The sequence below is a fragment of the Flavobacterium sp. KACC 22758 genome (assembly GCF_028736135.1).
In the GTDB taxonomy this organism is placed as follows: Bacteria; Bacteroidota; Bacteroidia; order Flavobacteriales; family Flavobacteriaceae; genus Flavobacterium; species Flavobacterium johnsoniae.
In genome coordinates, this window is the sequence record NZ_CP117878.1 from 173,015 (window position 1) to 230,685 (window position 57,671).

Annotated in this window: 39 protein-coding genes (2 of these 39 running past the window's edge); 21 read left to right on the forward strand and 18 right to left on the reverse strand. The window is 32.8% G+C overall.

Annotation, left to right across the window (positions count from 1 at the left end; translation table 11 throughout):
- Positions 1-71, reverse strand: the 5' portion of a protein-coding gene (locus PQ462_RS00860) for a HesB/IscA family protein (protein WP_274252023.1). It extends 259 nt beyond the left edge of the window; the window shows 71 of its 330 coding nt (coding positions 1-71); it begins with the start codon at positions 69-71; its stop codon lies off the left edge, out of view.
- A 375-nt stretch (positions 72-446) separates the two neighbouring features.
- Between PQ462_RS00860 and PQ462_RS00865 the strand changes: the two genes are divergently transcribed.
- Both PQ462_RS00865 and PQ462_RS00870 read left to right on the forward strand, forming a co-directional pair.
- Entirely contained in the window at positions 447-1,373 is a 927-nt protein-coding gene (locus PQ462_RS00865; RefSeq protein WP_274252024.1) for a hypothetical protein, read from the forward strand.
- Between the two features lie 84 nt (positions 1,374-1,457).
- On the forward strand, positions 1,458-2,315 hold the full coding sequence (locus PQ462_RS00870) for an MBL fold metallo-hydrolase (RefSeq protein WP_274252025.1): 858 nt from the start codon (positions 1,458-1,460) through the stop codon (positions 2,313-2,315).
- 80 nt (positions 2,316-2,395) lie between these two features.
- Here PQ462_RS00870 and PQ462_RS00875 read toward each other — a convergent pair whose 3' ends face one another.
- On the reverse strand, positions 2,396-6,565 hold the full coding sequence (locus PQ462_RS00875; RefSeq protein ID WP_274252026.1) for a T9SS type A sorting domain-containing protein: 4,170 nt from the start codon (positions 6,563-6,565) through the stop codon (positions 2,396-2,398).
- A 181-nt stretch (positions 6,566-6,746) separates the two neighbouring features.
- On the reverse strand, positions 6,747-11,786 hold the full coding sequence (locus tag PQ462_RS00880; protein WP_274252027.1) for an RCC1 domain-containing protein: 5,040 nt from the start codon (positions 11,784-11,786) through the stop codon (positions 6,747-6,749).
- Positions 11,787-12,061: 275 nt separating this feature from the next.
- Between PQ462_RS00880 and PQ462_RS00885 the strand changes: the two genes are divergently transcribed.
- The 15 genes from PQ462_RS00885 (at position 12,062) to PQ462_RS00955 (ending at position 30,063) form a co-directional block, all read left to right on the forward strand.
- Complete coding sequence (locus tag PQ462_RS00885) at positions 12,062-13,696, forward strand: S8 family peptidase (protein WP_274252028.1); 1,635 nt, start codon at positions 12,062-12,064, stop codon at positions 13,694-13,696.
- A 64-nt stretch (positions 13,697-13,760) separates the two neighbouring features.
- Complete coding sequence (locus tag PQ462_RS00890) at positions 13,761-15,641, forward strand: M1 family metallopeptidase (RefSeq protein WP_274252029.1); 1,881 nt, start codon at positions 13,761-13,763, stop codon at positions 15,639-15,641.
- Between the two features lie 188 nt (positions 15,642-15,829).
- Entirely contained in the window at positions 15,830-16,621 is a 792-nt protein-coding gene (locus PQ462_RS00895) for a hypothetical protein (RefSeq protein ID WP_274252030.1), read from the forward strand.
- A 5-nt stretch (positions 16,622-16,626) separates the two neighbouring features.
- Entirely contained in the window at positions 16,627-17,472 is an 846-nt protein-coding gene (locus tag PQ462_RS00900; RefSeq protein WP_274252031.1) for a hypothetical protein, read from the forward strand.
- A 5-nt stretch (positions 17,473-17,477) separates the two neighbouring features.
- Positions 17,478-21,545, forward strand: coding sequence for a PAAR-like protein (locus PQ462_RS00905; protein WP_274252032.1), 4,068 nt, complete (start codon positions 17,478-17,480; stop codon positions 21,543-21,545).
- Positions 21,535-22,545 (forward strand): hypothetical protein, encoded by a 1,011-nt coding sequence (locus PQ462_RS00910; RefSeq protein WP_274252033.1) that lies wholly within the window; start codon positions 21,535-21,537, stop codon positions 22,543-22,545. The genes PQ462_RS00905 and PQ462_RS00910 overlap by 11 nt, the downstream gene beginning before the upstream one ends.
- Positions 22,546-22,559: 14 nt before the next feature.
- Complete coding sequence (locus tag PQ462_RS00915; RefSeq protein WP_274252034.1) at positions 22,560-23,489, forward strand: hypothetical protein; 930 nt, start codon at positions 22,560-22,562, stop codon at positions 23,487-23,489.
- Between the two features lie 269 nt (positions 23,490-23,758).
- The gene (locus PQ462_RS00920) at positions 23,759-24,523 is read left to right on the forward strand and encodes a CHAP domain-containing protein (RefSeq protein ID WP_274252035.1); all 765 of its coding nucleotides are present in this window, start codon (positions 23,759-23,761) and stop codon (positions 24,521-24,523) included.
- 1 nt (position 24,524) lies between these two features.
- Positions 24,525-25,493 (forward strand): hypothetical protein, encoded by a 969-nt coding sequence (locus PQ462_RS00925; RefSeq protein ID WP_274252036.1) that lies wholly within the window; start codon positions 24,525-24,527, stop codon positions 25,491-25,493.
- A gap of 208 nt (positions 25,494-25,701) precedes the next feature.
- Positions 25,702-26,247 carry a hypothetical protein gene (locus PQ462_RS00930; RefSeq protein WP_274252037.1) on the forward strand — a complete coding sequence of 182 codons (546 nt, stop codon included), beginning with the start codon at positions 25,702-25,704 and terminating at the stop codon, positions 26,245-26,247.
- Between the two features lie 26 nt (positions 26,248-26,273).
- Complete coding sequence (locus PQ462_RS00935; RefSeq protein WP_121362632.1) at positions 26,274-27,068, forward strand: hypothetical protein; 795 nt, start codon at positions 26,274-26,276, stop codon at positions 27,066-27,068.
- Between the two features lie 18 nt (positions 27,069-27,086).
- Positions 27,087-28,001: a hypothetical protein gene (locus tag PQ462_RS00940; RefSeq protein WP_274252038.1), complete on the forward strand. Its 915-nt coding sequence runs from the start codon at positions 27,087-27,089 to the stop codon at positions 27,999-28,001.
- Between the two features lie 222 nt (positions 28,002-28,223).
- On the forward strand, positions 28,224-28,511 hold the full coding sequence (locus PQ462_RS00945; RefSeq protein ID WP_121362630.1) for a hypothetical protein: 288 nt from the start codon (positions 28,224-28,226) through the stop codon (positions 28,509-28,511).
- A gap of 641 nt (positions 28,512-29,152) precedes the next feature.
- Entirely contained in the window at positions 29,153-29,473 is a 321-nt protein-coding gene (locus PQ462_RS00950; RefSeq protein WP_274252039.1) for a hypothetical protein, read from the forward strand.
- Positions 29,474-29,478: 5 nt separating this feature from the next.
- Positions 29,479-30,063 (forward strand): hypothetical protein, encoded by a 585-nt coding sequence (locus tag PQ462_RS00955; RefSeq protein WP_274252041.1) that lies wholly within the window; start codon positions 29,479-29,481, stop codon positions 30,061-30,063.
- Positions 30,064-30,172: 109 nt separating this feature from the next.
- Here PQ462_RS00955 and PQ462_RS00960 read toward each other — a convergent pair whose 3' ends face one another.
- The 3 genes from PQ462_RS00960 to PQ462_RS00970 all read right to left on the reverse strand — a co-directional run bounded on the left by PQ462_RS00960 (position 30,173) and on the right by PQ462_RS00970 (position 32,824).
- Positions 30,173-30,346 (reverse strand): hypothetical protein, encoded by a 174-nt coding sequence (locus PQ462_RS00960; RefSeq protein ID WP_274252042.1) that lies wholly within the window; start codon positions 30,344-30,346, stop codon positions 30,173-30,175.
- A 156-nt stretch (positions 30,347-30,502) separates the two neighbouring features.
- A complete protein-coding gene (locus PQ462_RS00965) occupies positions 30,503-31,702 on the reverse strand; it encodes a DUF418 domain-containing protein (RefSeq protein WP_274252043.1) in 1,200 nt (399 codons plus the stop codon).
- 183 nt (positions 31,703-31,885) lie between these two features.
- Positions 31,886-32,824 carry an L-threonine 3-dehydrogenase gene (locus PQ462_RS00970; RefSeq protein WP_012023282.1) on the reverse strand — a complete coding sequence of 313 codons (939 nt, stop codon included), beginning with the start codon at positions 32,822-32,824 and terminating at the stop codon, positions 31,886-31,888.
- A 295-nt stretch (positions 32,825-33,119) separates the two neighbouring features.
- On the opposite strand from PQ462_RS00970, the gene PQ462_RS00975 reads away from it, so the two are divergent.
- The 4 genes from PQ462_RS00975 to PQ462_RS00990 all read left to right on the forward strand — a co-directional run bounded on the left by PQ462_RS00975 (position 33,120) and on the right by PQ462_RS00990 (position 38,731).
- Positions 33,120-33,728, forward strand: a complete 609-nt coding sequence (locus PQ462_RS00975) for a hypothetical protein (protein ID WP_274252044.1) — start codon at positions 33,120-33,122, stop codon at positions 33,726-33,728.
- Positions 33,721-37,086, forward strand: coding sequence for a transcription-repair coupling factor (gene mfd / locus PQ462_RS00980; protein WP_274252045.1), 3,366 nt, complete (start codon positions 33,721-33,723; stop codon positions 37,084-37,086). Before PQ462_RS00975 ends, mfd begins: the two co-directional genes overlap by 8 nt.
- A 196-nt stretch (positions 37,087-37,282) precedes the next feature.
- On the forward strand, positions 37,283-38,080 hold the full coding sequence (locus PQ462_RS00985) for a hypothetical protein (protein WP_274252046.1): 798 nt from the start codon (positions 37,283-37,285) through the stop codon (positions 38,078-38,080).
- A gap of 96 nt (positions 38,081-38,176) precedes the next feature.
- Complete coding sequence (locus PQ462_RS00990; RefSeq protein ID WP_274252047.1) at positions 38,177-38,731, forward strand: DUF5683 domain-containing protein; 555 nt, start codon at positions 38,177-38,179, stop codon at positions 38,729-38,731.
- 102 nt (positions 38,732-38,833) lie between these two features.
- Here PQ462_RS00990 and PQ462_RS00995 read toward each other — a convergent pair whose 3' ends face one another.
- The 12 genes from PQ462_RS00995 to PQ462_RS01050 all read right to left on the reverse strand — a co-directional run.
- A complete protein-coding gene (locus PQ462_RS00995; protein ID WP_274252048.1) occupies positions 38,834-41,950 on the reverse strand; it encodes an Ig-like domain-containing protein in 3,117 nt (1,038 codons plus the stop codon).
- Positions 41,951-42,273: 323 nt separating this feature from the next.
- Positions 42,274-44,421 (reverse strand): glycoside hydrolase family 97 protein, encoded by a 2,148-nt coding sequence (locus PQ462_RS01000; RefSeq protein WP_274253740.1) that lies wholly within the window; start codon positions 44,419-44,421, stop codon positions 42,274-42,276.
- 81 nt (positions 44,422-44,502) lie between these two features.
- Positions 44,503-45,885: an alpha-amylase family glycosyl hydrolase gene (locus tag PQ462_RS01005; protein WP_274252049.1), complete on the reverse strand. Its 1,383-nt coding sequence runs from the start codon at positions 45,883-45,885 to the stop codon at positions 44,503-44,505.
- Between the two features lie 107 nt (positions 45,886-45,992).
- Positions 45,993-47,075, reverse strand: coding sequence for a SusE domain-containing protein (locus tag PQ462_RS01010; protein WP_274252050.1), 1,083 nt, complete (start codon positions 47,073-47,075; stop codon positions 45,993-45,995).
- A 13-nt stretch (positions 47,076-47,088) separates the two neighbouring features.
- Positions 47,089-48,597 carry a RagB/SusD family nutrient uptake outer membrane protein gene (locus PQ462_RS01015; RefSeq protein ID WP_274252051.1) on the reverse strand — a complete coding sequence of 503 codons (1,509 nt, stop codon included), beginning with the start codon at positions 48,595-48,597 and terminating at the stop codon, positions 47,089-47,091.
- A gap of 8 nt (positions 48,598-48,605) precedes the next feature.
- Positions 48,606-51,818 carry a TonB-dependent receptor gene (locus PQ462_RS01020; protein WP_254796515.1) on the reverse strand — a complete coding sequence of 1,071 codons (3,213 nt, stop codon included), beginning with the start codon at positions 51,816-51,818 and terminating at the stop codon, positions 48,606-48,608.
- A 190-nt stretch (positions 51,819-52,008) separates the two neighbouring features.
- The gene (locus PQ462_RS01025; protein WP_274252052.1) at positions 52,009-53,187 is read right to left on the reverse strand and encodes a FecR family protein; all 1,179 of its coding nucleotides are present in this window, start codon (positions 53,185-53,187) and stop codon (positions 52,009-52,011) included.
- Between the two features lie 554 nt (positions 53,188-53,741).
- The gene (locus tag PQ462_RS01030; RefSeq protein ID WP_274252053.1) at positions 53,742-54,305 is read right to left on the reverse strand and encodes an RNA polymerase sigma factor; all 564 of its coding nucleotides are present in this window, start codon (positions 54,303-54,305) and stop codon (positions 53,742-53,744) included.
- A gap of 386 nt (positions 54,306-54,691) precedes the next feature.
- Positions 54,692-55,348 carry a hypothetical protein gene (locus tag PQ462_RS01035; RefSeq protein WP_012023298.1) on the reverse strand — a complete coding sequence of 219 codons (657 nt, stop codon included), beginning with the start codon at positions 55,346-55,348 and terminating at the stop codon, positions 54,692-54,694.
- Between the two features lie 122 nt (positions 55,349-55,470).
- On the reverse strand, positions 55,471-55,842 hold the full coding sequence (locus PQ462_RS01040; protein WP_274252054.1) for a YraN family protein: 372 nt from the start codon (positions 55,840-55,842) through the stop codon (positions 55,471-55,473).
- A 162-nt stretch (positions 55,843-56,004) separates the two neighbouring features.
- Positions 56,005-56,904, reverse strand: coding sequence for a S66 peptidase family protein (locus PQ462_RS01045; protein WP_149205746.1), 900 nt, complete (start codon positions 56,902-56,904; stop codon positions 56,005-56,007).
- Positions 56,905-57,043: 139 nt separating this feature from the next.
- A protein-coding gene (locus tag PQ462_RS01050) for a serine hydrolase domain-containing protein (RefSeq protein ID WP_274252055.1) crosses the window boundary here: on the reverse strand, positions 57,044-57,671 show its 3' portion. It continues 446 nt past the right edge of the window; only the last 628 of its 1,074 coding nucleotides appear in the window; its start codon lies beyond the right edge, outside the window; its stop codon occupies positions 57,044-57,046.

A 57,671-nucleotide genomic window follows, 5' to 3' on the forward strand; every position in this document is an offset into this window, starting at 1 on the left:
GCGGCATCAAAACCATCATCAGTCATCAAATCGATGATTTTCTTTTTGGCTGTATCAGAAACCTTTATCATTGTTTATGGTATTTGTTTTTAAAAGATCATTTTAATTTGCATTTCTATAATAATCAAATTATTACAGAAAATTTAAATGCCAATTTCAACGTTCAAATGAAATTGTCTGCAAAGATACGACTTAAAAACCTTTTTCCATAACGGTTCACATTATTATAACAAATGTTAAAATAGATAGAAGTTATTTTGCTAAAAAAGAATCAATTGAAGTCTCTTTTGTTTTACAACAATAAAACGTTTTGAAAGAAAAGCTTTATTTTTATGTAAATTACTGATATTATGATGATTAAGTTATGGTTAAATGGTAAAAAAGAGTATTTCTACTTGTTCTGTCGAATAAAATAATATTATTTTTACAAGAAATTGTGACGAATCATGAAGAAAAACTACACTAATGAATGGTTAAGAGCATTTTTAGCTATATTTTTTATTTTAGGGATAGGAGCTACATTTTTTTTGTTTAGTAATGAACTAAAAGAAAGTGCAGAGAAAGCTAAAATAATCACCAAAAAGTCTGAACTTATCGGACCCAGTAAAGAAACAACTGCACAAAAAAGCATACTCGATTCTTTAAATATTTTAAAATTAGAATATGATGTAGCACTTCTTGAGAAAACATCGTTATCTGAACAATTAGAACTTGAACGTAAAAATGTTCAAAATTTAATGGAAATTATAAAAGTTTCTAAGAATCCTTCGATTGCTCAAATACAAATTTACAGAAAACAGCTTTTAGATTTAAAAACGGCTTTAGCAGCTAAAGTTTTAGAAATTAGAAACTTAAAATCTCAGAATAAAAGTCTGCTTACTGAAATCGAAAGCCAAAATGTGGTAATGTATAAGCAGAAAACAGAAAATGATACGCTCTTATTACATCAAAAAAAATTAGAATTGGCGATAAAAGATGCAGCGAAACTTTCTCTCAGTAATTTTAAAGTAGCAGCATTTCGCGAAAAAAAATCAGGAAAAGAACTGGAAACTGAAAAAGCCAGAAATGCTCAAAAATTGAAGGTGAGCTTTTCTGTTAATGGAAATTCGATTGCAAAAACCGGAAAAAAAGTGTTCTATATTCAGGTTTTAGATCAAAAAAATACAGTTTTGGGAGAGAATAAATTAATCGAATTTGAAAACGATAAGGCTTTGGTTTACAGTTTTATCGTTGCTGTAGATTTTCAGGGAAAACCCGTAAATGTGTACGGAGTTTTAAATTCTGATGGGAATGAATTTAAAAAAGGAACTTACTTTGTTAACTTTTTTGACAAGCAGGAAATAATGGGAAGCGCTTCTGTTACTTTAGAGTAATGGCAGTTTTGAGTTTTTAAATAGAATTTTAGCATAATGAAATTGGATTTCCTAGCTTTGTTTTTTTATTAGAAATTTATACTCATGAAACTTTACCCAATAGAATCCGGAAATTTTAAATTAGACGGCGGCGCCATGTTTGGTGTTGTGCCCAAAACAATTTGGAATAAAACTAATCCGGCAGATTCAAATAATTTGATAGATATAGCCGCGAGATGTCTGCTGATTGAGGATGGAGACAGACTAATTTTGATTGATACCGGAATGGGAGATAAGCAGTCTGAAAAATTCTTCGGATATTACTCGTTTTGGGGATCACATTCAATAGATAAATCGCTGGCAAAATATGGTTTTAACCGAGATGATATTACGGATATTTTTATGACGCATCTGCATTTTGATCATTGTGGAGGGAGCGTTCAGTGGAATTCTGATAAAACTTTTTATGAACCGGCTTTCAAGAATGCAAAGTTTTGGACAAATGAAAACCACTGGCAATGGGCTGTAAAACCTAATGCCCGCGAAAAAGCTTCATTTTTAACAGAGAATATTATCCCAATGCAGGAAAGCGGCCAATTGAATTTTATTGAAAGACCTGAAAGCGATTTTGGTTTTTCAAAAGAATTGGGTTTTGGAATTTTTTATGCAGACGGACATACAGAAAAACAGATGATTCCGCATATTCAATATCAGGATAAAACAATTGTTTTTTGTGCCGATTTATTAGCAACAGCCGGACATATTCCGCTTCCATATGTAATGGGATATGATACAAGACCACTTTTGACTTTAGATGAAAAAGCAAAATTTTTAAATTCAGCTGCAGATAATAATTATTATTTGTTTCTGGAACATGATGCTCATAATCAAATTATAACGGTTGAGCATACAGAAAAAGGCGTTCGATTAAAAGACGTTTTCACTTGCGAAGATATTCTGTAAAAAAAAATTTCAAGATATAAAAAATCCCATTTTCAAATAATTATGAAAATGGGATTTTTAGTTTAACTAAATTCTAATTTTTATTCTACAATCACTTTTTTAGCCGAAGCTGTATCCTGATTGATTAAGTACACATAGTAAACTCCTTTTGGTAATCCAGATAAATTGATTGTGTTATCTGTGTTATTTGAGTTTAGTGTAAATGATTTTACAAGCTGTCCTAAAACATTATAAACATTTGCTTTTTCCAGGTTTACATTTTGAATATGTAATTCACCCTTGGTTGGGTTTGGATGTATAACAACATTATTAATAGCAGATTCTGGAACACTTAAAGTCTTACAAGTATTTGAATAGGTGGTAGTCGATTCTTTAATATTTGACCAATTTGCGTTTGAATAAGCCTCATTATCAACTTGTATACAGCCAAGAGTTTTAAGTCCTAAAAATGTAGTGTATAAACCAGATGCAGATTTAGCAGTATTTGATGGCAGAATAAAGTTTGCATTGTTTCCGTTTCGCAGATTTAATGAAACCAGTGGATTGTTAACTACATACACAATTCTGAGCTTGGTATTATTTGATAAATCTATCGTGGTAAGCTGATTTGAAGAAGCGTTTAATGTTTCTAATAGAATATTTTTACTTACATCTAAAGTTGTCAATTGGTTGCTGCTTACATCTAAATAAGTTAAAGAGGTAAAATATTCAATTCCCGTTAGATCTTTAATACTGCTGTTTGATAGATCTAGAGTAGTCACAGCAGTTGCATCTGCAATCGTAATTTTTCCGTTTAAACCATCAGTATCTATTCCTAAATCAATTAGTTTTTGTTCAAAATTTGAATCTGAGATTTGAACAAATTCGATAGAACAATCTAAACTGTATTTTGCTGTCGCATCTTTTAGATGTGCCCAATTTGCATTAGAATAAGTAACGTCATCAACAAGAATACAAGTTAAATCTGGGTTATTGTTGAAATTTGTATACTTACGGTCTAATATGGTGTTATTTCCATTTTTTAGATTCAATGATGTTAATTTATTCAGATCGACCTGTAGACGAGTTATTTTTGTATTGCTAGAAATATCAACGGTTGTTAATAGGTTAGAATAACAATAAAAAGTATTCAATTCAGTATTTTTTGAAACATCAAGAGTTGTCAAAGAATTGCCATAAACACTTAAGGATACAAGCAATATGTTTTTTGATACATTTAAAGCTGTCAATTGATTTACATCACAATATAAAGAATACAAGTTAATGTTCTTTAAAAGATCAAGAGAAGTAAGATTGTTCTCAGAACAATCTATAGAGTTTAATTGTATGTTATTTGCAGTATTAAGACTTGTTAAAGCATTTTTTGAGCAGATTAAATTTCTTAAAGCAATATTGTCTGATAAATCTAAGGAAGTCAATAAATTTTGCTGACATTCTAACATAGAGAGAATCGAGGCATTTTTGATGTTTAAACTTGTCAATTTGTTATTACTACATTGCAGATATTCCAGAATAGTGTTTTTAGATAAATCTAAAGTTGTTAATTGATTATATGTAAGATTTGTAACATATAACAGTTTGTTGTTAGATAAGTCTAAAGTTGTTAAGTTGTTATACTCTGCATTTAAAGAAGTTAATTTTGTATTTTGAGTTAGATCTAGTGTTGTTAATTTGTTTTTTCCAATCGATAAATTGGTTAATTCAGCATTTTCTCTAACATTTACATTTTCCAATTTATTTTCTCTAACAAGTAATGAGGTTAATTTTGGATTTGAAGAAAGATCTAATGTTGTTATTTGATTTTTATTTGCATACAGTCCTGTTAATTCTCTAAAATCTTCAATTCCCGTTAGGTCTTTGATAGAAGAATCTGTAAGGTCTAAGTTAGCTATAGAAGCAATATTGGTGGTTAAAACTTTTCCATCTGGAGCTCCTGAGTCGATTCCTAAACTAATTAATTTATTTTCAAAATTGAGATCAGGAATTAAAGTATAAGGCCTGCAATCTGTATTAAAACTTGCATTTGGATTTTTTTGGTTTGACCAGCGCGCATTCGCCTCTTCTACATTATCTACCTGAATGCATGCCAGATATTCGTTGTAATCGAATCGTATAGTAGAACCAGGATTATAAAAAAGGTTATTTGCTCCATTTTTGATGTTCAAGCTGGTTAAGTCGTTTATATTAGCAACCATTGTGGTGAGCTTATTATTTTTGCTCAAATCCAGACTTTGTAACCTATTGGCATTACATAGCAAAGACTGAAGGTTTACATTGAGAGACAAGTCGATATTTACTACTCTATTATAACCAAAATCCAGACTCTCTAATGCCAATTGTTTAGAAACATTTATATTAGATATAAAATTGTTGTAGCATCTAATCGATTTAAGTGCTGTGTTATTAGAAAAATCAAGTCCAAATATATTGTTGTTAGAAACTTCCAATGTCAGTAACGCTGAATTATTAGACAAATTCAGTGCAGTTAATTGATTATTATTACATTCTAAAGAGGTTAGTAAAGTGTTTTTAGACACATTTAATTGAGTCAGTCGATTGTTTGAACAATTTAAAGTTTTTAAAGCAACAAAAGCTTCAATCCCGGTAAGATTTGAAATGGAACTTTGTGAAACATTCAAAGAAGCCACCGAAGCTACTTTAGAAGTTAAAATTTTCCCATCGGCAGTTCCTGATTCTATACCCAGACTAATCAGTTTGTTTTCGAAATTACTATCGGGAATTAAGGTAAAATATTCTAAAAGTAAACAAGGAGTGGACGAAAATGATGTCATTGGGTCTTTTTTATCGAACCAATTTGTGTTTGCATATGCTAAGTCACTAACCTGAACGCAATACAATTCTGGATTTGATTTAAAAGAGACTGCATTGGTGAGTAAAGTATTATTAGTAAGATTTAAAATCGCTAATTTATTTTTCTCTAAAGATAAAGTTGTTAATGCTCTATTGTTTAATAAGTCTAAACTTGTTATTAAATTTTCATCTAATTTTAAAGAAGTTAATGCTCCATTGTGGTTTACTTCTAACTTATCAAGTTTGTTTTGGCTGATATCCAAAACCTGTAAAGAACTATTATAAGACAAGTCAATTTTTGTCAATTGATTGGAAGAGCAGTATAGCGTTTTTAGGGCTCTATTATTAGACAGATTTAGGGCTGTTATTTTATTTTGATTACAGTTTAAATCTGTTAAATAAACGTTTTTGGTAATATCTAGTGTGCTTAGTAAGTTTCCGTTACAGGATAAATTCGTCAAATTGTGAAAATCCTGAATACCAGTCAGATCAGAAATAGAACTATTTGATACATTCAGAGAAGTTATAGAAGTAATATCTGCTGTTAGAACTTTGCCATTTTCACCATCCTTGTCAATACCCAAAGCAATTAGTTTTTTTTCAAAATTGGTATCAGGAATTATCGTATAAGGAGAACAATATGTACTGTATTGTACATCACCTTTTACACTGGCCCAGCGAACATTTGCTTCTTCGACATTGTCAACCTGAACACATTTTAGATTTGGACTGTTGAAGGTTAATGTAGAAAGAGATGCATCAAACAAATAGTTTGTGCCATTTTGGATATTGAAACTGATTAAAGGATTGTTATGAGCTTGTACATAATGGACTTTAGTATTTTTGCTTAGGTCAAGATTCTTTAGCAGATTAGTGTGACATGCTAAGCCAGACAAATTCACATTAGAAGACAAATCGAGAATTTCGATTTTATTGGTATAACAAAAAAATTGCTCCAGCATTAACTGCTTAGAAACATTTAACGCTGTAAGTTGATTACTGGAGCAATAAATAGTTTTAAGTGCCGTGTTATTAGAAAAATCAAGTGCTGTAAGTTTATTTTGAGAGCAGTCTAATTTCAGCAGTAATGGATTGTTGGATATATCCAGTGCTGTTAATAGATTGTTACTGCATTCTAAAGAGGTTAAAGCCCTGTTTTTAGACAGGTTTAACTGTGTCAATCGATTTGAGGAACATTTTAACTCTTTTAATGATATAAAGTCTTCAATACCGGTGAGGTTTGTAATCGAACTGGTATCAACATATAAATAAACTATAGAAGCCACATTAGATGTTAAAACCCTCCCATCGGGAGCACCAGAATCGATACCCAGGCTAATCAGCTTGTTTTCAAAATTCACATCAGGAATAGAAGTGTATTGTTGGGCATGAATAGAAAAGCTTGCTAATAATAGCAATAAGAGTAGTTTTGTTTTCATAGATTGAATTTATGGTTAGGTCGCGCAATTGTACAAAATTTAAACGGATATTCCTTACGGGAAACCGTAAGCAGAGCTTCTTTTATTTATGTTATTTGAGAATTCTAAAACAGACATTAGTAAATAAAAAAATCCCTTCTTCATTTAATGAAAAAGGGATTTTTACAAGATATTTTTTGATTTATTCTACAATCACTTTTTTAGCCGAAGCTGCATCTTGATTGATTAAATACACATAGTAAACTCCTTTTGGAAGTCCAGATAAATTGATTGTATTATCTGTATTATTTGAGTTTAATGTAAATGATTTTACAAGCTGTCCTAAAACATTATAAACGTTTGCTTTTTCCAGGTTTACGTTTTGAATGTGTAATTCACCCTTAGTTGGGTTAGGATGTATAACAACATTTTTCAAAGCAGATTCAGGAACACCCAGAGTTTTACAGGTATTAGAATAAGTTGTAGTCGATTCTTTGATATTTGACCAATTTGCGTTTGAATAATTCTCATTATCAACCTGAATACAACCCAATGTTTTCAATCCTAAGAAAGAAGTGTACAATCCAGAAACTGATTTTTTGCCGGTATTTGGCGGCAGAATAAAGTTTGCATTGTTTCCGTTTCGCAGATTTAATGAAACCAAAGGATTATTAACTACATACACAATTCTAAGTTTAGTATTTTTAGAAAAATCTAATGTTGTAAGCTGATTTGAAGAAGCGTTTAATGTTTCTAATAGAATATTTTTACTTACATCTAAAGTTGTCAATTGATTATTGCTTACATCTAAATAAGTTAAAGAGGTAAAATATTCAATCCCAGTTAGATCTTTAATATTACTGTTTGAAAGATTTAAAATAGTCACAGCACTTGCATCTGCAATTGTAATTTTTCCGTTTAAACCATCAGTATCTATTCCTAAATCAACTAATTTTTGTTCAAAATTTGAATCTGGAATTGAAATAGAACCACAGTTTTCACTGAAAGATGCCGTTGCATCTTTTGCTGCCGGCCAATTTGTATTCGAATATGCAGCATTGTCAACCTCAATACAAGTTAAATCAGGATTTTGGGTAAAATTTAAATCAATAGTTTCTAATAATGTGTTATTTCCATTTTTTAAATTTAATACTGTCAGCTTATTGTTTTTACAGTCTAAATTAGTCAGCGCAGTATTTTTAGATAAGTCAAGACTTGTCAACTGATTATTTAAACAATATAATTCTTTTAAAAGAATATTTTGAGATAAGTCTATTGAAGTTAACTGGTTATTAAAAAAGTTAAGATGGAATAATGCAGGGTTTTTAGTAACATTAAGACTTGTTAATTGATTAGAATAACACTCTAAATAATACATCAAAGTATTGTTGGATACATCAAGAGTTGTCAATTTGTTCAATCCGCATTCTAATCCAAGTAAGTTTAAATTTTTAGTAACATTTAATGAAGTTAGCTGGTTGCCAAAACAATAGAATTGCTCTAATGCAGTGTTATTAGTTACATCAATATTTGTTAACTGATTATTTATACAGTATAAATTCTTTAAAGCCAGATTTTTTGAGATGTTAATACTTTGCAATTTGTTGTAACTGCATTCTAATGTTGTCAAACTAACATTGTTGCCAAGATCTAAAGCAGTCAGTAGATTTTGTTCACAATACAAAGTTTTAAGGTTTTTGTTATTTGAAAGATTTAAGGATGTCAGACTATTTTTTGCGCAATTTAAAGTAGTAAGAGATGTAAAATCCTGTATACCGCTTAAATCAGAAATACTTTTTGACGACACATTCAAGTTTGTAATGTTTGAAATGTTTGCAGTAAGTACTTTTCCATCAACACTACCAGAATCATAACCCAAAGCGATCAATCTGTTTTCAAAATTAACATCAGGAATTAAAGTATAATTATCGCATTTAACGTTAAACGAAGCGCCGGCATCTTTTTTAGCAGCCCAGTTTGCATTAGCAAAGGCCGCATCATCAACCTGAATACAAGTTAAATTAGGGTTGTTTTTAAAATTTAGATATATAAGTTTATCATTGTTTCCATTCTTTAAATTTAGATTTATTAATTGATTATAATTTGGATATAAACCTACTAAGGCATTATTTGTGCTAATATCCAAAGTGGTTAGTTGATTTTTTGAACAATTTAAAAATTCTAAAACTTTATTTTTGCTTATATCTAAAACTTTTAATTCATTATACTGACAATACAACTCTGTTAATGTGGTGATTTTAGAAACATCCAAGGTGGTGATTTTATTTTCACGGCAATCCAGAAGTTTTAAAGCGGTATTATTGCTTACATCTATAGTGGTTAATTGGCTGGTATTACATCCCAAAAATGTTAAAGCGGTATTATTGCTTACATCCAATGAAGTATATTGGTTTGAACCAGAATCTAATTTTGTTAAAGCTGTATTTTTTTTAACATCCAAAGAGGTTAATTTATTTGAGTAACAAGCTAAGTCAGTTAAGGCAAGATTATTGCTTACATCTAAGTATGCAATCTGGTTGTTGTTACAATCTAAAACAGTCAAAGCAGTATTTTTACTTACGTTTAATGCTGTCAGACTATTTTGACTGCAATTCAAATTAGTTAATGATACAAAGTCTTGTATTCCGGTTAAATCTGAAATAGAAGAAGAAGACACATCAAGAGATCCCACTGAAGCGATATCTGAAGTACGGACTTTTCCATCTACAGCTCCGGAATCAATTCCTAAATTGATCAATTTTTGTTCAAAACTCGGATCCGGAATTAAAGTATAAGCAGGCTGCTCACCAGGGGTATACATAGACGCAATTTCTTCCGGAGTCAAAACACGATTCCAGATACCAATATCATCGATTTGTCCTTTAAAATACTCATTAGTTGTATCTCCTGAAATTCGTTTTCCTATTCTAAAAAGATTGTTCGTAGTATTTAAGGCAGCATTTTTTTCTGAAACAAATACACCATTTACATATAATGATACTTTGGTTCCGTTATAAGTAAGTGTGAAAAAATACCAGTCATTACTTAAATAATTGAAGTTGTTTACATAAAAATCATCGCCTATGGCATTTGGCCCGGTTGAAGTTTCAAGATAACCTTTTGAATAAACAGTAAGTCCAAATCTTTGTAATCTTGATAATGCACCATAATTAAAAATACATACATCTCCATTTTCACCCGGATTTGGAGTATTTGTTTTAAACCAGCCAGAAATTGTTCTTGCAGCATTGCCTTGAGGAATATTGGCAATAGAAGCATCAATATAACTGCCGGCTCCATTAAAACTATAGGCGCTATTGCTGTTTCCAAATCGGTCAGATGTCAAATTTGTACTTACAGCAGTTCCATTAAATCCATTTCCGCTTGTATCATTTGCATTTCCATTAAATGTGTAATAAGCAACCAAACCATTTGTTGGTATTTCTCCATATGATGCAGGGAGAATGGTTATATCAACAGCTGCTCTTGCACTTTCGCACCCATTAATTGTTTGAGAAACATAATATTTACCTGTTTGCAGTGAAACAGATGACGCTAAAGCATTTCCTCCTGTAAGTGTTGTAAACCATTTTAGATTACTGCCTGCAGCTTTTAAATCAGTAACAGTTGCAGAAGCACTAAGCGTTTGTGCACTTACGGTTGGAATAGGAGTACTTTCTTTTTCAATAACTACATAGGAGCTCACTAAACATCCCTTACTGTCCTTTACTATTACTTGATAATTTCCTGATGGCAGGCCGGTAAAAACATTAGAATCTTGGTAAATTGCATTTGACCAAATTTCGTACTGATATGGTAATGTTCCTCCATTTGCAATAATTTCAATGCTGCCATTATTGTTGTTACAATTTGTATTAATAACTGTTACAGTAGAAAAAAGTGCTGGCGGCTGTGTAATAGTAATGTTTTTTATAATAGATAGTGAAGAAGCATCTGTTATAGTACAAGAATAATCTCCCGCAGCCAATTCTGTAATCGAAGCAGTTGTTTTTCCATTAGACCAAAGATAAGTATATGGCGTTGTTCCGCCCGAAACTGATGTTATTGAAGCGGAGCCTTCATTACTGCCGGCACAATTTATATTGCTTTGAGATGTAGTTACTATCAATGAACCAATACAATTTAAAAGTGTGGGAACATTTTTTTCAATAGATGTACCATCACCTAATTGACCATAAGAATTATTTCCCCAAGACCATAAACTTTCATCTGCTTTTACAGCAACTGTATGAACTGAACCGCCACTAACCATTTGCCAGTTTTTTTCTGTTCCTATTTGTACAGGGTTTAAACTGTTAATTTTTGAACCATTCCCAAATACTCCGTCAGCATTATAGCCCCATGCCCACAAAGTACCGTCTGTTTTTACAGCAACAGTATAATCTACACCACCTTCTGCAGATTTCCAATTTGTATCTGTTCCAATTTGTGTTGGAACAATTTTATCTATTGTGGTATTATCTCCTAATGCGCCGTTAGTGTTTTTCCCCCAGACCCATAAACTGCCATCATTTTTTATAGCAATAGTATGATCACTTCCTGCGGCTATTGTTTTCCAATCAGTATCTGTTCCTATTTGTTTTGGTACACGATTATTTGTTGTAGTGCCGTCTCCCAATGTGCCATAAGTATTTTTCCCCCAAGCCCATAAAGTTCCGTCTTTTTTCAGTGCAATTGTATAAAGTCCGCCTGCGGCTATAGACAGCCAGTTAGAATCAGATCCTATTTTCGTTGGAGTATTTCTGTCAAAAGAAGTTCCATTACCCAATTGTCCAGAAAAATTATTACCCCAAGCCCATAAAGTGCCGTCGTTTTTTAAGGCGATTGTATGACCATGTCCAGCGGCTATTGTCTGCCAGTCGTTTGCTGTTCCTATCTGCTGAGGAAGATTAAAATTAGTATTATAAGAACCATTTCCTAACTGTCCTAAGCCACCATATCCCCATGCCCATAATGTTCCGTCTGTTTTAAGAGCCACAGTATGTCCCCAGCCAGCTGCTGCTGTTTTCCAGTTATTAGCAGTTCCCATTTTTGTGGGAATATTTATTGCTGCAGGCGTACTGTTGCCTAGCTGTCCCTGATCATTATTTCCCCAGGTCCATAAAGTGCCGTCATTTCTTACAGCGACACTATGACTGTATCCGGCAGCTGCTGTTTTCCAGCACTGTGCATTTATTTGTATGAAAGAAAAGATTAAAATTAAAAGTAGAGTTTTTCTCATAAAGTGTTTTTTAGTTTTTGGCAGTACAATAATACAATATTGATCCTGAATCTTATTACGGGAAGACGTATTAATAAGAAATATTTTTTTATCTGCCGAAACTTTATACTTTGTTAATCTGTTAGTTAGAATTAAACATCGTAATACTTAAGAAAAATCTGCTTTGAAATCATTTTTTAATCAAAATTTCATAACACAGTGTTAACAGTTAGTTTTTTGTAACAAAAAAGCATAATTTAGACCCATCTTTTAACTTTACAATTATAATTAGATACATGAGTCATATAAAACCTCTTAAATTATCTGCTTTTGCATTGCTTGCTTTAGCAGGATGCAGCGCTACGGTACAAGCGCAAGTTTCTACTCAAAAAGAGTTTATTAAAGCGCCTGCGGCGATTGTTAAAAAAGCGCCTTTAAGCGAAAATGAATTAAAAAGATGGAGTCACCTTGATTTATTAAAAGATTCTATTCCGGGAATGAGTGTTGATAAAGCTTACGCTGAATTACTACAAGGAAAAAAAGGACAAAAAGTAATCGTAGGAATTGTAGACTCTGGTGTTGATATCGAGCACGAAGATCTAAAAGGAATGATCTGGACAAATCCAAAAGAAATTCCTGGTAACGGAATCGACGATGATAAAAACGGATTTATTGATGACATAAACGGCTGGAACTTTCTTGGAGATGCTGTTCACGAAAATCTGGAGTTAACGCGTATCGTTAAAAAAGGAGACGACGGTTCAGCACAATATAAAGCTGCTCTTGCTCAATATACTGAAAAATACGAAGAAGCTCTGCAGGATAAACAACAAGTAGATTTTTTACTTGATGTGCACAATACAATCAAAAAAGAGCTTAATAAAACGACTTACAAGTTAGAAGACTTAAGCACAATTACTTCGGCAGATCCAAAAGTTCTGCAAAGTAAAAAAGTAATGACGCAGATTTTTACAAACGCAGGTTCAACTTTTGACCCTGAGTCTGAACTAAAAGAATATGGCGAGCAGGTTTACGATCAGTTAAATTACAATTTAAATAAAGAATTTGACGGAAGAAAAATCGTAGGCGATAATCCTGAAGATATTAAAAACACACGTTATGGAAATAACATTGTTTTTGGTCCAGACAAAGAAAAAGCACTTCACGGAACTCACGTAGCCGGAATTATTGCGCAAATTCGCGGTAATAATTTAGGTGGAGACGGAGTAACAAATAATGTTGAAATTTTAACAGTAAGAGCAGTTCCGGATGGAGATGAATATGATAAAGATATCGCTTTAGCAATTCGTTATGCAGTTGACAACGGCGCAAAAGTAATCAACGGAAGTTTTGGAAAAAGCTTCTCTCCGCACAAACAATGGGTTTACGATGCTATTAAATATGCAGCAAAAAAAGACGTTTTAATCGTTCACGCAGCAGGAAATGACGGATACAATATTGATGAAACAAAAAACATCAACTATCCAAATGACTCTGAAGATAACGTAAAAGAATTTGCTGATAACGTAATCACAATTGGAGCAATTAATAAACAATACGGAGAAAATGTTGTAGCAGGATTTTCGAACTTCGGAAAAATAAACGTTGACGTTTTTGCTCCGGGAGAAGAAATCTACGCAACAGTGCCAAACAACAAATACAAGTTTTTACAAGGAACATCAATGGCATCTCCAAATGCAGCAGGTGTTGCAGCATTGATTCGTTCTTACTATCCAAAATTAAAAGCGTCTCAGGTAAAACATATTTTAATGGATTCAGGAGTTGCGCTTCCTTCACAAATTGTTTTAGGTAAAGGTGAAAATCCAGGTGAGAAACCTGCAGCAGTATCTTCTGCAGAATCATCAAAAACAGCTAAAATGGTAAACGCTTATAATGCTTTATTAATGGCAGAGAAAATGTCTAAAAAATAAAGAATAATACACTATTAATCTAATGGAAGAGTTCGCACTCTTCCATTTTCTATTACATATAAACATGCGAAAAATTATCTTATTGTCATTTCTGAGTTTGGGTATAAACTCGACATTTGCACAAAGCGCTCCATATTGGCAGCAACATGCCGATTATAAAATGGAGGTTTCAATGGATGTAAAAAACTATCAGTACAAAGGAAAACAAGAGTTGGTGTATACCAATAATTCTCCTGATACCCTGAAAAAAGTTTTTTATCATTTATTCCCAAATGCCTTTCAGCCGGGAAGTGAAATGGATGCACGTCTCCATTTTATCAAAGATCCTGACGGAAGAATGGTCAATAAAGTAAAAGGTGCTGACGGAAAAGAGGTTAAACAAAGCCGAATAGAAACTTTAAAGCCAAATGAAATTGGATTTTTAAAAATCTCTGATTTCAAACAAGACGGAGTTACTGCACAGACACGAGTTTCAGGAACAATTTTAGAAGTAACTTTAGCAAAGCCAATCCTGCCAAATTCAAAAACTACTTTTACTTTAGATTTTGATGGTCAGGTTCCGGTTCAGATTCGTCGTTCAGGAAGAAACAATTCTGAAGGGGTTGAACTTTCAATGTCGCAGTGGTATCCAAAATTAGCCGAATTTGATTTCGAAGGATGGCACGCAGATCCATACATTGCAAGAGAATTTCACGGTGTTTGGGGTAATTTTGATGTTAAAATTACAATTGATAAAGACTATACAATTGGAGGTTCTGGATATCTGCAGGATAAAAATTCAATCGGACATGGTTATGAAGATGAAGGCGTAACGGTTACGTATCCTAAAAAAGCAAAAACACTTACCTGGCATTTTATCGCCCCAAATGTTCACGATTTTACATGGGCAGCCGACAAAGAATACACACATGATATCGTAAAAGGACCAAACGATGTTGATTTGCATTTCTTCTACAAAAACAATCCAAAAACTACAGCAAACTGGAAACAGTTAGAGCCATTAATGGTAAAAGTTATGGATTATTATAACCATAGAGTAGGACAATATCCGTACAAACAATATTCATTTATTCAAGGCGGTGACGGCGGAATGGAATATGCAATGTGTACTTTAATGTTAGGAAACGGAACCCTTGAAGGAATTCTTGGAACCGCAACTCACGAATTAGGACATTCTTGGTTCCAGCACATTTTAGCATCAAATGAATCAAAACACCCTTGGATGGACGAAGGTTTTACCACTTACATCGAAGACAGTGCTTTGAATGAATTAAAAGGAGACAAAAAAGAGGTAAATCCTTTTACAGGAAATTACAAAGCGTATTATAGTTTAGTAAATTCAGGAAAAGAACAGCCGCAAACAACGCATGGAGATCGTTATGACGAAAACCGTCCATACAGTATTTCATCTTATGTAAAAGGTAGTATCTTTTTATCACAATTAGAATACGTAATTGGAAGAGAGAATGTTGATGCTGCTTTAAAAAGATATTTCAACGATTTTAAATTCAAACATCCAACTCCAAACGATATTAAAAGAAGTGCAGAAAGAGTTTCTGGTGCCGAATTAGACTGGTATTTAACAGACTGGGCTCAAACAACTAATACAATTGACTACGGAATTAAAGACGTAGCAGATAATGCAGGAAAAACAACTGTAACTTTAGAAAGAATAGGAAGAATGCCAATGCCTATCGATTTAAAAGTTGATTATACTGATGGAACTTCTGAAACTTTTTATATTCCGTTAAGAATGATGAATTTCATTAAACCAAATCCAAATCCAAGCGAAAAAAGAACTGTTTTGGATGACTGGGCTTGGGCACAGCAAAACTATAGTTTTACAATTGACAAAAACAAAACGTCAATCAAAAAAATCACTATCGATCCAAGCGGATTAATGGCTGATGTAAAACAGACAAATAACGTTTTTGAGGTAAAATAAAAAAATCTCAATTTTTTCAATAAAAAAACCAACGCTGTCAGCGTTGGTTTTTTTGTTTTATACTCAAATGAATAATGTAATTATCTAAATAAGTTAGTCTTATAATGCTGCAAAAATACCGTTTAAGGGATAAAATATAGAATGATTGATCCATATTTTTAGCCGTTAATATTTTTAATTGTTTAAAAATGAGTGGAGAGGAAAAGTATAATTTCAAAATTCAACATACAATAAATTATGAGCTATTTGATAAAAAACATGAAGCCGCTGCTGCTTATGAAATTGAAATTAAAAAATTTGAAAACTACAATTTTAGATTAGAATTAAGCCGTCATAATTTTAAGATAAACGATCATAATCCAGAAGCAAAGTTTGAAAAAATAGCTCATGCTTATAATGATGCACTGTTTCCTGTTTTGTTTGAAGTACGAAATGGAAAATTTTTACTTGCTAATTTTGATGGTATTTCAGAAAGAATAGCTCAAAAAGATCAAGAGCTCAGATATAAACATCAAGGTCTAGGGTTAGAATATATTCGAAATAATTTTTTTGAAAAAACAGGAAAAGACGGCTATGCCATGGCTGAGTATATATATTCTTTTGAATTGATAAGAATACTATTGTTTTGTGTAGAAAAACCCGAAAACGACAATAATTACCATTTTAATTGGAAAATCCCGCTATTAGACAATGATGTTTTCTGGGAAGGCCAAAAAAGTTTTGACCCTCAAACGAATACCCTAAAATACAAAGGAGAAGATAATCAAAATGATGCACTTTTTCAGCATATAAAAACTGCTGGTAACGCATATCAATATCCCGACACAGTTACAGATCAGGAATCTGTAATTACTACATCAATTACTCACGAAACACAGTATAATACCACCCAGCTTGATTTTGAATTATCTGAAACAAATATCGAAATCAGCAATTCTTATTGTAATTACAGAGAAAATTTAATTCTAATTAAAAAATAGTGAACATGGATCAGGTTAATGGAGATTACAAGTTTAGGATTGTTAGAAATATACACTATAGATTAAATCAAAAGATAGATGAAATTGTATATACGTATGAAATTCAATTTAAAACAATAGGAGAAAAAGAATTTACAGTAGAAATAAGTAATTTTTCATATACAGATTATGCAAAGAATCAAGCAACACCTGTTGTTCGAAATATGATTGAACAGTATGATGCTGTATTCTTTCCTGTTTTGTTAGATATAAAAGAAGATACCTGTTTTATAAAAAATAAAGGCGATATAATTAAAAGACTGGAGAGTAAAAATAATCAATTAAGGGTCAATCCAAAATATCTTATTGATGAAGATACCGCAAAAATTAAGAATATAACCAGACATCATGTTATAGATGATATAAAAGGGGCCTTTTTGCGAAATGCAATTGATGATTATATTCTGGAGAACTCCTGTTCCAAAGGAATAATGGAACTTTTACTTTTTAGTCTTAATGAGATAAGAGATTATGAAAGTTACGACTTACTTTTTAACCTTAGCCCGTTTAATGAGAAGATAAAGTGGGAATGCAAAAAAATATCCGAAGATGATATTCATAGTGTAATATATATTGGGCAGATAAAAGATAGAAATGAACTTTTTGAACAATTTGAGAAGTACGCAAAATTAGAAGGATATTGGTTAAATAAGATAGAAGGAGAAAAGCTGATCTATTCAGAATTAAAGCATGAAGTACATTTTGATTTAGAAAAATCTCTTTTTGATTTTTTTGAAATGAACGTAAAAATTAAACATGATTTTTATGATTATAAAGAAACCATTTACATATCAGCCATTAATAAAAAATAAGCACCATGAATAGTTCAATACCTTATTTAGTAAAAAAAGATGATACACTTGAAAGTATTGCTAAAGAACTTGGAATAACAGATCCTTATGATTTGCGTCATTACCATAATATGAACGCAGAAATAAATGATGGAATTGGTCAGGAACCAGTTCAGGGGAAAACACTGCTGACTCCTTCTCCAGAAAAAATAAAGGAAATAAATGCCAAAAGAGCTAAACTTGATGAAGCCGAAGAAGCAGAAATACAAAAGGAAGAACAAGTAAAAGAAGAACAACATAAAGAACAGAAAGAAGAAAAAGAACAGGAAGAAAAACAAGAAAAAGAAACTGTCCAAAATGCACACAACGATAAATATTTTGTGGTGCATGGAGGTTTGTGCTCTTGTGATAAGGCAGAAAATCCAAAACAGACAGCCAAATTATTAGTTACTTCTCACAATAAAGTAATTCTAAATGCCGAGGCAGGAAAATTTTTTGCTACCGAGATTGATAAAACTTTCGATCCGGCCGCCGCGACTTTTGGTAAATGCACCCTAAAACCATCTTCAGGTGGTAATCAGCCTTGTGCGCTGGCGCCCGCACCAAAATGGACAAAGGTCTACGATAAAACAAGTATTTTTGGCAACAAAGTACTTACAGAGATTTCAACACTGCAATGCACTGTTGGAGGAAAAATAGAAGTTGCCAAACACGGACAAACCAATACCGTTATGAAAGAGCATGCCGAGAAAACAAATCCGGCGGCGCTTGCATTAATTAACCCGGCAGTAAAAATGCCCAATTTAAAAACAGCATATCCAAGTGTTTCAAGCATTGCTTTAAAAAGCTTAAAAAATGATCCTGATTTCAAAGCAGTATCATCAGCACAGACAAAGAATGTTGAGAAAATAGTTATACGCCCTAATCAGGAATGTACGTTTGAAGCAAAAGTAAGCAAAGGCAATGTCGATTTTGTTTCATGGGTAATTTATGAGGGTTTTGACGGAGATAAAGACAAGAGATTATACACAGAAGAACAAATAGGAACACGTTTTACGTACACATTTTCAACAGTTGGGAAGTACCGAATTGAAGGCTACGGAAAACCTAAACAAGACGATCCCGAAGCCGAAACAGCATATAAAAGTTATCCGGACTGCTGTCTGGACATCGAAGTGATTTTAAACAAACTGCAAGGAACTGAACTCCTGCCAATTGACGGTGGTAATTTTACCAAAATGATTGGAGGAAAAATGAGATTAAGACAAAACTTTCCTGCTAGTTTTAAAGCCAATTTTTTAATGCCTCCTACAGATGAGGAGCTTGAAAATTTGAAAATGTATGTTACAGATGCTTCAGGAAGTGTTTTAAAATCGACTAGAATTGAAAATACCATATCGTTTACTCCTGTAAATACAAAAGCAAAGTATACAATTACTGCTCAATATAAATTATCTGCCGAGGAAGTACAGAAACAAAGTTTTTCAGCAGAAACAATTACCAATTCTGTTTCTCAGATAACACATAATGCCGAGGTGATAAGACCAGGGACCCCTATGAATTTTGCTGTAAAAGAAAGCACATTTAGTCTTTATATCCCCGATGAGCAGGAAGCTGTAGCTAAAGAAGTGCAAGCTGTAAAATGGAATCTAAACGGACGCCTGATTGGCAACGGAAAAAGTATAACCATACCAGGGCATGAATTAATGAATTTCGGTAAATATGTTATAGAAGCTTATGTTACACTGGCAAATGCTTATGGGCAGAATGCCAAACATGAAGAAGACGACTGGCATTTTGAAGTAAAAGAAAATGATGTAATTTCTTTTAGTTATACAGGAGTTCCCAAAGTAGGTAAAACCACTTTTTTAGAAGCGGATCATTTAGTGTTTCCAGATTTGACTGTAAACGAAACAGTAATTTGGGATACCGCAATACCACATAAAACGACAGATAAAAAAACAATATCCATAAAGCCTCTTAAAGCTGGAAAAGAAATAGTAAAATGCCGTATAAACAGGCAGCAGGGTAAAACATTAAGTATAGATGTAAAACAGGCAAAAGTACTGGGAATGATGTTTACCGACAGCAATGGCATAGAGATCGAAAAGTCGGGCTGGCACCAAACCGTAAATATTTGGGTACAGCAGGAACATCTTATAGGAGAAGACCTCACGATTGAAATTTGGGATAATGATGCTTTTAAAGATGATTACTGCAAAGCAATTAATATAAAAAGTTACGACGGAAATCTTATCCCGTTTACATTAGACAGCTACGTAAAAAGTAAAGCAGGAGATTGGGCTATGCTGTATGTAAAAATTAGTGCACCAAAATTGAAACTAGCCAATACCGAAGGTGTTTTTAAATCTAAAAATCGTCTGGATGTTCAGGATAAACGAGAAATTTATTCTGCTCAAATTGGATCACAAGATGCCAAACAAAGACATTATCATGTCGATTACAACCAACTAAGTTATTTCTATGGAAAGTCTCGTGGTATTAAAGCCGGAGAAAAGCTAAAAATCACGATTTACGAAAAAGGCAAGAAGTTATTTGAAGTAACTGATGCTACAGTCGATACAAGCGGTGCTGTAAAAGGAAAGTTACAATGGGATAGAATTAGTGAAAAATTGCCATCGCGCACAGTATATGCAGTGGTACAAGATGGTGAAGATAAGATTTTATATAATGGCAATAAAACAGCTAATGGCGGGGTTGCGATTACTAAAAAAAGCGCTTTGCTTGGTTTGGCGGAATATAAAAGTGCTGTTTTGGTTAAGAAATCTGAGAGTAGTATTTCTAAAATGAATAATAAAAATTGTGCTTGTGAATGTGAGGCAAGAGTAAGGGCATTTATGAGTATGTTAAGGGTTAAGGAAGGAACTACTGGAGAAGTAGGTTATAAAAAATTATTTGGACATAGAGATTTTACGAAAGCTCCATATAATAAGGATTTTAGTACTCATCCCCAAATTTATATTCCTTATGGTGACACATCAACTTCTGCAGCTGGAGCTTATCAGATTATGTATGACACTTTTAAGGGATTAAATGGTTATTATAAGGATACAAATGGAGTTTGGCATTATGTAGAAAAAAACAATCGTGCAAAGCTTTATAATATTAATACTTTTAATCAAGAATCACAGGATAAATATTGCGTTACAATTTTAAAATATAGTTATGTAAGCGAGAGAAAAGAGAGTTTTTTTTGGAAAACAGATAGCAGGGGTGTCAAAACTGAAATTTCACAAAGAAGAAAATTTAGAGGGCTTAAAGGTGATATTGTTCAACTGATTATTGATGATAATCTTGAAAAGGCTGCTTTATTATCCTCTTTATGTTGGTCTAGTTTGCCAAATGCACCATATGGGCAGCAAGATCCGAATTATACTTTTGCAGATGTTAAGGATATTTATAATGATTTTTTAAAGAAAGAGTTGGCAGAAAAAAGTGATTTGTATCTTAAAAAGGGCTTTTTAAAAGAGTTTGGATATGAGTGCTGTGCAGTAAATGATAAAACTAACTGTCCAGATGATTGTTCTCAATGTTTTAATTATGCAGATGTATGGGATAATCCAGAAATAAGTTCAGACAACCATGGCAAAAATAACAATAGATATGGTACAAGCACAAGAGGCCATAAGGGGGTTGATATTCTTTCCGGCCCAAATTATAAAGATGTCCATTCCTTACTATGTGGTACAGTAGAAAATATTGTTACTTCATTTCGAACAAACGAATATGGATTTTTAAAATTAGGTAATGTTGTAAATATAAAATCTAAGGACAAAGATGGTAAAACTGTATATATTCTTTATTGTCATTTAGATTCCGTTTCTGTTAGAATAGGTCAAAAAGTGAAACACGGACAAAAAATTGCTGTTTCTGGTTCAACTGGAAATGCATCTTATGATGGATTGCCTAATGGATCAGCAGGACATGGAATTAAAAAGGAATTTTGGCATTGTCATATAGAAGCTTGTTCTGATGGCGCGAATGCAGTTACTTTTTTTGGAAAAGATAGATTAAATCCAGAAGATTATATGAAAACTAAATTTGATAAAGATGGTAATAGGATTGAGAAATAAAGGATTTTATATTTTGAGTTTAATTTTTGTTTGTATTTCATGTAAAAAAAATACTCAAAAATTTAACAATGTCGTTGTTCAAAAAACAAAAAATGAATTACATATAGATTTTTTTGATAAACATTATTTTTCAGGTTATCAATTGATTATTGATGAATCAAACTTGTCAGATCATCCTTTTTTTAGTTATTTAAATTGCAATAGAGAAGGATATTTTGCTGTACATTTTGTTCCTAAAAGCGATTCTTTAATTTCTTACTGGCAAGATAAATATTACGCGAATTTTAATTTTAATGATTTTGATAATGAAGTGGAGAACACAAAAATTAGCAAGAAACTTAAAAATAATTTTAAGAAATATAATATTTTTTGTTACTGTATTAAAAGAGAATACCTCGAATTCAAAGATGGTTGCACGCAGGAAAGTATATACCTGAAAAAAAATAGCTATGCAAATATTTATTTATATGATCAGGATTCAAAAAAATGGGTTTTAAAAAAACAGATTAAAAACGATTTGCTTCCACCTTACATCAATAATCTGTTCTTTATAAATTTATTTCCCAAAATATTTTCGATAGACAATTATAAGATTTTAAAGTATACAGATACTTCTACAGATGATTTTTTACTAAATGATAAATTTTCATGGTTTTATAATTGTAATAGCTCCAATAGTTTAAGTCTTGAAGAAAAATATTTTCAAATTACCTCGCCCGACAGAGGTTTTACTATTCAAGCGAAATTTGATAAAATCTCACCAAATTATTTTAACATGAAGTTTAATGATGCGCCATTATTTCCTTATCCTGAAAACATGGATTGGAAGAATTTTTCTAAAGATTCAATTATTTCAAACATTCAATATGTTGATAATCAAATTGAGTTTACATGGTTAGGGTTTTATAATACAAAAACAAAAAAAAGAGAGTTTTTAGAAAATCCATTCACAGGCAGAGTTGAACAATTACCAATAATTTTAAAGAAATGCGATGAATAATAAAATATTAACAAATGAATATAAATAAATTTTTAAGTATAATCTTTTCAGTTTTAATTATTAGTTGCAAAGGACAAGATAAAGAAAAGAATAAAGAAACTGTAAATTTAAATAATTTAACATTATTGGGTGTAACAAAGAAAAATAGTCTTTACACAGTGATAAACAGGTGTGATGGAGGGTATCCAGTATTACGGTTTTATAAAAATAGATTTTATTTTTATATACCACAGGAGGGAGCTTATTATCTTACTGAATCAATAAAGGAAATTGAAAATCAAAATTATCAAATAACAACTAAAGGTTATTATTTTTTATCAAATGAAAAGCCAATACCAAGTAAAAAAATATGGTATTTAAGAAAGATAGACCAATTATTATGGGATTTTGGCGACGAGAAATCACAATATCAGTTTGCAGATAGTATAAGTTTAATCAAGAGGAAAATTAAATTTTATAATCAACCTTGTCGAGAATGTTGGGATGATGAAGAATGTAATAAACTAGAGCCTCAGAAGAAAATAGTAGGAACTATTAAGTTAGATGACAGTTCTTTTAACAAGTCCATAGAATTAGTGAAACAAGAATTCATTAATATAGAACTGCCAAAATTAAAGAAAACGAATAAATTGATTGGAGGTATAGATGTATTAGAAACATATTTAGGAGATGTAACAAATGATAATATTAATGATATAGTTCTTTTTTATTCCCTAACAGCAAAAGATGGAAACGCCAATATAAGTAGTGGTTTAAACATATATAAAAACACAGGTAAGGAGATGAAATTAATACAAAGTATTATACCTGATTTTATGTTTTATGTTAAAAAAATATCAAATGATAGTATCTACGTTGAGAAAATTGAATATAGAGATAGTGATTCTAGATGTTGTCCATCATTAAAATCAGAAGTTGTGTTGAAAGTAAATAAAAGTGATTAGGAGTTTGTCAATTTCAAATAACTTTATAAAAAATAAATTAGTCTAAATGCAAAAATATTTAATAATTACCATTTTAAGTGCTTTTATCTGTGCTTGTCAACAAAAAAAGAAGTTAGTTTTCTTAATAAGACTTTGATTAAATTAGATTCAATTCAATGAAAACTTATGCTTGATGATAGATGTGGCATAGATGCACCTAAAAAGAGAAAAAAGGATTACACATTAGGAATTCAACTGATATATATTGTGTGATTTTTTGTCCAGAATTAATGGGGAAAAATGATAATGATGTTGTTTATATTAAAGGAGATGGTAACTATGAAACTAATGAATCTTTAGATAAGGATGGAAATAGTGATGGGAAGATACAATATTCCGAAATAAGATTTCGATTAACTCCTTCTTTATCTCTAGGTCTTTCCAATAAAGCATTGAAATTTGAATGTAGTTTAAAACAAAGTGATAATGAAACTAATTCCGATGGAGTGCTAGAAGAAATGAAAAAATTGGTAGATAAAAATATTCCGTACAGTCAATTAGGAGAAAGAGGAGCACTTTCTGAAGCGGGGCTTAAAAATTTGGATTGCTCAGAAACTGTTGGTATATACCTCCATAAATTAGGAATTATGCCAGTATATAAAGCAATTGATACGAGTACATTAACTAATGAAGATAATTTTAGGACTACAATAGGGAGTAATAATATCGATTTTATTGTAGGTAGTGATAAGAAAGATTTTAAGCCTCAAAGAGGAGATGTGTTTGTTTGGAGAAGAAATAAAAAAGATCATGGTAAAACGGATGGACATACCGGGATAGTATATAATTATGATGAGACTACTGATATTGTTACAATACTTGAAGCAATAGGTGACGTTGGAGCAGTAAGTGAAACAGATCAAGTAAAAAATGGTGGATATTCAGGAACAGGTTGCTCTAGAACTGCTAAATATAAGAGATTAAAAGGAGCATTATATGGACATGAGGGCTGGAAAGGTTTTTTTAGACCTAAAAACTATACAAAAAAATTGTAATATGAAAAATGTAATTTATTTAGTATTATTTGTTTTGTTTTCTTGTAATAAACAAGAAAATAAAATTATTAATAGTGAAAAACAAACAGCAAACAATACTGTTAAAATTGAAAAGGATTTAGATCAGATACTTGTCTGCGATAACTTTGATATAAGAGATGGATATTATCAAATTCCAGACTATGGCTGTACATATGATAATAAAATTAATAAACTTGGAAATGCAAATGTTATAATCATACCCAAAACAGAAAAATTTCAAACTAATTTAATAGAATCTCATTGTTTAGATGATATGGATTGCCTTAAAGATGTTTATAAAAATATTAGTAGTTTAACTATGAAAGAATTTAAAAACAATTTTAATGCAATCATATTTATAATCGATAAAAGATTTTTAAAAAAGACACCATCCTTGGATCAAGCTTTTAATGCTGAAATGCCTTATATTATAGATACTTACATATTACAAGATGGTGAATGGAAAGAAGGCTTTCAATACAAAGTCAATAATGATAATGATTTGGCTAAAATGAAGGATTGGGAAGAGAAATATTTAAGGGAGCTTGTTAATTCAAGTATTTCAACCACAAAAGATGCATCGTTATTAGAAGTTAGTTACATAGATAAAAAGTGGATTGGTAATTATTCTGTTAAACTTAATTATGGAGAAACCCAAGGTTTATATTCAGGATTAACAATCAAAATTATGATTAAAAAAGATTCCATATTAGCTAGTGGTGAGGGATACCAAATTGGCTTTAAAGATTTACTATCTGCTAATAATGATGGTAATAAGCTAATATTTAATCAGCTGAGAAATTTGGAAGGAAATGATTTAGGGAGCACAATGAAACCTGAGTTTATTTTAGTAGAACAAGGCGGTAAATATTACATTCAGTCAGAATGGATTGACAGTGAGTTTGTTAATAAAAAAAACAACCTAGGTTATGAGATTGAAAAAAAGTAAAAAGATATATTTATTGATAATTTTTCCAATTTTATTTGGTTGAAAAAAAACGGCAACACCAATTAAAAAACTAGAAATAAAACAAAACAAAGAACTTTTAGCTTTAGATAAAAATAGTGTTTTTAGTACAGGTGATGAATTTATAAACATCATTTGTTCAACTGCCAGGGACAATGATGATTTTTATAATTTATCATGTGATGATTTTATGATGTCGAATTCAATTTTAAAATCGGATGTACAAAATCAAGTTGAGTTTATATATATAAAGTTTAAGGATATAGACAAAGCAATTATTCGAAATATAAAAACTTCTGAATTAATAACATCTGGACCAACTGTTTTTAAAAAAAATAATACTTATGTCTTTTTGTTTCCACTGATAGGGGAATATAATTTTGGTTGGTTGCTGTATTATTACAAAGAGAATAAGTTATATTTTTTAGGAAAGCGAATTTGTTATTGGAATAATGAATATGAAGAAACAAAAACATCTTATAAAGATTTTACAAAAATTTACGAAAAAGATGAAATGATAATTGTTGAAATGGATTCTAAGAATATAATTGTTAAAGACAAAGACTATTTAAATTATCCGAATTATGATGATGGAAAACTATTTGAATTTAAAGAAAAATATCAATTTAGATTTGATTTAAAAAACATTAATTTCTTCAAAAAATATGATAATGGAGATTATGAAGGAGACTATAATAAGATGATTAATAATAACATAATTACTCCAATAGAGTAGTAAAAACAGTTTAAAATATTAAATTAATGAAAAGTGTTATCGCGATAATTTCATTGTTGTCCATTCTATCATGTAAGTATAACGAAGACAAAAAAGCAATACAAAAAAACATTAGAGAAGTTCCAGTCAAAAAAACTGAAACATTACTTAAAAAAAACAATCAGGGATCTGAAGATTTAAAAATTGATTGTTCTCAATTAATTTTAAGCTTAATAAAAAAATCAAATTTTAAAAATCCTTTCAAAGAGAATTTAAAAATTGAAATTATAGACAATAACGGTGTTAATATGAAATTACGTTTGTTTGATGCAAATGACAAATCAGAAAATACTGTTGGATGGATTGTTTTTGATGCAGAAAATATGAGACTTCTTGATATTACTAATGATGATAAAAATCCAGAAAAGTTAAAATTCGACAAAATAATATGGAATAAAATTATTGCTTGCTTATTTAATAATGATCGTAGTTTTTGTTTTGATGAAAATGAGAAAACATTACAAAATGAAGATTGTAAAACGATTATAGAGGATATGGACAATATAGAAGAATGTTTATTTAAAAACACCAACCTTAAAGATGTGTATAATAAATTAGTTGAAGAACATAGAGTGAATGATTCTGAATTTTTAAATAAAGTATTGCCTAAATCAAGTGAGATTATAGCAGTAAATCAAAATGGAATAATGAATATCGAATACAAAGTTGTGAATAATACTAAAGTAGAAATTAACATGAATTATCAAGGAGGCGTTACAATAATAGAATTACAGAAAATTAATAATAATGTAAAGCAAATCATTACTTATAGTGCTGATTAAGGAATGAGAAAAAAAATCATGAAACAAATCTCAATGTTATTTTGTCTTATTCTATTATCAATTTCTATAATATCATGCAAAGACAAAAAAAGAATTGCAAATCTTAAAGAGAAAAAATTACAACTACCTGTAGGACATACTTTTTTTCGTGTTACTATAAAAAATAGAGACACAGTTATATGCCAGCCTTGCGATGCTAATATTGCAAAATATGTTATATATAAAGACAGTGTTTTCCATAATTGGGGGCAAGAAAATTATATGCTAAATATTGTTTCATTAATTAATGGAGGTAATCAAATTAAATTAAAAACTACTTATAAATATAATAATGAGACTCCTGATGGAATAGATAGTACGATTACTATTCAACAATTAAATAAAAAAATCTGGAAAATAAATGATGAAATTTTTATAGATAGTTTACATATCAATTCAATTAGACATATAAACCAACCATGTAAAGAATTTGATAATTGTGATGAAAATAAAAAAGAAGTAAATATATCGGCTTTATTTGCTATAAATAAACAGTGGAGTAATCATTGCGAGAAAGGGGTAGACAAAGACAATATAATTTTTTATTCCCCAGATGAGATAGCATTTGAGATAAGTTCAATTAATTTTATTTGTGGAGCAATTTCTAAAAAAGCAGGAAATAATACAATTGAATTATACTTAAAAGAATCAGGTAATGATTATGCGCCTAATGGAGAAGTATATTCTAATAATAACCTTCCAAATGGAATAGATTTTTATGATTGCTCGCTAACAGTACCTGTAGCAGAAGTCAAATTAATAAACGAATTTAATGCAGAATTTAAATGGCTTGGTTTTTATGATACGAAGAAGAAAACAAGAGTTTATTTGAAAAATCCCTTTACTGATAAGATTGAGAAAGAATCAATTATTCTGAAAAAATGTGATGACTAAAAATGAAAACAAATTATATTTTAATGATAGCAATATTACTATTACTATTGTCGTGTCAAGGTCAAACACATGATAGTAATATATTAGCTACTAAAAACGAAAATTCTAAAGAATACAGAATGGTTTTTTGTAGACAAAAAAGATAACGGGAAATATTTTTATTGTGATGATGTTTCCAAATCAATTAAAGTTACTGATGATTCGATAGTTGATCATACAACAATGGAAGATTCAAATTTCAAAATTGACCATATTAAAAAGAAGAATAATATAATATTTCTGTATTTAAATAAAGAAGAATCGTCATTTTATAAGTTTGAATGGATTAGTAAAGAGCAAGGGATTTCAAAATGGACTTTGGGAAGTTATCAAGGTACTTATTATGTTATAAAAAGGAATCTAGGAACTATTAAAAAGATTCTTTGTGATCAAGAAAATGAAAAACCTGAATGTGAGTTAAAAGGTCTTTCCTCAAAATTTAACTTTACAATAAAGGGGTTTAGAATTTGAAGATGAAAAGGAAAAGAAAAAGAAGAAACCAGTTTCAGTACTAATAACAATTACTAACAAGCAAAATTTATCTCAAATTCAAGAAATACGATTTGAACCTTATTCTTGGGTTTTATTTGACGATATCCCTTGTGAAGCATTTACAGTCAAAGATTTTAATTTTGATGAATTAGATGATTTTGCTTTTATTTGGGATAATGGTGGAGATTCTGAACCTGTTTTTTCTTATTTTTTCCAAAATAACAAAGGTGAATTTATTGAGGATTTAATTTTCCATTAAATCATAGTTTTTTGCCAAAAGAACTAAATAAAAAAGATAAAACATTAACAATAAGTGGTGCATTTGGTTGTTGTAAAACTTTTAAAACAATCTTTCAACTGAAAACAGATAAATGGGTCGTAATCCATTCAGAAGAAAAAGAGAAGTAATTTTTTTTCAAACAAAGATCTTACCATCGAGATTTGAGATAACTACGCCTTTAAAGACGATTACTGCAAAGCAATTACTGTAAAAAGTTACGACGGAAATCTTATCCCGTTTACATTAGACAGCTACGTAAAAAGTAAAGCAGGAGATTGGGCTAAAAGATTTATTAGAACAAGAAAAAAATATAAGTTACAGTACACAATTTACGGATGAATTGAAAGGAATTGATATAAAAGAAACAGATGATGTTTTTTTTATTTATATGCATTTAGATAGTGTTGTTTTTACAGAAGAAGATGCTACTAATAGATTGGAGGTTGAAGCAGGAACAGTTTTAGGATATGCAGGTGTATCTGGTTCGATAGCAAGTGGCGGTCATGCTCCGCATTTACATTTAGAAGTTGCTACGGTATTGGATGCTTATGGTAAAGGAGAAAGTGTTAGGACCAATCCAGCAAGATTTATTAATTTGCAATCATACGACACTGAGGATCAGGATAAAGAGGCGAAAAATAAACACATTTATATAAAATAATACATATGAAATACTTTTTAAAATTACTCCAGCTAGTTATGATTTTTCTTTTGGCGTCATGTTTTAAAAATAATAAAATTGAAGACAATGTAAAGGTAAAAAAGAGCAATGTTGAAAGCAAAATCAATGAAAAAAAGGAAAATGTTTATATTCATAAACAAAAAGAAAATAATGAAAATGAGAATAGTGATACTGATGAATTTATTTCTCATTCTTTGTTTGAAAAATGGAAAGGAGTATATGAATTTGAGCAAGATAGTCAATTAGATAGCTGGGGAAGAGAATCAGTACTTATTGCAGAATTGACTCTGATTAAACCTGATAGCTGTGTTTTTAAAAGTTGGATTGCAGACGAAAACGGGAAAAGATATATTAAAAATGATAACTACAAGGAAATTATAGGAGGCATCCTCGCTACAACAAATAAAGATTCTATAGAGTTTTATAGTAAAAGAGTGATAAGTGGAGAAAATAATACTTTATCTCCATTATTAACTCTTACTAAAAATGGTAAAAATTATTTTATATATAGTTTTATAACGTCTCCACCTAGTAATGGTATTGTCGAAATGCCTATAGATAAAAGATAAATAATGTATTAATGTGTTTAGGGAGTTTATCAAATGTTATTTTGAATCTAAAAATCATCTTAATGTTGAGGATAAAAGAGAAATCTACTCAGCCGTAATTGTGGATTGTCTACAGGATGATGCCATAAATTTTCTTTTTTTCTATATAATCGCAGCTAATTACATTTGCCTTATTTTCTTTACCTCTATCAATATAGATTTGAATTCCTTTTTTGATTTCACCTTTAGTAACCATCCCATCATTATTACCGTATTTAAGATTTGTATCAAATCCTTTGTTCATTTCATAAGCCAAAATTCTAAGATGCCAAACAAAGACATTATCATGTCGATTACAAACAAGTAAGTTATTTCTATGGAAAATCTCGTGGTATTAAAGCCCTTAAAATTAAATTTAAGGGCTTTTTTTATTTTCAGGTTTATTCCAAAATCGTAACGGTTATATTGTTTTTATATCAGCAGGAGTAACCTCCGGCTGTATTTTTCTTAGAGGAAACCATTCTCTGTAACTTGCAGATCTCCATAGCCATTCAATTGGGCCGTAGTTGTATTTTGAAAGCCACCATTTGCTGATAAATAACTGGACAACAAAAATAAAAACTGCCAGCGAAAAGTAAAACCAATATGGCATTGTATCAGCAATACCCAAACCAATTCCTGAGAAAATAAATGCACCTAAAATGTTTTGGCTGATGTAATTGGTTAATGTCATTTTTCCGCCTGCACAAAAATAATTGAATATTGTTTTTAGTTTTTTATGGCTGTACAATAAAATAATTCCAGATGCTATAAAAATCATTGTACTCAAAATGAACCAAAAATAAGGATGAAAGAATTGAAGAAATGCTGCTTTGCTTTCAATGGCAGAGTAAAAAATAATACCCATTATAACCGCAATAACCAAGCTGATTACAAGTACATATAGTAATCGTTTTTTCATTTCGTTTAAACGGTTAAAAAAATCTATTTTTTGCAGGCAAACTCCAAAAAGCATACAGGCCAGCATAACAAGATGTGACGTAATCGCATACCCCGGAACAATAACCTGCTGGTAAAAAGAAGCCAGTAAATTAAACCTAAAAAAGTCCAGCCAGTTTCCTGAATAATATAATTTTAGATATTCTGCACTTGTAGTAATTGCAGTTCTTTCTACATTAAGACCTTTAATGTAAGACATTATAAAAGGAATCGCAGCGATAATTACAGCACAAATACAGGCTAATGTTTTTGCTGAGGTTTTGTAAAAAAATAGTAGTATGAGTCCTAAAAAAGCATAATCTTTTAAGATATCTCCAAACCAAAAACAAGAATCTATAAAAGCCAGACCAAAAAGCAGCAGCATTCGCCAGCTAAAAAAGCTAACCGGATTTTTGCCTTTTGCCGCAACATTATTAATTAAAATCGCAAATCCATAGCCAAACAAGACCGTTAATAAAGTCCATGATTTTCCAGCTAAAAAATACTGATCGAAATAAGATAATATCTCAGATAAAATACTATCCTTCGTTTCGTGCGGTACACCAATGAGCAGAAAACCGGAATAATTACCAATAACAACACCCAATAAAGCCCAGCCGCGAAGAATGTCGACAATAGCAGTTCTTTTGCTTTGTTCGACAGGATAATAAGAATTTGCCATTTGATTAACGTTTTTGTCTTAGTTTGATTAATGGTTTTAGATAAAAAAGGAATTATCCAGTACAATCAAAAGTAAGAAAATCATGCAGTTATCAAATCGTATCTTACAATCTTTTCATAAAAAAACGTGCTGTCCTAAAAGTATATCTTTTAAAACAGCACGCTTAATATGAAGTAGTTCCGATTAACTCAAATGTTCAATCATATCTTTTGTCATCGATTCCAGATCAAATTTATGATTCCAGCCCCAGTCTTCTCTTGCAGAACTGTCGTCGATACTTGCCGGCCAGCTGTCTGCAATTTTCTGACGGAAATCTGGATTGTAGGTAATTTCAAATTCAGGAATATGCTTTTTAATTTCGGCAGCAATTTCAGTTGGAGTAAAACTCATTGCCGCTAAATTATAAGAAGAATGTATTTTGATCTGCTCAACAGGAGCTTTCATAATATTAATGGTAGCATCGATTGCATCATCCATATACATCATTGGCATTTTGGTTTCAGACGACAAAAAGCATTCGTATTTTTTATCTGCGATCGCTTTGTAGAAAATATCAACTGCATAATCTGTAGTACCGCCGCCCGGAGGAGTCGACCAGCTTATTAAACCAGGATAACGTATGCTTCGAACATCAACACCATAAATATTATGATAGTATTCGCACCATCTTTCGCCAGATTGTTTACTGATTCCGTAAACCGTAGAAGGCTCCATAATCGTATATTGAGGTGTATTTTCTTTTGGAGTTGTCGGCCCAAAAACCGCAATACTCGACGGCCAGAAAATCTTTTGAATTTTTTTTGCTTTCGCTAAATTCAAAACATGAAAAAGCGAATTCATATTTAAATCCCAGGCAAAAGCCGGATTTTTTTCAGCAGTTGCAGATAAAAGTGCAGCCATCAAATAAACATCCGTAATTTTATGAACTTCAACAAGATGTTCAATCTGGTTAAAATCTAAAGCATTTACCACTTCAAAAGGTCCGGAATTAACCACATCCGTATTTAATTTTCGAATATCAGATGCAATGACATTTTCGGTCCCGTATAATTTGCGAAGTTTTTGAGTCAGCTCAGTGCCAATCTGCCCACAGGCACCAATGATTAATATTTTTGGATTCATTTTGTTTAGATTTTAGTCTTGCAAATATAACGTTTTCGCAAATATCAACGTTTTTTATAACATTAAATTATAAAATCAACAACAATAAAGATTGTTTTTTAGATTATTCTCTGACAGTGTATATATTAGTTTAGCCGCAGATTATACAGATTAAAATGATTTTTGAAGAAATAATCTATTAAATCATTAAAATCTGTGACAAAAAAATAACCTTGATTTATAGAATCTTTAGCAAAAAACACAATTCGTAATTGTAAATTTACTTTGTAACTTTGCGGTCTAACATTATTATCAAATGAAATATAAAATAGCGCTGTTTTTACTTTTGATTTTTGCACTTCAATCCTGTCAGGATGATAATGAAAAACGTCTTGCTGAAAATGCGAAAGAAGCTAAAAAAAATGCTAAGATTTTTAACAATATAAATAAAGCCTGGATTTTTATTGATGAACCTATAAATGAGGTTTCAGAACAAAATATAAAAACCTGGACAGAATGGCGCGATTTTATAAAAGAAATTGGAGATAAACCAAGAAAAACAATAGGAGCATTTCAGAAAAAATCTACTGCTATTTCAAAAAAAGCAATGGCTTTAAACAATAGTATTCCAAACGAATTTAACCAGCCGGCAATTAAAAGCCGAATTTCAGTTTTGATTACCAAAATTAAAATGATGGATTTGTTTATTCATTTAAGCCAGATTCCAGATGATAAAGTTGCTTTTTTAATTGGCGAAATCAATAAAGAACTTGTCTCTTTAGAAAGACAAATGGATAAAATTGTTGAGAGAAGTAAAGTTCCAAAAGAACAGGGAGAAGAAGATTTTCTTAAAATGTTAGACACAACACGCGCTATTCCAAACGCATCAGTACCAATAGATCCAAATTTACCAAGAGTTGAGTAAAAACGTATTATATACAACATACGATAATCTGCCAAAAGCACAGCAGATTGCATCAGGTTTATTAGAAGGGAATCAGATAAAAATGAATATCAGCGGAATACTTGGATCTGCTGTTTCATTTATAATTCGTTCTGTTTTTAAGAAAACCGAACTGCCTTTTTTGATTGTTTTAGACAACAAAGAAGAGGCCGCATATTACCTAAATGATCTGGAGCAGATGATTGGGGAACAGGACGTTTTGTTTTATCCCGCATCATTTCGCCGTCCGTATCAGGTTGACGAAACAGACAATGCCAATGTTCTGCTTCGCGCTGAGGTTTTAAACCGAATCAATTCACAAAAAAAACCTGCCGTAATTGTTACTTATCCCGAAGCACTTTTTGAGAAAGTAGTAACGCGTCAGCAATTAGATAAAAACACTTTAAAAGTCTCTTTAAACGATAAAATTTCGATTGATTTTATTAACGAAGTTTTATTTGAATACGAATTTAAAAGAGTCGATTTTATTACAGAACCCGGCGAATTTTCAGTTCGCGGGGGAATCGTCGATGTATTCTCATTTTCAAACGACCATCCTTACAGAATTGAGTTTTTTGGAAATGAAGTAGACAGCATTAGAACTTTTGATGTTGAAACACAATTATCTGTAGAAACACATAAAAAGATTACGATTATCCCAAATGTTGAAAACAAAATTTTTCAGGAAAACCGTGAAAGTTTCTTAGATTATATTGCCGAAAAAACAGTTCTTTTTATTCAAAATACCGAAGGACTTTTCAGTCAGTTAGACAAACAATTTGCAAGAGCAGAAGACGCTTTTGAGAAATTGTCTAAAGAAATTAAACACGCTGCACCAGAGCAGTTGTTTTTAAATCAGGCTTCGTTTATAAAACGAGCATTGGATTTTTCGGTTGTAGAATTGGCTTCAAGACCTGTTTTTAAAACCACTAAAAAATTCGAATTTCATATTCAGCCTCAGCCGTCATTCAACAAACAATTTGATTTATTGCTGAATAATTTAAGCGATAATCATTTTAACGGATATGTCAATTATCTGTTTTGTTCTAATGAAACGCAGGCGAAGCGTTTTCACGATATTTTTGAAAGCTTAGACGAAGCCAATTCAGAAAATATTAGAAAGCAGTATCATACCATTGTATTGCCTTTATATCAAGGTTTTATAGATGAAGAAAACCAAATAACCGCTTATACCGATCACCAGATTTTTGAGCGTTATCATAAATTCAACATTAAAAATGGATATTCTAAAAAGCAGAATATTACGCTTAAAGAACTAACTGCACTTTCTGTAGGCGATTATGTAACGCATATCGACCACGGAATTGGGAAGTTTGGCGGATTGCAGAAAATTCAGGTTGAAGGCAAAACGCAGGAAGCCATTAAATTGGTTTATGCTGATAATGATATTGTGTATGTGAGCATTCACTCGCTTCATAAAATCTCCAAATACAACGGAAAAGACGGAACGCCTCCGAAAATATATAAATTAGGATCTAACGCTTGGAAGGTTTTAAAACAGAAAACCAAAGCGCGTGTAAAACATATTGCATTCAACTTGATTCAGCTTTATGCAAAACGCCGTTTAGAAAAAGGATTTCAGTTTGCGCCCGACAGTTATCTTCAGAACGAATTGGAAAGTTCTTTTATTTACGAAGATACGCCGGATCAAATGAAATCGACGCAGGAAGTAAAAGCCGATATGGAAAGCGATCGTCCAATGGATCGTTTGGTTTGCGGTGACGTTGGTTTCGGAAAAACAGAGGTTGCGATTCGTGCTGCTTTTAAAGCCGTTGACAACAGCAAACAAGTAGCAGTTTTGGTACCGACAACTATTTTGGCGTATCAGCATTATAGAACTTTTTCTGAACGTTTAAAAGACATGCCAGTTTCAATTGGCTATTTAAACCGATTTAGAACGGCAAAACAAAAAACACAAACACTAAAAGATTTAGCCGAAGGAAAACTGGATATTGTAATTGGAACGCATCAACTGGTTAATAAAAATGTAGTTTTTAAAGACTTAGGTTTATTGATTGTCGATGAGGAACAAAAGTTTGGAGTTAACGTAAAAGATAAACTGAAAACCATTGCTGCAAATGTGGATACGCTGACATTAACGGCAACGCCAATACCGAGAACGCTTCAGTTTTCGTTAATGGCGGCACGAGATTTATCAGTAATTACAACGCCTCCGCCAAACCGTTATCCAATTGAAACCAATGTGGTTGGTTTTAATGAAGAAATTATTCGTGACGCGATTTCGTATGAAATTCAGAGAAACGGACAGGTTTTCTTTATTAATAATAGAATCGAAAACATAAAAGAAGTGGCGGGAATGATTCAGCGTTTGGTTCCAAATGCAAGAGTTGGAATTGGCCACGGACAAATGGACGGCGCGAAACTAGAAGAATTGATGTTAGGTTTTATGAACGGAGATTTTGATGTTTTGGTAGCTACAACGATTATCGAAAGTGGTTTGGACGTTCCAAATGCCAATACGATTTTCATCAACAATGCCAATAATTTTGGATTATCAGATTTGCATCAAATGCGAGGCCGAGTAGGACGAAGCAACAAAAAAGCATTTTGTTATTTCATCTGTCCGCCGTATTCATCAATGACCGAAGATGCCAGAAAACGCATTCAGGCGTTGGAACAATTCAGCGAATTAGGAAGCGGTTTCAACATTGCGATGAAAGATTTGGAGATTCGCGGCGCTGGAGATTTATTGGGCGGAGAACAAAGCGGTTTCATTAATGAAATTGGTTTTGATACGTACCAGAAAATTATGAATGAAGCCATTGAAGAGTTGAAGGAAAACGAATTCAAAGATTTATATCCTGAAGAAAATGATATTGATACCAAAGAATATGTAAAAGACATTCAAATCGATGCAGATTTTGAGCTTTTGTTCCCAGATGAATATATCAATAACGTTTCAGAACGTTTGGTTTTATACAACGAATTAGGCGCTATAAAAGACGAAGCAGGATTACAGGAATTTGAAAGAAAACTAATTGACCGTTTCGGGCCTTTGCCAAAACAAGCGACAGCATTGTTAAACAGCATTAGAATAAAATGGATTGCAACAAAAGTTGGAATCGAGAAATTAGTCTTGAAACAAGGCAAAATGATTGGTTATTTCGTATCCGATCAGCAGTCAGATTATTACCAGTCTGTGAAGTTTAGAAACGTCCTGAACTTTGTTCAAAAACATAGCTCGCTCTGCAAAATGAAAGAAAAACAAACCGTAAACGGATTACGTTTGTTGTTGACTTTTGAAAATGTGAAGTCGATAAAACGAGCTTTAGAGTTAATGGAGTTGTTTGAGGAGTAGACTTAAATTAAAAAAGAAAAAGGCTTTTGGTTTTTAAAAATCAGAAGCCTTTTTTTTGTTATAAAATGTCTTAAACTTTTGTTTTTAAAACTTTTAAAGGATGTTTTTTCTTTTGAACTAAAATATTTTTGTTTTAGAGTATTCCCCTATGTGCGCTAAAAGATCAGTTTTATTTAACAATCAAAATAAAATCAAAATGAAAAAAAATCTATTTCTGTTTCTTATACTAGCAGTTGTATCTTGTAATTCCTCTAAAAAGGAATCTAAAAATAATGAAAAACCACCTCTTTTGCTGAGTAAAGTAAAATGGACCACTGTATATAAAAATGAAGTATACAGAAAAGTTACGAAGGATTCCAATGTTTTTTCATACGACGATCATAATCGTTTAAAAACATTATCAATGTATGGTATTAAGGTAGACTCTCTTGTTTACGATCAGTCAGGTCAGGTTATTTCTTTTAGAAAATCAGATGTATCCGGAATTACTAAATCTACTGTTATTTATCAATTAGATAGAATTACAATTAATAGTAAAATAGAAATAAGCAAGACTTTTCAATCTCCAAGAGAATATGATCTTACCACTTCTTTACAAAAAGATAAAACCGGCAGAATAGAACTCGAAAAAGAATCTTGTTTTGAATATGATAAAGATGGAGATATTTATGAAAAAGAAAGCTGTATGACCCAGAAAAGCCCGCCAAAAGATACTGTGTATGCAAATGTTTATAATTTAATAGGGAATGCAATTTTTTGGTCGGTTGTTATGGATCATGGTTATCGATATGGAAATCAAAAAAGAATAACATTTAATAGCCTTACAACGCATTCTATTGAACCATTTGATGTTTCAAATTATAGTGCACCTTTGAATAAAAAATATCCTAAAAAAGAAGTTGTAGATTTTGGAGACGGAAAAACAACTATTGAATATGAATACAAAAAAGGAACTTCGTCTGCTTTACTAGATGTTAAGAATTTAAGACTGTGATACTATACAAAAATTAAGTTTTCTTTATCTTTTATTTAAGAAATATCTTAGAACTAAAAAGTTTTCTTTGAGCAAAATTTTCAAAGCCAGCTTTATATGCAGAATCAACTCATTCTTCTATTCTTATTTTTTGGATTAACTTCAATTTTTGCTCAGGAAAAGACTAAAATCATTTCAAAAGACACTCTTACTTTAGAAGCTATTGATCCGCTTCGTCCGGCAAAAGCATCGTTTTATTCGGCAATCCTGCCGGGATTAGGACAAGTCTACAATAAAAAATACTGGAAAGTTCCATTAGTTTACGGAGCAATTGGAACAAGTACTTATTTGTATATTGACAACCAAAAGAAATATAAGCTGTATCGAAACGAATATAAAAACAGATTAGCAGGAAATCCAAGTGAAACACCGAGTTTAGCTAGATTAGATAACAGCAGATTAATTACTGCTCAAAAAGGATTTCAAAGAAACCGGGATTTATCGGCTTTATTTATGGTTGGTTTTTATGTCCTAAATATTATTGACGCCAATATCGATGCCGCTTTATCGCAATTTAATGTAGATGAAAAACTGGCGTTTAAACCTGCAGTTATAAAAAACGAGATAACATTAGATAATAATTTTGGCGTTGCTCTAAATTATTCATTTTAAGTTTTTTCGCAGCTAATCGAACAATAGCGAACAAGCAAAGTAAAAAAAACAAAAAGGCGTATGATTTTTTCATACGCCTTTTAATTTTTAAACTAAATGGGATTATTTAACGATTAGTTTTTTAGTTGTTTTGTAATTTTTAGAAACAATATTTACAATATATATTCCTGAAGCCAAACGATGATCGATTTTTCCTGAAGAAGAAAGTCTTTCGGTTAAAACAGTTCTTCCGTTTATATCTGAAACAGAAATTGAAGCCATATCTCCGCTTTCCAATTCTGGTAATACAACATTAAATTCATTGTTTACAGATGGGTTTGGATAAATGCTGATTACTTGTTCAGTTTCTGAAACTTCTTCAATTTTTAAAGCCGATTTTCCTGTTCCAACAGTTGTTGGTTCTAATTGCCATTGTGCGCTGTACCAGCCGTCTTGTGAATTTCCGTATTGCGCAGAACCTGTCTGATTTTCAACATGAATAATATTTCCTGTCTGCCATCTGTTTCTTAAACGAACCCAGGTTCCATCTATATAATCGCTTGACCATTGGGCACTCCAGAAAGTAGTATCGGTTATATTGCATTGTACGCTTCCGGTTTGACCTTCAATATTCATTAACTCACCTGTAGCCACATTTTTTAGAACAAAATAAGTGGCATCGATTGCGATTTTCTGCCATTTATAATTATTACCAGAAACAGTTGTTCCGTAACCTGTATTTGTTCCCGCATCAGATAAATAAGCTCCCGTCCATCTGTTTTTTATGGTGTAATAATTTCCTCCTCCAGAAGTTGTTGAAACCGTTACAACACAAGTACTTGTTTTGTTTCCATCAACAGTTGAAACGGTAATTGCCGCAGTTCCATTTGCAACAGCGGTAATTAAACCAGAACTGTTTACGGTTGCCACAGCCGTATTGTTTGAACTATAGGTTACTGATTTATTAGTCGCATTTGCAGGAAGAACCGTTGGAGTCAATTGCTGTGTTCCGCCAGCATTTAATGATGCTGAACTTGGACTTAAACTAACGCTGGTTACCGCAACACTCGTTCCCGGATTAGAATCGTACCAAGCGCTGTTCATATACCATCCGTTTTTATCTCTGCTTAAATCGGCTGTTTGGTTTGTTCCATCATTGAAAATTAAATTGGTCGAAGTTACATTGGTAAAAGTATAGCTGTACCAGCCATTTCCAGAATCGGTCATGTTTACACCCGGCCATGTCGCATTTGCCAAAACTCCTGTTGGTAAAGCATTCCAATAGTAAATTTTAATTCCAGTTCCCCAATTTGATGGTTTATAGAAATAGACCGTAAAATTCGTATTTGGATTTACTGTAATTGCTGCCGACGCTGTTTTGTTTCCGTCTTGTGTTGTTGCTGTAATTGTTGCTGTTCCAGCAGAAACAGCTGTTACAAGTCCGCTTGAATTTACAGTTGCAACTGCACTGTTGCTTGAAGACCAGGTTACGTTTTTGTTTGTTGCATTTGCAGGTGAAATTGTCACAGAAAGCTGTTGTGTGTTTCCGGCATACAAACTTGCAGAAGCTGGAGAAACTTCTGCAGAAGAAACCGGAATTGCAGCAACAGTTATAGCAGATGTAGCTGTTTTATTTCCATCAACCGTTTTAACCGTAATGGCTGCTGTTCCTGCTGCAACTGCCGTAACTAAACCAGAAGCATTTACGGTTGCTACAGCTGTATTGCTTGATGTCCAGGTTACATTTTGATTTGTGGCATTTGCAGGAGCAATTGCTGCATTTAATTGCTGCGTACTTCCTAAACCAACAGTTGCCGTTGCCGGACTAACCGAAACTCCTGTAACGGCTACAACCGGAGCATTTGTATTGGTTAAAACCAAATATTCGAAAGCAGCAAAATTGCGTGTAGAACCTGCTGTTAAAGTTACAGAAACATTATTGTTATACGGATTTACATAAGTTCCTGCCAAAGCTGCGGGAATAACATACGATTTTGATGCATTTCTCAAATTCGACATTACAATAACTTTTTCTGAACCTAATGTTTTGGTGAAAATGCTGATGTCATCATTAGCATACGTCGTTAAATCGCCTCGTCTGATCGCTGCACTGGCAGTTCTGAAATTTAAGATTTTAGCGAAGTCTGCAGCAGCAGTTGGATTTTGAGACCAGTTGAATTTAAAGTTTGTCCAAGGCCAGTCTGTTTTGGGTTCGTAGTCAATTTCCTGTCCACTCATTAAAAAAGGAATACCTTTCATATATGCTGAAACTAAAAAGTTAGCAACAATTCCGTTGTGATTTTTAAAGACAACAAATGGTCTTCGCACGCCATCATCATTGGTATACGTGTCATGGTTTCCTGTGTATCTAACGATCTGCTGATTTCCGGTTGCTTTAGCATATTCATAAGTAGACTGATCCTGGAGTCTTTGAGAAACAGGTCCGCCATTGGCAATATCGTACAAACCGCTGTGAAACCATCTGTCTCCATAATTCATGTCAAAACCAACCTGAAAGTTTTCTTGTCGGTCTCCTTCGGCTAACATTAATAAATTATGAGAAGATATGCTTCGAAGGTTTGAATTAACTTCTGACCAAAAATCTAAAGGCGGATTGTTGGCATAATCGCAGCGGTAACCATCAATATTTGCTGCAAAAATCCAGTAACGCATAGCGTCTTTTATGGCATTTCGGGTAGCTGCATTATTAAGATCCAGCGCAGCAATATCAGAGAAGTTTCCTAACTGCTGAATTGTGGTTCCCGTTCGTTTGTAATATTCAGGATGTGAAACGGTCCATCCGTGATCCCATGATGTTCCGTTGATGGCAATATCTAAAATAACGGCCATACCGCGGCTGTGAGCGCCATCAACCAAAGTTCTTAAATCAGCCAGTGAACCGTATTCAGAACCGACGGCTTTAAAGTCTTTGATACAATAGGGCGAAGCCGAACTTCGGGAATCGGTGCCGTGCGGGAAAATAGGCATTAAATAAATTACGTTGGTGCCAAGTGCTTTTATATTGTCTAATCTGGCAGTTACTCCGGCTAAATTTCCGCTGGCACTAAACGGACGAATATGCACCTGATACATGTTGATATCTCTCGTGTCTGGTACGCCTGCAAATGGTGTTCCATATTGCGGAGGATCCTGAGCATACACTGAACTTGCAAATAATAGTAGAAAGCAAATTAATGCTTTGGTAATATGAAATAATCTAGTGGTAATTTTGATTTTCATAATAATAGTTTTTTGAATGCTTGTCGGCATTTTTAACTAAAATTCATTCTCACTCGCATTGTTTTTAAATTCGACAAACATTTTGTGGTTAATAGTTTTCAAGTAGTAAAATTTTAATCTAATTATAATCGTTGAGTATACTGTATAACGATTTTATCTAACACATAGAAACATAGATATTATGATGTAAAAGGGTTCAGAAAAAGAAACAAATTTCTTCACACATAGATGGCTATGTGCGTTTTAAATAAATGAAATGTCTTTTTTTGGAGTTTACAAAATCTATGTTTCTATGTGGTAAAATAATTATGCTCAACGAAGAATTATAACTTTTTCAATCCTTTTAAATCTGAAGCAGTTCCTTCTTTAATGCTGATAGCAGCACCACCGCCCGGAGCTAAATATTGTTTCAGTTTGCTTTTTGAGTTTACAATAACTTTAGTAACGGTATACTTCTGTGGATTCTGATTCCAATTGGCATCTTTAGCATCGGCATAAATAGTGGCAACGAAATTTTTTCCTGCAGGTAAATACTCAAATGAAATGTCTGCTGTTCTTGCATTTTCATCTGTAATGCCGCCAATAAACCATTCGTTTTTGCCTTTTGCTTTACGTGCAATTGTAATATAATCTCCAGGCTCAGCTTCCAGAATATAACTGTTGTCCCAGTCTACAGCAACGTCTTTAATGAACTGAAATGCATCTGGAAAACGCTCATAGTTCCCCGGAATATCAGCAGCCATTTGCAGCGGACTGTACATGGTTACATAGTAAGCCAATTGTTTTACTAAAGTTGTGTTTACTCGTTGTGAACTTCCTGTTCCGTAATACGAAAGATCGGTCTGGAAAATTCCAGGCGTATAATCCATTGGACCTCCCATTAAGCGGGTAAATGGTAAAATGGTAGTGTGATCCGGAGCTAATCCTCCCATAGATTCGAACTCAGTACCGCGCGCTGATTCCTGAGCAATCCAGTTTGGAAAAGTACGGTTTAATCCCGTTGGACGAACCGCTTCGTGGCTGTTGATCATAATTTTATAATCGGCAGCACGTTTTGCAACGTTGATGTAATGATTTACCATCCATTGTCCGTCATGATGTTCGCCGCGCGGAATAATCTGTCCCACATAACCTGTTTTTACAGCATCATAACCGTTATCATTCATAAATTGAAAAGCACGATCTAGACGACGCTCATAATTGGTAGCAGATCCAGAGGTTTCGTGATGCATGATAATTTTCACCCCTTTTGAAGCTGCATAAGCATGAACTGCTTTTACATCAAAATCTGGATATGCGGTTACGAAATCAAAAACGTCTTCTTTCCAGTTGCCAATCCAGTCTTCCCAGCCAATGTTCCATCCTTCGATAAGGATTGCATCAAAGCCATTTTTAGCAGCAAAATCAATGTATTCTTTTGCGCGTTCTGTTGTAGCTCCGTGTTTTCCGTTTGGAGTAAGTTTGGTGAAATCATCCGTCATTTTTACGTTGTTTTCTTTTCCAAAAGCCCATGTGCTTCTTCCTGCCACGAAATATTCCCACCAAATTCCAATGTATTTCACAGGTTTAATCCAGGAAACATCTTTGTAACTTGTTGGTTCGTTAAGGTTTAAAATTAGTTTTGAAGCTAAAATATCGGCTGCTTTATCGCTTACTACAATGGTTCTCCAAGGTGTTTGAGTATCAGTCTGCATATATCCTTTTGCACCAACGGCATCTGGTGCCAAATGACTTGTCATTTTGTTGGTTTTGGCATCAACTTCAAGATACATTGCCGGATAATTGATTAATCCAGCTTCGTGAATGTTGATGTATAAACCGTCATCAGATTTCATCATTGATGGTGTTTGTACAGACAATTCTTTGATTGGCTGCTGTGCATTGATTTCAATCGTAGCTTTTTTCATCAAAGAAGGAATTTCTGAAATCTTTGAAGTTGTATAAGCGTATTCGTTGGTATCATAATCTCCCGGAATCCAGAAAATTTTATGATTTCCGGCCAATTGAAATTCAGTGTGCTCTTCTTTAATTACAAAATAATTCAGGTCATTTTGTTTAGGAAATTCATATCTAAATCCCAATCCGTCGTTGAATAAACGGAAACGAATGCGGATAAATCTATTGTTGTTTTTTGCCTGAGCCAAAGTGACAACCAATTCGTTGTAATGATTGCGAATTGTTTTTTCTTCACCTAAAACCGGATTCCAATTTTCATCAACAGAAGTTTGAGCTGTATTTGTAATGGTAAAACCATTCATAAACGAAGCGTTGTTTTGAAGTTCTAAACCTAAAGAACTTGGTTTAATAACCGGTTTCTGTTTGTATGATAATTGGTAAGACGGAATACCGCCTTCTTTTAATTCAAATTTTAGAGAAAGATTTTTGTCTGGCGAAGTTATTTCTTGTGCCTGAAGCCAAAATGTACTTAGGAATATAAAAAATAAAAACGCTGTTTTTTTGCTCAAACGCATTTGAAGCAATGATTTTTGGGATTGAAAATTCATGTTATTTAGTTTTGTGCAAATCTAGTTTTATTAGAAGCTGCATTGGTATTAATTTTTCAATATTATGTATTGAAAAGGCTGTAATGTTATATCTGCACCCACAGTTACAGATGCTCCGGTAAATGCGTCTTTCCAGTTTCCTTTTAAAGTATTTGGAATAAGATGTTTTACCGTTGAACTGGTTAAATTAGAAAGTACAAAAACCTTTTCAGCGTCTTTTTCCATAGTAAAAGCACTTACAGCATCACTGCTGTAACCTGTGTATTCTCCTGATTTAATGGCTTTGCTTGTGTTTCTAAAAGCGATGATTTTTTTGTATTCAGCCAGCATTTCATTATCGGCAGTACTCCAGTCGATTGGTGTTTTGGCAAAATAATTTAATCTTTTATTGTATCCAATTTCCTGTCCGTTATAAATCATTGGAACCGATTTTAAATACGCAGCAACAACAAACGTTGCAATAGATCCGTTTCTGCCTCCAAAAAGTTCTAACGGCGTTCCGTCAGAAAGGTTAACGTCATGATTACTTGTGTATCGTACGACTCTGTTTTCTGGATTGTAGTTGTTGGCATATTCAGTTGTATTAGATTCCTGAATAGTCACAGCTGATTTATTTTCTTTAAAAAGTTTTTCCAGAGTACTGAAGAAATTGAATCCAAACGTATAATCAAAACCTGATGCAAAATGGTTGTATTTTGAACCTTCAGCCAGCATTAAAATAGTCTGGTTCTTTTTGATTTTTCGAAGTTTTGTAATGGCATCTGCCCAGAAATTGTTCGGAACAAAATCTGCATAATCGCATCTGAAACCGTCAATATTGGCATTATAAACCCAATACGACATGGCATCGATCATAGCATCTTTCATTTCAGTGTTGTTGAAATTTAACTGCGCTACATCATTGTAATTTGTTCCCGGCGGAATAATGATATTGCGGCTCGCATCCTGCTGATACCAGTCTTTATGCTGTGTAATCCAGATATTATCCCATGCAGTATGATTGGCAACCCAGTCTAAAACAACAGCCATGTTTTTCTTGTGCGCTTCTTCAACTAAAGCCTGAAGGTCTTGTAAAGTTCCAAAATCTGGATTTACGGCTTTATAATCTTTCACGGCATAAGGAGATCCTAATTCGCCAGATGCCTTTTCTTTTCCAACAGGATAAATAGGCATTAAGTAAATCACATTTGCACCCAGTTCCTGAATTTGAGAAAGTCTTTCCTGAACTCCTTTCAGTGTTCCTGCCTGACTAAAAGCACGAATGTTTACCTGATAGATTATGGCGTCTTCTTTTTTGGGCATTTTTTCAAATGGCGCCCCATATTGTGTATAAGGAGAATCCGGCGTTTTGTTATCGTCATCAGAAGAACTGCAGGAAATAAAAGCCAATGCCAGCAGCAGTATATAAACGATCTTTATATTTGATTTCATGTTTTTTTTGAGTTTTTTTGTAATCGCTTAGACTTTTAGATAGCCTGCCTTTCGCTCAAAAAAGGCAGGTATCACTCAAACTAATCTAGCTATATTACAATGTTAGATTATTTTTTAACTATCGTACAAGTTGCAGTTTTTGGGTAACCATTGCTTACAGGATCTACTTCATCAATTTTGAAAGTTACTTCGTAAACTCCCGCTTCTGGGATGTCATAAGCACCTCCATTATCCAGGTTAATTGTGTTTGTTGAAGGATCTGCTGGTCCATAATTGATAGTCCAACTATTGTTTAGTCTAAATTTTAATGCTCCTGTTACTAAATTGGCAGTAATTTTCCATGTTTTAGTTTGATGGTCGTAACTCATAGGTGTACTGTTGTCCCATCCTCCGGCTTGAGAAGTTCCAACAATTCCCCATGAATAAGGCGTCGAGCTCCATTTTAAAGTATTTAAATTTACTTTTATTTGATAAGAGCCTGCTCCCGGAAGTACAAAGTTGGCATCGCTCATGTTTTTCAAATCAAAATTTGTATTACCAGCACCGTAGAATTGAGCCCAGTTTCTTGCTTTATTAAATTTAAAAATAGGATCTCTGTCTGGTGCAAGAGTCATATATCCTTGATACACTCCCAATTGAATTTCATTCAATGTTGCGGCAGTTTCTACATCCCATTCTCCCTGATAACTTCCCGGCATATAAATTTCGCCCATAACAACAGTTTTCAGGTAAGGAGTAACATTTATGGTAATAGGAGCAGAGTACACTTTATGATCCATAGCAGCTTCTACACGAATTACTAATTCTCCCGAAACATCTGTTTTAAGACCTAAATCTGTTGCAATTTTATTTAATTCTGCTCCGGTAAATGATTTGCTTAAAACATCTTCGCCAACTACAATTCGTTTGGCATGAAGCCATGCTTCACTTCCTTTAATATCTGTAGTCAAATCAAATTGTACGGCATAAGTAACCGGTGCTGCAATTGGAAACGTAACTTTTGGCCAGGACACCAGTAAGGCAGCATCATCTGAAGTATCTTCTTTAAGAACTATTGAAGCTGATGATACTTCAATTGAAGAAGGAAAACTTACAGATTGGAGTGTCGTTACTGCACCTTCACTTTCACAGGAAGCTGCTAAAAAAAGCAGGCTTCCCAGTAAGAATAATTTATTGATATATTTTTTCATGATAGTTTTGTTTTTAGTAACCTGGGTTTTGTTTAAGTCCGCGATTAGCATCTAAGGCAGATGTTGGAATTGGGAACAATTTTCGGTAAGCAGGAGATGCTGGTCTAAACTCGTTTGCTAATAAAAATTTGTCAAAACGAATCATGTCTTGTCTTCTGTGACCTTCCCAGTTTAATTCAAATCCTCTTTCGTTGTAGATATCATCAAGAGTAGGATTGTGGTCTAGAGCGTCTAAACCTGCACGTTGTCTGATTTGGTCTATAAAAGGCTTTGCAGCGGCAGGATTTCCTAAGCGCGCATTACATTCGGCCATCATTAAAATAACGTCAGCATATCTATAAATAGGAAAATCATTTGAAGCGCCGCCGCCACTTTTAACCCCAGCAGGATAAAATTTAACGTTACGAACTCCTGCCTGAGGAGCAGCTCCGGGATTGTCTAAGGAAGCAACCTCAAGTGTATAATTGAATCCTCCCGGCTGTTCTCCAACCAAAAATTGGTTTCTTCGGATATCATTTGCAGCATATTTTAAGTAGAAATCTTTAGGAACAATAGTTCCGTTCCATCCGGCTAATCCAAACATATTTGTACCCTGAGGACCGTATACACTTCGAACAGCATAAACATTACGGGAAACAACGTCAAGCGTAGCATAAATAGGAAGAATAGTTTCATCATCTGGAAGCACATCTCCAAATAACTCATAATATTTATTCTTTAATGGACTGGCATCGTTTGCTTCGCCTGAATGCAGCGTAAAACCGCCTTCGCTCACTTTGTTGCAGGCCGCTAAACATTCCGTCCATTTTGCTTCTCCGGTATATACTTCAGCATTCAAATATACTTTTGCTAATAAAGTATAACCTGCCCATTTGTTGAATCTTCCATAATAATTACCGCCTTTTGTTACCGAAAGTAATTCTACGTTATCTGTTAGTTCTTTAACTATAAAATTAAAAACTTCCTTACGGCTTGCCTGCGGAATTTTATCAACGGTAATATTGTTGTCTGTGTAAAAAGGTACATTACCAAAATCATCAATCAATAAATAATAAAAGAAAGCACGTAATACTTTTGCTTCGGCAATTTTTGAAGGATCGGCATTTGATTTTTCTAATAGCTCGACAGCTAAATTGGCATTGAAAACAGATTTGTATAACCAGTTCCAGGTATTGTTGATAATGAATTCAGAAGGCAGCCATTCGTGTTTGTGCAAACGGGCAAAATCCTGCTGCCAGTTACCGTCATTTCTATGCGGAATTACCTGCTCATCTGATGACATACAGTTCATGTCGTACCAGCCATTATCTGCTCCGGCATAGCCTACACCGGGTACGCCTTTACGTTCAAAATCTCCCGGAATTTCAGCATAAACACTCGCAAGAGCAATATTAGCTCCTTCCGGTGTTCCATAAAAGCTGTCCGGCTGATATTTATCGTATATATTTTCGTTGATATCTGTACAGCTGAAAAGTGTTAGGAAACATACGCTTCCTGCTGCTGCTATATTTTTAATTTTCATCTCTTTTACTATTTAAATTTTACAGTCAAACCAAATGCAACACTTCTGGTACGAGGATAAATTCCTTTATCGCCTCCAAAATTATCATTAGGGTCGCCGCTTCCGCTTATATTTAATTCAGGATCAACACCTGTGTAATCTGTAATTAACAGTAAGTTGTTTCCAGTAAGCGAAAGTCGAACAGAGTCTACATATTTATCAGTAAAACGGAAAGTATATCCTGCAGTTACGTTTTCTAAACGAACAAATGAACCGTCTTCTAACCATGCATCAGATCCATAAGGAGAAGAAAATATTCCTCTGTCAACAGCACTGGCCAATACATTTGAACTACCTGTATTTTCCAGCATGCTCAATCTTTGGTTAAGATTGTTATAAATTTTATTTCCTCCTGAACCTCTTACTAACATAGATGCATCAAAATTTTTGTATCTGTAAGATGGGTTAAATGCAAAAGTGTAAGTTGGGAGAGCAGAACCTGCATAGTAACGATCCGGACTTGTAGCTCCTTGATCGATTTTACCATCTCCATCGCGGTCTTTTACGGTTTCGACACCATTTTCATTTGTACCGGTACTTTCTAAAATATAGAAGGAACCAATTGGTTTTCCCTGCACTAATAAAGAATTTGGCGCTCCCCAGTTTACGAAGTTTGTATTTAAAGGAATACCGTTAATACTGCCGCTTAAATTAAGCACTTCATTTTTCATAAAAGATACATTTCCTGCTAATGTCAGTGTGCTGTTATCTGTTCTAATAACATCATAAGCAAGAGCAGCTTCTAAACCTTTGTTTGAAATACTTCCTACATTGGCTTTGATTTTATTGTAAGGATAAGGAGGTTGAGGTACAGTATAATCGAATAGAAGATTATCTGTTCTTGAGTCATAAACATCTATGCTTCCTCTTAATCGATTATCTAAAAGAGCAAAATCAAGTCCAATATTGGTTTGTTTTTTAGTTTCCCATTTCAAATCAGCATTTGCATTTTGAGAAATACCAAAATTGGTAATAATAGATCCTCCAAAATAAATATTTCCGGCACTGTCGACTAACGGCAGTGAAGTCTGCGGATAAAGACCCTGCTGATTACCAGTTTCACCATAACCTGCACGCAGTTTTAATTCGCTGAATAAAGTCTGATTCATCATAAAAGGCTCTTTGTTAATCTGCCATGCCACAGATGCAGAAGGGAAATTCCCCCATTTGTTATTGGTGCCAAATACAGATGAACCATCACGTCTGATACTTGCTGTAAGTAAATAACGATCTAATAAAGAGTAGTTTAATCTTCCTAAATAAGAAACCAATGATCTGTCGTTTTTATAAGATCTGATATCTCCGGTTCTTACTTTAGACAAATCGCCAAACTGAAGCGCATTGTAAGTAGCTTCGTCACTTATAAAACCTCTTGCCTGCGTATAATTTCCCTGATAAGTCTGGCTTTGCCATTCGTATAAAGCCAAAGCATTAAAGCTGTGGATCCCGAAAGTTTTTTTATAGGTAAGACTTAAATTGGTTAATTTTTCGTTCTGTTTCTTATTATCTATATTGGCAAAACCATGCTGTTCAACTGCGTTAAAATCTGTTGATTCTGCCGGCATATAATAACCTGCCGTATAGTTTGTTTTTCTCCAGCTTCCAAACCAGTTTGCTGAAAAACCTTTTCCTAAATCTAAATCGGCTTTTAAGCTTCCAAATAAATTATCTTCTTGTCTTTCATTTGTTACTTCTTGCGCAGCAGCATAAGGATTTAAATAATGAAATACGGTTGGATCTGTAAAATACGTTCCATCAGTATTATAAACAGGATCTGTTGGTCTTGCTAATAATGCATTTGTAATTAAGTTTGATGTATAAGCAACTGTTCCAATACTTCCAATGCTGCTTGTGATATTATTTACGCCGCTGTTTAAATTAAAGGTTAGTTTTAATTTATCATTTAAAGCCAATTGAGTTGCCTGAATGCGTCCAATATATTTTTGGTTACTCGAATTAATTACAACACCATCCTGCATAATAGCCGTTATAGAAGCTCTGTAATTAAATTTATCAGTTCCGCCTCCAAAAGATAAAGTATGAGTCTGTGTAATTCCGGTTTCAGTCAAAAGACCATACCAATTCGTGTTTGAACCGTGATTAGAAGATGCCGGAACGCCTACACTTTGAGCAGTCTGCCACCATTGGTCAGCATTAAGCATGTCTAGTTTTTTCGGGATAAAATCTACAGATGTAGAACCAGTATATTCTATTGTAGTTTTTCCCGCTTTGTTTTTCTTAGTTGTAACAATGATAACTCCAGGTGCTCCTCTTGATCCATAAACAGCAGTAGCCGAAGCATCTTTTAGAACATCTATGCTTTCAATTTCACTTGGCGGAACCTGGTTTAGCAAATCCATATTTCCCTGAATTCCATCTACAACCACTAAAGGATCGTTTCCCCCAATTAAAGACGAAATACCGCGAATACGAACACTTGGTCCAGAACCCGGTTCACTTCCTATTTGCGTAATATTAACCCCCGCAGCTTTACCAGAAATTAATTGCAGAGGATTTACAATTGCTCCCTGATTCATGTCTTTTGCAGCGATTGAAGAAACCGCTCCCGTTACATCTTTTTTAGCAGCAGTACCGTAACCTACAACAACAATTTCCTGTAAATCTGTAGCATCTGGAAAAAGCTGAATGTTTATTACCGTTTGGTTAGCCGTTACTTTTTTCTCTTTATACCCCACAAAAGAGACAATAATAACCGATTGGCTGCTTTCTACAGTAAGTTTGTATTTTCCGTCAAAATCAGTTACCATTCCGTTTTTTGTTCCTTCTTCGATAACAGAAGCGCCGGGTAAAGGCAGACCATTTTCATCGGTAATAATTCCGGTAACGGTTTGTTTTTGAAACTTAATAACTTCAGTTTTAAGTTCCGGTTTTTTGAGGATAATTTGAGTATCCCTGATTTTAAATTCAGTCAGAGTTCCTTTAAAAAGTTTGTCTAAAACGACATATATAGACTGATCTTTTACAGAAATCGAAACCGTACGATCTAAGTCGATATCGTTCAATTTGTAAATAAATCTAAAGTCGGTTTTTTGTTCAATGGTCTCAATAACCTTTTCGATTGTTGAATTGTTTAGTTCAAGAGTAACTTTTGTTTTTTGGGCATAAGTATTCCCTCTAATATTAAACATGGCGACCAAAAGAAGTAGAGTAGTTAGTTTCAATTTTAGGTCATTTTGGAACAATGAGTATAGAAACCCATTATTCTTAGATTTTTTTTTCATAATTTTGTTAATTGATTGTAGTTAATTCGTTATATTCAATCACTTAGTTAATCGGAAATTGTTCGCAGCTCTTTCCGATTTTTTTATTCCCGTAATGTTATTTCATCATATATTGTATTGGTTTTAGTGGTTATTTAATTAGTATTTGATCGTTTTTTATCGTGTAATTAATACCGTGAATGTCGTTGAAATAACTCATCACTTTATCAATAGATTCGTCTCCAAAACTTGCATTGAATTTTTCATTGGCCAGTTTTTCGTTTTTGTTTACAATTGTAACATTATAGCGTCTTTCAAGCTTAGTAATAATGTTTTTGAAAGTCATATTTCTAAAAGTAAGCCCGCCGTTTATCCATGAAGTATAAATATCTGTTATAACCGCTTTGGTCGAAATTGCAGCATTTCCTTTATTGAAAGTTCCTTTAAAACCCGGTTTTAAAATCGTGTTTTTTAAAGCATCAAATTCTTCATCTGCCTTATACATTCCAACTGATCCTTCAACCAAAACAACATCGGTAGAAGCATCTTCGGGATAGTTTGAAACATTAAAATGCGTTCCTAAAACACGTACATTTAATTCATCGGCATTTACAATAAAAGGGTGTTTTTTATCTTTTGCAACATCAAAATAAGCTTCTCCATCCAGATAAACCTGTCTGTTTTCGCCAGCAATAAACTTTACCGGATATTTTAAAGTTGTTCCTGAGTTTAAGTGTACAAATGTTCCGTCTGAAAGCTGAAGGCGGAATTTTTTTCCGTACGGAATTTTAAGTGTATTGTAAACCAGTTTTTCAGGATTTGAACTGTTTTCATAAACGATTTTATCTCCGTTTTGATTTCCAATAATGTTTCCTTTTTCGTCTTTTACCTGAGCAGAATTGTGTTCAGATAAAATTTGGGTTTCACCATTTTCTAATTGAAGTACAATATCAGAACTTTTGAAATCGAATTCTTTTTCTGCCGGTTTATCAGCAAGGCTTTGTTTATAAAAAAAGCCAATTCCAAGCAAAACCACAATTGAGGCTGCAATTGAAATATATTTTCTGAAATTTGATTTTCTTTCAGGTATCTCAATCACAGTTTCCTCTTCTTTTGAAGCTGAAAGGATATTCATAAAAATAGTATCGGCAGTCTTTTGATCCATTTTTGGCATTTCGCCAAGAAGTTGTTGAATATCTTCTACAGTTGGAAAATCATCTGTAAGCTGATTTTTTTTGTAATAAGCCACAACCTCGTTTATTTCTTCGGGTGTACATTGGTTTAAAACAAACTTTTCTAAAAGACTTTTTATTTCAGAATTTGAATTCATTACGAATTGTTTTTGGTGGGGTTTTAGTATAATACAGTTGAAAAGCATTTGAGTACTACTCAAACGTTGTAAATTTTTAAATTTTAACATTTAAAAGAGTAAAATCTGCTTTAAGTGGTTGTTTTTGAGAAGGTTTTAGAATGAAGTTTTTTCTAAAAAAATAACTTGAGATGTTTTTTTGCCCGCAGATTTAGCGGATAAAATAGATTTTGCACAGAGTTTTTAATTGCATTTGATTCATCTTAAAACTCGATTTACACAGAATCTCCACAATCATATTAAAACATAGCCCGTGGTTTCAACCACGGGGATACTACGAATTGTATATATATTGCGCTTCCGTGGTTGAAACCACGGGCTATGTTTGATCATGATTACGAATTTTTTGAGTAAATTTTCTTCGTTAAATGGAGAAAAATATGCATAAAGAGCAAATTAATAAAACCAGTGTAAATCTATTTCAACCAGTCCAATCTGTGGTCCATAATTTTCATAATAAGCAAAAAAAATCACTCTGGAAGGAGTGATTTTAATTGGTTAACATGTGGTTTTGGTTAGATAATTTCATCATGAACTTGAAAAAAGACCCGCATCGATTCTAATGCTTTGCTCATTTGGTTCCTGACAGTATTTATAGAAATGCCGAGTTCCTGACTTATTTCTTCGTAACTCATGCCTTTCTTTCGTGACATTTTAAAAATCTGCTTCCGTTTTGGGGGCAGTTGTTTTATTGCTTGTTTTCGGAGTTTTTTACAATCTTCTTCGCGAATCGCGTAATCTCCGTATTCATGCGATTTCTGGCTTTCATAAAAAACAGCTTCTTTCAATGCCAGATCATTTGCTGCTTTATTTAATATATTGAAAGCCTGATTTCTGGCAATTGTAAAAATATAAGCTTTAAAACACTGTTCTAAATTTAGGTTTTCACGATGCTGCCACACTTTCATAAAAACATCCTGAACATTTTCTTCTGCCGCCTCTCTCGATTTTAATAAACTTATGCTGTAACCATAAATATCCTGATAATACAAATCAAAAAGGGAACGAAATGCCTTTTCGCTGCCATTTTTGAGTTCGCTCACCAATAATTTGTCATTATAGTCTTTGGCTTTCAACATTAAATTAATTAGTTTCTATTTTAATCTAATTATATTACGATACTATCAAAAATCGATACTCTAATGCTTTGAGAGGTTAACAAATATATAAAAATAATATTCTCATAAAAAAGTGGTAAAAAAAACTTATTTGTGTTTTTTTTGGATGATTATCTCTAAAATCTCAGTAAACACGGTAGTATGTGCATTTTATGAAGTTGGTAAATTTTTGGCTGAAATTTTAAAAATTAACTATTTTGCAATTCTGTTTTTGAGAATATTCCTATTATGGAAAAAATAGAATGGAATGTTTGCTAAATAGTTGTAACAAAAAATCCTTTCATCAAAAGACAAAAGGATTTTCGAAATTGAAATATTAATAAGATCTAAAATTAGATATATTTTAATTAGTTTTTTAGGTCTTTGATTACTTTAAAAGCAACGTCAACCTGATCTTCACCTACTAAAATAGTAAACTCATTTGAAGTAGAAATTACCTCGTTAATGATGATTCCTTCCCAAGCCAAACGCTGGAAAATGAAGTAATAAATACCAGGAACAACAATGTTTTCTTTTGGTAATTTTACTGTAATTGAAGCAAGATTATCTAATTTCTGAATTAGTTTTTCTCTCATAAAGTGTTTTTCAACTAAATGATTTACACTGCTGCTCACCACAATATTAGTTTCGTTTACCCCGCGAGATGAGGTGTAGAAAATATCAGATAAAGCATTGATGTCAGAGATTAAATCGGCTTGTTTGTTTAAAACAGTTTCAGAAGCTGCAAAAGTGTAATCTGTCAATTCAGATCTAACAGTAATCTCACCAATGTTTTTAATTACTTTGTTGATTTTGTGGTTTAATTTAAAATCTAATTCTTCAGTAAGTCTTTTTAAAGACATTACAACTGCACCCTGTTTTACCTCTTTACCAAACTCATTTTCCAGCTCAGTCATAATGTTCCGAGAGAGAGAAGTTAAGTTGATAATCCCTAGAGATAAAGCGTTTAAGAGAAATGGTTTCGTTTTGATGTAATTTTCGACGATTGAAGAAACGGTTTTCATAGTTTTTTTTCTTTTTTTTTTTTGTAACTTAATTGGGTTGGTTTAGTTAATTTGATGTTATAAATCTTTGCAAAGATAAATAAAAAAACAATTTGTTACAATTATAACAATAAAAAATTATGTTAAAAATGATAAAAAGCATCAGTAAGATGTTCAATTGCAAATGATTCCCCGTTTTTATGGATCGCAACCATGTCAAAACGAACATTTATATCTTCTTCAAAATCCTTTTCCCTATAGTTTATGTAGGCATTTACTGCCTTAATAAGCAGTTGAATTTTTTTTGGTTTCACAAAATCCTGCGGAGAACCAAAATCCAAACTCGACCTTGTCTTGACTTCTACAACTACCAAAATGTTTTCTTTTTGGGCAATAATATCTACTTCTGCATTTTTGTAAACCCAGTTTCGCTCCAGAATTTTATAATTTTCTTTTTCAAGATGTTCTGCGGCAAGATCTTCTCCAAGTTTTCCTAATTCATTATGTTCTGCCATATTTTTAAAGTTTACAGTCTTTCAGTTTCTTCTGATGGATATGAGATTATTTAAAATAGAAAACGCAAAGTCACAAAGAATTAAACTTTGCAACTTTGCGTCTCTGCGAGATTTTTATGTGTGGTATTTAAGAGACTTTCTTAAATTGAATTTATAATGCTGTTATTTCTGAAAAGTAACCGTACTTCCGGATGCATTTACATCAATAGAAATTTTGCTTCCCATAATTAAAGCACGATTGTCCTGAATATGTCCTGCCGGGAAATTGAAAATAACCGGAATATTGTATTTTTTGGTAACATCATCAATGATTTCTAATGCATTTTTGCCCCAAGGCACTTCATTATCCTTCATTTTGGTCATACCGCCAATGATAATTCCTTTTAAGTTTTCAATGCATCCGTTACGTCTTAAATTCATCATCATACGATCGATATGATAAAGATATTCGTCCAGATCTTCGATAAACAAGATTTTATCTTTACAATCAATTGCCGATGGTGAACCTAATAAACTATACAAAATAGAAAGATTACCGCCCACAATTTCTCCCGTTCCCTGACCAAATCGGTTCATTGCATGCGGAGGAATTGAATAAGACAATGGCTCACCAAACAAACTCGATTTCATTGAGCTGATCGCAGCAGGTGTTGCACGCGGAATCGTAACAGGCATAACACCATGAATTGATTTGTAACCCATGGTATTTAAATGGTTGTGCAGTACCGTAACATCGCTAAAACCAATAACCCATTTTGGATGTTGCTTGAATTTTGTAAAATCTAATAAATCTAACATTCTAACAGTTCCATAACCGCCTCGAACGCACCAGATTGCTTTTATGTTTGGATTGTCTAACTGCTTTTGGAAATCGGCAGCGCGCTGTTCATCTGTTCCTGCTAATTGGTGATAATCGAGTCCAATTGAACTTCCAATTACTGCTTCTATACCCCAGCTTTTAAGCAGGTCTATTGTCGGTTTTAAATTATCGTCGATATTTTTTCTGGCTGTTGCGACAAGAGCGACAGTATCTCCTTTTTGTAAATAAGGCGGTGTTATCATGATTTGTTGAGATTGACAGGTGAATGATTGGAAAGCAAAAATAAGAAATGCCAGTTTACAAATAGTAAAGTGTTTCTTTATGTCTTGTAATGGTTTTAGTGTCATAGTCCTATTGCTTAATTGTATTTTTATTAAATAGTCAGCCGTTATATTTTCTTTTCAGTTCATCTAAGATAAGCATTAAGCCTTTATCTGCCTCCTCAGATTGTACATTTGCAAAGATGATAAAAGCTCTGTTGGATGCTTTACAAATATACACTTTGGTTAAAAAAGTTCCGGGATTTCCATAATGAAAAGAATAATTTAGGTTCGTTTTTTTATCAGTTTCAGAATACCATCCAAACGAAAATTCAGGTAAACCATTGTGCATCATATCAAATTCAGAAGCTGAAAATACTTTCGATTTTCCTAATAAACCTTGTAAATGCAATTGTGTAAATTTACAATAATCAGGCAGGCTGACGTTTATATTTCCTGCAGATGAAAGCCAGTTTAATTTATAATTTAAGGCTGGTTTTTCAGGCTTTAGGTTTTCGTTATGTCCCCAAGGCTGGTTAACATCCATTACATTTGGCTGACCAAACCCGAAATCAATATTTAAATTCCTTCCCAATTCTTTTACCAGTGTTTCATAACTTTTGCCAGCTGCTTTTTCGAGCATAAGTCCGGCGGCAACATAACTGGGATTTGACCAATATACTTCCTGTTTTTCAGAAATTATTTTATTTTGCTTAAAAAACCACGCCATAAACTCATAACGCTGCTGC

What these genes read in the sequence shown, in the direction of transcription:
- PQ462_RS00865 (WP_274252024.1), top strand. Translation starts at nt 447, where the DNA reads ATGAAGAAAAACTACACTAATGAATGGTTAAGAGCATTTTTAGCTATA.
- PQ462_RS00870 (WP_274252025.1), top strand. Translation starts at nt 1,458, where the DNA reads ATGAAACTTTACCCAATAGAATCCGGAAATTTTAAATTAGACGGCGGC.
- PQ462_RS00875 (WP_274252026.1), bottom strand. Translation starts at nt 6,565, where the DNA reads ATGAAAACAAAACTACTCTTATTGCTATTATTAGCAAGCTTTTCTATT.
- PQ462_RS00880 (WP_274252027.1), bottom strand. Translation starts at nt 11,786, where the DNA reads ATGAGAAAAACTCTACTTTTAATTTTAATCTTTTCTTTCATACAAATA.
- PQ462_RS00885 (WP_274252028.1), top strand. Translation starts at nt 12,062, where the DNA reads ATGAGTCATATAAAACCTCTTAAATTATCTGCTTTTGCATTGCTTGCT.
- PQ462_RS00890 (WP_274252029.1), top strand. Translation starts at nt 13,761, where the DNA reads ATGCGAAAAATTATCTTATTGTCATTTCTGAGTTTGGGTATAAACTCG.
- PQ462_RS00895 (WP_274252030.1), top strand. Translation starts at nt 15,830, where the DNA reads ATGAGTGGAGAGGAAAAGTATAATTTCAAAATTCAACATACAATAAAT.
- PQ462_RS00900 (WP_274252031.1), top strand. Translation starts at nt 16,627, where the DNA reads ATGGATCAGGTTAATGGAGATTACAAGTTTAGGATTGTTAGAAATATA.
- PQ462_RS00905 (WP_274252032.1), top strand. Translation starts at nt 17,478, where the DNA reads ATGAATAGTTCAATACCTTATTTAGTAAAAAAAGATGATACACTTGAA.
- PQ462_RS00915 (WP_274252034.1), top strand. Translation starts at nt 22,560, where the DNA reads ATGAATATAAATAAATTTTTAAGTATAATCTTTTCAGTTTTAATTATT.
- PQ462_RS00920 (WP_274252035.1), top strand. Translation starts at nt 23,759, where the DNA reads ATGGGGAAAAATGATAATGATGTTGTTTATATTAAAGGAGATGGTAAC.
- PQ462_RS00925 (WP_274252036.1), top strand. Translation starts at nt 24,525, where the DNA reads ATGAAAAATGTAATTTATTTAGTATTATTTGTTTTGTTTTCTTGTAAT.
- PQ462_RS00930 (WP_274252037.1), top strand. Translation starts at nt 25,702, where the DNA reads ATGATGTCGAATTCAATTTTAAAATCGGATGTACAAAATCAAGTTGAG.
- PQ462_RS00935 (WP_121362632.1), top strand. Translation starts at nt 26,274, where the DNA reads ATGAAAAGTGTTATCGCGATAATTTCATTGTTGTCCATTCTATCATGT.
- PQ462_RS00940 (WP_274252038.1), top strand. Translation starts at nt 27,087, where the DNA reads ATGAAACAAATCTCAATGTTATTTTGTCTTATTCTATTATCAATTTCT.
- PQ462_RS00945 (WP_121362630.1), top strand. Translation starts at nt 28,224, where the DNA reads ATGGAAGATTCAAATTTCAAAATTGACCATATTAAAAAGAAGAATAAT.
- PQ462_RS00955 (WP_274252041.1), top strand. Translation starts at nt 29,479, where the DNA reads ATGAAATACTTTTTAAAATTACTCCAGCTAGTTATGATTTTTCTTTTG.
- PQ462_RS00960 (WP_274252042.1), bottom strand. Translation starts at nt 30,346, where the DNA reads ATGAACAAAGGATTTGATACAAATCTTAAATACGGTAATAATGATGGG.
- PQ462_RS00965 (WP_274252043.1), bottom strand. Translation starts at nt 31,702, where the DNA reads ATGGCAAATTCTTATTATCCTGTCGAACAAAGCAAAAGAACTGCTATT.
- PQ462_RS00970 (WP_012023282.1), bottom strand. Translation starts at nt 32,824, where the DNA reads ATGAATCCAAAAATATTAATCATTGGTGCCTGTGGGCAGATTGGCACT.
- PQ462_RS00975 (WP_274252044.1), top strand. Translation starts at nt 33,120, where the DNA reads ATGAAATATAAAATAGCGCTGTTTTTACTTTTGATTTTTGCACTTCAA.
- PQ462_RS00985 (WP_274252046.1), top strand. Translation starts at nt 37,283, where the DNA reads ATGAAAAAAAATCTATTTCTGTTTCTTATACTAGCAGTTGTATCTTGT.
- PQ462_RS00990 (WP_274252047.1), top strand. Translation starts at nt 38,177, where the DNA reads ATGCAGAATCAACTCATTCTTCTATTCTTATTTTTTGGATTAACTTCA.
- PQ462_RS00995 (WP_274252048.1), bottom strand. Translation starts at nt 41,950, where the DNA reads ATGAAAATCAAAATTACCACTAGATTATTTCATATTACCAAAGCATTA.
- PQ462_RS01000 (WP_274253740.1), bottom strand. Translation starts at nt 44,421, where the DNA reads ATGCGTTTGAGCAAAAAAACAGCGTTTTTATTTTTTATATTCCTAAGT.
- PQ462_RS01005 (WP_274252049.1), bottom strand. Translation starts at nt 45,885, where the DNA reads ATGAAATCAAATATAAAGATCGTTTATATACTGCTGCTGGCATTGGCT.
- PQ462_RS01010 (WP_274252050.1), bottom strand. Translation starts at nt 47,075, where the DNA reads ATGAAAAAATATATCAATAAATTATTCTTACTGGGAAGCCTGCTTTTT.
- PQ462_RS01015 (WP_274252051.1), bottom strand. Translation starts at nt 48,597, where the DNA reads ATGAAAATTAAAAATATAGCAGCAGCAGGAAGCGTATGTTTCCTAACA.
- PQ462_RS01025 (WP_274252052.1), bottom strand. Translation starts at nt 53,187, where the DNA reads ATGAATTCAAATTCTGAAATAAAAAGTCTTTTAGAAAAGTTTGTTTTA.
- PQ462_RS01030 (WP_274252053.1), bottom strand. Translation starts at nt 54,305, where the DNA reads ATGTTGAAAGCCAAAGACTATAATGACAAATTATTGGTGAGCGAACTC.
- PQ462_RS01035 (WP_012023298.1), bottom strand. Translation starts at nt 55,348, where the DNA reads ATGAAAACCGTTTCTTCAATCGTCGAAAATTACATCAAAACGAAACCA.
- PQ462_RS01040 (WP_274252054.1), bottom strand. Translation starts at nt 55,842, where the DNA reads ATGGCAGAACATAATGAATTAGGAAAACTTGGAGAAGATCTTGCCGCA.
- PQ462_RS01045 (WP_149205746.1), bottom strand. Translation starts at nt 56,904, where the DNA reads ATGATAACACCGCCTTATTTACAAAAAGGAGATACTGTCGCTCTTGTC.